Consider the following 57,671-nt stretch of genomic DNA (forward strand, 5'->3'; position numbering starts at 1 on the left):
GTGGCTGATCGCGCCGTTCCCCGCGCCCCCACCGGCGCCACGCCGTCCTTCGACCGCGGCAACCGTCGTGGCTGATCGCGCCGTTCCCCTCGCCCCCACCGGCGCCACGCCGTCCATCGACCGCGGCAACCGTCGTGGCTGATCGCGCCGTTCCCCGCGCCCCCACCGGCGCCACGCCGTCTTCCGTCCGCGGCAACCGTCGTGGCTGATCGCGCCGTTCCCCGCGCCCCCACCGGCGCCACGCCGTCCTTCGACCGCGGCAACCGTCGTGGCTGATCGCGCCGTTCCCCGCGCCCCCACCGGCGCCACGCCGTCCTTCGACCGCGGCAACCGTCGTGGCTGATCGCGCCGTTCCCCGCGCCCTGCGGGCGTTGCGTCAGCTCACCCTTCAGCGCTTTCCTTGTAGCCCACGCCGCACCACATCGGGAGCGGGGCGCCCTCCGAGACGGTGTCGGCGTCGGGGCGCCACTGCGGCAGCTCGACCACCCCGGGGTCGAGGATCCGCGTGCCCTCGAAGAACCGGGACACCTGCGCATGCGTGCGCGGCGCCGCCTGTTCGGCGGCCCGTTCGTTGTAGACGCGCATGGACTCCGAGACCTCGTCGGCGCCGATGTCCGATGCCGGGTGCGACAGGACCAGATAGCTGCCGGCCGGGAGGGCGTCCACCAGCCGCCGCGCGATCCGGTACGGGTCGTCCGCGTCCGGGATGTACTGGAGGATCGCCACCAGCATCAGGCCCACGGGCCGGGACAGATCGAGGGTGTCGCGCGCCTCCGCGAGGATGCGGTCGACGTCCCGCAGGTCCGCCTGGAGGTAGTCGGTGGCGCCCTCCGCCGTGCTGACCAGCAGGGCCTGGGCGTGGGCGAGCACGACCGGGTCGTTGTCGACGTAGACGACCCGCGCGCCCGGGTCGGCCCGCTGCGCCACCTCATGGGTGTTGTCGGCGGCGGGGATGCCGGTGCCGATGTCGAGGAACTGCCGGATCCCGGCGCGGCTCAGCTCGCGGACGGCCCGGCCGAGGAACGCCCGATTGGCCCGGACCGCCGGGATGATCTGCGGGTTCGCCGTCGCCGCGAGGCGGGCCGCCTCCTCGTCCGCCGGGTAGTTGTCCTTGCCACCGAGCCACGCGTTGTAGACGCGCGCGGGGTGCGCCACCGACGAGTTGAAGGGTGCCATGCCGCCGGTCAATCTGTCGCTCATCGTTCGGTCCTACTCGCTCGCGTGTGCCGACGCGAGCACACTAACCCACGTTCTGATCACCAATGTGTCCTGAGCCAGGGCGAGTTCGAGAAACGGGAAAGGCCCAGGTCGGCGCTCCGGGGTGGTGGCAGCCCCCCGAGGTCGCTGGGGACAGCCCCCGGCCGCTTCGGGTGCCTGGCAGGCTGTCCCGGCCGGTCCCCCGTCCCGAGACTCGACAGCATGACGATCTCCACGGACACCTCCGTCGCGGCCGAGACGCCCGCCCCCCGCCGCCGTGCGCCCGGCTCCGGCTCCGCGGCAGGCAGCGACTTCGCCAGGCTTTCCCAGCGGATCACGGACGCGGGCCTGCTGGAACGGCGGCCCGGCTACTACACGGTGCGGCTCGGCCTGGTGATCGCAATGCTGGCGACGGGCTGGGGGATGTTCTTCGCGCTCGGCGACACCTGGTGGCAGCTCGCGGTCGCCGCCTTCATGGCGCTGATGTTCGGTCAGATCGCCCTGGTCGCTCATGACTTGGCGCACCGGCAGGTCTTCCGGCGGCGCCGGCCGAGCGAACTGTGGGGCCGCCTCTTCGGCAACCTCGGCATCGGCATGAGCTACGGCTGGTGGATGAACAAGCACACCCGCCACCACGCCAACCCCAACCACGAGGAACTCGACCCCGACGTGGCCCCCGACATCCTGGTGTGGTCCACCGAGCAGGCCCGGCACAGCCGCGGCCTGGCCCGGCTCATCGGCGGCCACCAGGCCTTCCTGTTCTTCCCGTTGCTGACGCTGGAGGGCTTCAACCTGCATGTGGCGAGCGCGCGGGCACTGCGCTCGCCGTCCATGAAGAACCGCCTCCTGGAGGGCGCCCTGCTCTTCCTGCACATCGCGGGCTATCTGTCCGCGCTGTTCCTGGTGCTCTCACCCGGCAAGGCGGTGGCGTTCCTCGCCGTGCACCAGTGCCTCTTCGGCGTGTACCTCGGCTGCACCTTCGCACCCAACCACAAGGGCATGCCCACCTTCAGCGGGGACGAACGGCCCGACTTCCTGCGCCGCCAGGTGCTCACCTCCCGCAACGTGACCGGCGGCCCGCTCACCGACGTGCTGCTCGGCGGCCTCAACTACCAGATCGAGCACCACCTCTTCCCGAGCATGCCCACGCCCCATCTGCGACGGGCCCAGGTCATCGTGCGCGCGTACTGCGCGGAGATCGGCGTGCCCTACCACGAGACCGGACTGATCCGGTCGTACCACGAGGCGCTGACCCATATGCACCGGGTCGGGGAACCGATCAGGCGGCAGCGCAAGGAGTCCTGACGGCGCGGTCACTGGTGGCCGAGGAGGTCGCAGACCTGGTCGCCGATCGTGGACCACGCCTCGTCCGGGAGGTCGCCGAGGGCCTGTCGCCGCAGTGCGCGCAGCACCTGTTCGGCGTCGGTGTCGGCCGCGCACGGCACGCTGCCGCTGAGCACGTCGTAGCCGTCGCGGACGGCGACCCGGAGCCGGTTGCGGCCGTCGGCGTCCTGGTGCAGCGCCGCCGCGACGACCAGCGGCGGCGGCCCGCCGGCCGCGCCGGGCAGCTTGCGGTAGGCGCTGGCGAGCGGGGCGCGCCAGTGGAGGCTGAGCAGCAGCGGGCGTTTGGCGGTGACCTCGGCCAGGTCGGTCTCGTGGATGCCGTCGGCGTCCAGGACCCGGGCGCGGGCGTCCAGGACGAGGGCCGCGGGCAGCAGGCACCGCAGGGCGCTGCCGACGATGTTGCCGCCGACGCTCGCCGTCCGGCGCACGGCGCCGGTGCCGATGGTGGCGGCGGCCAGGCGCAGCACATCCGGCACCCGCTCGTCCACCCGGTTCAGCACGACGGCGCCGCCGAGGGATTCACGCCCGATGACGTTGGCCTCCGGCAGGTCGCGCAGGGACATGGCCCGTTGGGGGAAGCCGTCGCGTTGCCAGGTGGCCCACACCAGTGTCGCCCCGCCGATCGGGACGGCCTCCTCCGCCAGGCACTCCTGGGCTTCGGACACGGATTGGGGGAACCGCAGCAGCACGGCGACCGACCTGCCTTTCGTGGGGAGGTGAAGGCGGGAGAGGCGAGGGGGTCGACCTTCGCCCCACCGGCACGGCGCATCTTCGCCGCACGGCGGGGGGCGCATACAGGGCTCACATGAGCATGACCAGGAAAACTGACGGTTCCTCAGGAGGGGAAACGGATCAGCCGCCTTCCGCGCAATGGAGAACAGCCGTATTTCCCGAAGCGCGGAGTTCTCAGAGACACCCGAGGAAATCCGGCGAAAAAGCCCGGTCGCCGAATACGCCGAGTCGAGGCACCGCGGCCGTCCCGATCGTGTGGTGAGCCGCACGTCAGGGGTCCCGTGATGATCCGGGGCCGGGATCCGCTGGTTACCCCGGGGGCCCGCCACGGGGCTCACGGGGACAAAGGGGTGGGATTCCATGGGTGAGTTGCACGAGCGCACGCTGGACGCGACGGGAATGCGTCCCCGCGCGGCGGAGTTCGTCGCCCGCGTCACGGCCCGCAGCCGGCTGCCGCTGGACTACTCGGAGCGAAGCCTGCGCATCGTCGACTTCCTGATCGACGGCCTGCGCAAGGGCGGCGTCCCGCGGGAGCGCAACCGTGAGACGCTGCTCGGGCTCGGCGCCTATGTCGGGGAGGTGCTGGTGCGCCGGGCGGGGGCGGTGTGGGTGGATCTCGACGCCGACCGGCGCGCCTACTTCGGGCAGGCCGTCGGCGTCCGCATGCCGGACGGCCGCATATGGAATCCGCTGGGCAAGGTCCTCAACCGCTACGAGGTGGGCTCCCCCAGGGACTCGCTGCACCTCTTCTACCTGACGCTCCACGGCCGACCGCGCCGGGCCGTCTGAGCGCCGGGTTAATTCGAGGCGAATTCAGTGGTTCACCCGCGAAAGGCCGGCTCACACCCGTACCCGAGCCGGCCTTTTCATCTTCCGTCAAGCCGGCGAAAAGTCACGGACTAGGCGTTACCATCGCGCAATGCGTATCGCCCAGCTCCAAGAAGCCAATGCCCGCATGCTGGCCCACGCACCATCCGTCCGGCCGGTCTCCACGGGCGACATCATCCGTACCCACCGCAAGAAACACCCTTACCGGGGATATGTCGAGATCGACTCCCCGTACTGCGCGCCGTTCGTCATGTTCTGCGTGAACGACGACGCGGTCGCCCTGGACACCCTGTGGAACGGGCGGTTCGGCTATGAACCGGGCAGCCTCGCCACCTGGTCCCGGCTGGCGGCGAGCAGCACGACGATCGCCGATGTCGGCGCGCACGTCGGATACTTCTCGCTGATCGCCGCGCTCGCCAACCCGAAGGCGAAGATCCACTCCTTCGAGCCGGTGGACATGATCCACGCCCGGCTCTCGGTGAACCTCCGCTCGAACAACGTCCAGAACGTGCGGCTCTACCAGGCGGGCGTGTCCAGCGAGCCGGGCTGGGCCGACATCGGCGTCCGCTTCTCCGGGAACCTTCTGTCGACCGGCTCCACGCTGGAGCACGCCGCCGCCGACGCGCAGCTCAAGCGCATCCGGCTCCGCTCGCTGGACGAGGTGTTCGCCGACGCCAGGCTGGACCTCGTCAAGATCGACGTGGAGGGCCACGAGATGTCCGTGCTGCGCGGGGCCCGGCAGGTGCTGAAGCGCGACCGGCCGACGGTGATCCTGGAGGCGCTGGCGGACGCGCCCCTGACCCCGCTCCTCGCCGAGTTCGAACCGCTCGGCTACGACTCCCACTGGGTCACCGAGCACGACGGCACCCTCGTGCCCTCGTACGCGCCCCGGCCGCCCAGGACCCGGAACCTGCTCTTCACCCCGCAGGACTGAGGGAGCCTGCCGCGGGCCCTGTCATCCCTCGAAGCGATAGCCCATGCCGGGCTCGGTGATCAGATAGCGCGGGTGGGAGGGGTCCGCCTCCAGTTTCCGGCGCAACTGCGCCATGTAGACCCGCAGATAATTGGTCTTGCTGTGCTGCGAGACACCCCAGACCTCCTGGAGGAGGTGCTTCTGCGTGACCAGCCGGCCGGGGTGCGTCACCAGGATCTCCAGCAGCTGCCACTCGGTCGGCGTCAGCCGCACGTCCCGCCCGTCCCGTACGGCCCGCTTGGCGAGCAGGTCGATGCTGAAGTGCTCCGTTTCGACGCGGGTCGTCTCGGGCACGAACGGCGTGTCCTCGCTGCGGCGGGCGGCGGCCCGCAGCCGGGCCAGCAACTCGTCCATGCCGAACGGCTTGGTCACATAGTCGTCGGCGCCGGCGTCGAGCGCGGCGACCTTCTCCTCGGAGGCCTGCCGTGCGGACAGCACCAGGATCGGCACCCGGGTCCAGCCGCGCAGGGCCCTGATGACGTCCACGCCGTCCATGTCGGGCAGGCCGAGGTCCAGCAGCACCACGTCGGGCTGACGCGCGGCGGCGAGCCGCAGGGCCGTGGTCCCGTCGGGAGCGGCGTCCACGCCGTAGTGGCGTGCTTCCAGATTGATGACGAGGGCCCGTACGAGCTGTGGGTCGTCCTCCGCCACCAGCACCCTGGTCATGGGCGTGTGCCTTTCCTGTCGTCGCCGGGCCGGGCAAGTCGCCCCGCGCTCTGGACGCCGGCCGTCATCCGTCGGCGCGCACCCCGGCGCGGGGTAGATCGCGGCCGTCCGTCAGGCCCCCGCCGAGGGAGCCGCGCAGCAGTGGGCCGGCCGTCAGGAGCCGCGTGCAGCCGCCGTGCAGCACGCCGACGCCACGGACCGGCCCTGCCGCGAACCGCCCTGGCCGTGACGACCGCGGCCAGGCCGGCGGTCGGCACGGCGCCGGCAGTCCCGCGACGGCCGGCAAGGCGGCCGGTGCGAGCACCGGACGCAAGGCGGCCGGCTTCACGACGGCGGGAGCCGGCGGCCCGGGGCGCTCCCCGGGCCGTCGGCTCGCGTGCCTGTCGCGTAACCCCATCAGTGCTTCGCCACAAGGTCCTTGAGCGCGACATTGAGTTCGAGGACGTTCACCCGGGGCTCGCCGATGAAGCCGAGGGTGCGGCCGCTGGTGTGGTCCTCGACGAGCTTGTCGACCTGGGCGACCGGAAGGCCGTTCTTCGCGGCGACCCGGTGGACCTGGAGGCCGGCGTAGGCCGGGGAGATGTCCGGGTCCAGGCCGGAGCCGGAGGAGGTGACCGCGTCGGCGGGGACATCGGCCGGACGCACCGTGTAGCCGGGCACCGAGTTGTCCTTGACGACCGCGGCCTTGGCGTCCCGCACCTGCTTGACCAGGACCTTGCTGTCGGCGGAGAGGTTGGTGGCACCGGACAGGATCAGCTTGTACTGCGTGTTGAGGCTGTTGGTGCCGAGGCCGTTGGCCGGACGGCCCTGGAACCACTTCAGGTTCGCGTCCGGGGTCTGCTGGCCCTTCTTCAGCGGCAGGTGGTACGACTGCCCGATCAGGGACGAGCCGACGACCGTGCCGTGCGCCTTGATCTCCGAGCCGTTCGCCCGGTCGCGGAACAGCCCCTGGGCGATGCCGGTGACGGCCAGCGGGTAGAGGACACCGGTCACCAGGGTGAGCACGAGGAGGGCACGCAGGCCCGCCCCGAGCAACCGGGCCGTGTTCGTTACGGAGTTGTTCATGGCGATCAGCCGATTCCGGGGATGAGGGAGAGGAGCAGGTCGATGATCTTGATGCCGATGAAGGGTGCGATCAGCCCGCCGATGCCGTAGATCCCGAGATTGCGGCGCAGCATCCGGTCCGCGCTCACCGGCCGGTACCGCACGCCCTTCAGGGACAGCGGCACCAGCGCGATGATGATCAGCGCGTTGAAGACGACCGCGGACAGGATCGCGGAGTCCGGCGAGGACAGGCCCATGACGTTGAGCTTGTCCAGGCCCGGGTAGACCGCCGCGAACAGCGCGGGGATGATCGCGAAGTACTTCGCGACGTCGTTGGCGATGGAGAACGTGGTCAGCGCACCCCGCGTGATCAGCAGTTGCTTGCCGATCTCGACGACCTCGATCAGCTTGGTCGGGTTGGAGTCGAGGTCGACCATGTTGCCGGCCTCCTTGGCGGCCGACGTACCGGTGTTCATCGCCACCCCGACGTCCGCCTGCGCGAGCGCCGGGGCGTCGTTCGTGCCGTCACCGGTCATCGCGACCAGCTTCCCGCCCGCCTGCTCCCGCTTGATCAGCGCCATCTTGTCCTCGGGCGTGGCCTCCGCGAGGAAGTCGTCCACCCCCGCCTCCTCGGCGATCGCCCGCGCGGTCAGCGGGTTGTCACCCGTGATCATGACGGTCTTGATGCCCATGCGGCGCAGTTCCTCGAACCGCTCCCGCATGCCGTCCTTGACCACGTCCTTGAGGTGGATGACGCCGAGGACGCGGGCGCCCCCGTCGTCGTGGACCGCCACCAGCAGTGGCGTACCGCCGGCCTCCGCTATCCGGTCGGCGATCTCCGCCGCGTCCTCGGCGACCGTGCCGCCGCGCCCTTCGACCCAGGCGGTGACCGAGCCGGCCGCGCCCTTGCGGATCATCCGGCCGTCGACGTCCACGCCCGACATCCGGGTCTGCGCGGTGAAGGCGATCCACTCCGCCTGCGCCAGCTCGCCCTGGTGCCGCTCCCGCAGCCCGTACCGCTCCTTCGCCAGCACCACGACCGAACGGCCCTCCGGCGTCTCGTCCGCCAGCGAGGAGAGCTGGGCGGCGTCGGCGAGTTCGGCCGCGGTGGTGCCGTGCACCGGCACGAACTCGGCGGCCTGCCGGTTGCCGAGGGTGATGGTGCCGGTCTTGTCCAGCAGCAGCGTGGAGACATCACCGGCGGCCTCGACCGCACGGCCCGACATGGCCAGCACATTGCGCTGCACCAGCCGGTCCATGCCCGCGATGCCGATCGCGGACAGCAGGGCACCGATGGTCGTCGGGATCAGGCACACCAGCAGCGCCACCAGCACCACCATCGACAGATGCGTGCCCGCGTAGGAGGCGAACGGCGGCAGCGTCGCGCACGCCAGCAGGAACACGATCGTCAGCGACGCCAGCAGGATGTTCAGGGCGATCTCGTTCGGCGTCTTCTGCCGCGCCGCACCCTCGACCAGCCGGATCATCCGGTCGATGAACGTCTCACCCGGCCTCGTCGTGATCTTGATGACGATCCGGTCCGACAGCACCTTCGTACCGCCCGTGACCGCCGACCGGTCACCGCCCGACTCGCGGATCACCGGAGCCGACTCCCCCGTGATCGCCGACTCGTCGACCGAGGCGACGCCCTCGATCACATCCCCGTCACCGGGGATGACGTCCCCGGCCTCGCACACCACCAGGTCACCGATCTCCAACCCGGTGCCCGGCACCCGCTCCTCGCGGCCCGCGCTCAGCCTGCGGGCGACCGTGTCGGTCTTCGCCCGGCGCAGCGTGTCCGCCTGCGCCTTGCCCCGGCCCTCCGCGACCGCCTCCGCGAGATTGGCGAAGACCACGGTCAGCCACAGCCAGGCGCTGATCGCCCAGCCGAACCAGTCCCCGGGATCCGTGAAGGAGAACACGGTGGTGAGGACGGACCCGATCCACACCACGAACATGACGGGAGACTTGACCATCACCCGTGGATCGAGCTTGCGGAAGGCGTCCGGCAGGGACTTGACGAGCTGCTTGGGATCGAAGAGACCTGCGCCGACACGGCCATCGGCCGGCTTGTGCCCGGTGGGCACATCACTGTGCGGCGCCCTGGTCGGAGTGGCTGTGGACATGACGTCCTCTGACTTCTCTCTACGGGTGGTCTTCACGCCAGCCCCTCGGCGAGCGGACCCAGCGCCAGGGCCGGGAAGTAGGTCAGACCGGTGATGATCAGGATCGCGCCCACCAGCAGGCTGGTGAACAGGGGCTTCTCGGTGCGCAGGGTGCCCGCGGTGAGGGGAACGGGCTGCTGCTCGGCGAGCGAGCCGGCCAGCGCCAGTACGAACACCATCGGCAGGAAGCGGCCGAGCAGCATCGCCAGCCCGGTCATGGTGTTGAACCAGTCCGTGTTCGCGTTCAGGCCGGCGAAGGCGGAACCGTTGTTGTTCGCGGCGGAGGTGAAGGCGTACAGGACCTCGGAGAATCCGTGCGCGCCCGAGTTGAGCATCGAGTGCGAAGGCGTCGGCAGCGCCATGGAGGCCGCCGAGAAGACGAGCACCAGGGCCGGGGTGATCAGGATGTAGACAGCCGCCAGCTTGATCTCGCGCGAGCCGATCTTCTTGCCCAGGTACTCGGGGGTACGGCCCACCATCAGACCCGCGATGAACACCGCGATCACGGCCATGATCAGCATGCCGTACAGTCCGGAGCCGACACCACCGGGCGCGATCTCGCCCAGCATCATGCCGAGCATGGTGATGCCGCCGCCGAGGCCGGTGAACGAGGAGTGGAAGGAGTCCACCGCGCCGGTCGACGTCAGGGTGGTCGACACCGCGAAGATCGACGAGCCGCCGACCCCGAACCGGACCTCCTTGCCCTCCAGCGACGCGCCCGCCGCCTGGAGCGCCGGACCGTGGTGGGCGAACTCCGTCCACATCATCAGGGCGACGAAGCCGACCCAGATGGTGCCCATGGTGGCGAGGATCGCGTACCCCTGCCGCACCGAACCGACCATCAGACCGAAGGTGCGGGTCAGCGAGAACGGGATCACCAGGATGAGGAAGATCTCGAAGAGGTTGGTGAAGGGGGTGGGGTTCTCGAAGGGGTGCGCGCTGTTGGCGTTGAAGTAGCCGCCGCCGTTGGTGCCCAGCTCCTTGATCGCCTCCTGGGAGGCGACCGCGCCGCCGTTCCACTGCTGGGAGCCGCCCATGAACTGGCCAACCTCGTGAATGCCGGAGAAGTTCTGGAGCGCCCCGCAGGCGACCAGCACCACCGCGGCGACGGCGGCGATCGGCACCAGGACGCGCACCGTGCCCCGCACCAGGTCGGCCCAGAAGTTGCCCAGCTCGCCGGTGCGCGCACGGGCGAAGCCCCGCACCAGCGCCACCGCGACGGCGATGCCGACGGCGGCGGAGACGAAGTTCTGCACCGCGAGACCCGCCGTCTGCACGACATGGCCCATCGTCTGCTCGCCGGAGTACGACTGCCAGTTCGTGTTCGTCACGAAGGAGACGGCCGTGTTGAACGACTGCGCCGGGCTGACGGAGGCGAAGCCGAGCGAGCCGGGCAGCACGCCCTGGAGGCGTTGCAGCAGGTACAGGAACAGGACACCGACCGCGGAGAAGGCCAGCAGGCTGCGCAGATACGCGGGCCAGCGCATCTGGGTGTCGGGGTGGGCGCCGATCCCCTTGTAGATCCACTTCTCGACACGCAGGTGCTTGTCGGAGGAGTAGACCCGGGCCATGTAGGCGCCCAGGGGGACGTGGACCAGCGCGAGCGCGCCTATGAGCGCCAGCAGCTGGAGGACAGCGGCGAGTTGGGAACCCATGGCGCGGCTCAGAACCTCTCCGGGAAGATCAGGGCGAGGACGAGATAACCCAGCAGGGCGACGGCCACGACCAGTCCTACGACGTTCTCGGCGGTCACAGCTTTGTCACCCCCCGGGCGACAAGGGCCACCAACGCGAACACCGCGATCGTGGTGACGACGAAGGCCACATCGGCCATCGCGAACTCCTGGAGTGAGGTTCGACAGAATCGGACACATAGAGGAAAGCGCGTCACCGACCGAATCCGACCGTGCGTTGACGGCCCCCATACGGCACCCAGCACACCCTTGACGGGCCTCTTACGCCACTCGACCGATTCGGCCGAGTGGGTGGCCCGAAGGCCGGTGACCCAGGTCACAGCAGGTGCTGCCACAGCCGCTCCGGCTCGTTCTCCGGGTGCAAGCCGCTGCACTTCCGTCAGCGCCGCATCAAGACGGACCGACCGAGCCTTCCGGGCCTCTACGGTCGGCGGTGACGCGCCGGGCTGTCGCTCGGCCTTGCCGCGCTGCTCTTCGTCGTGCCGTTCCCGGCCCGGGTGTCCACGGGCGGGAACCGGCCGGCCGTGCGCTGTGGCTCCGCCTGCACGAGGGCGCGCGCAGGGCGGTGGCGGACGGCCTGCTGCTGTGCGGGCAGGCGGGGCCGCCCCGGCTGTCGGTCCGCGTCGCACACGAGACGGGACGCGCTGTGTTCACCCCGCCCCCGGCTGAAGCAGCCGCCCGTCCCGCCCCACCGGGCGCCGGCGGTGACCAGGGCCTTCTTCACCGGCGGGGTGGAGCGGGCGGCGTTGCCGACCAGGTCGGCGATCACTCGCTCCGGCAACGGCGGATCGGCCAGCGCCTCCGGGACCCTCCGGACGCCGAGCCGGGCGCCCCGCAGGGGCGCGGGGAACTGTGCGATCAGCCGTGTCGGCGCCGTGCGCAGACGCCGGTGCGTGGCGGCCCGATGGGCGGGAGCCACGTCATCCGTCCCGTTTCGCGGAGGTGATCACCGCCGAAACAACCGCCGTGGCCGCCAGGCTCCCCATCATGACCAGCCCCACCCCGACCATGAACAAGCCGCTGGAGTCGTCCGACCAGTCGTAGTAGGCGGCAGCGGTGAGCCCCGCCGTGGTGCCGAGCACGGCACCGACGACGTACCGCCGGGACGCCGCCCAGCACACCGCCGCCAGCAGGGTCAGCACCAGGCCGATCACCTGCCATGCCTCGTACGGCCCGGTCACCGTCCCGTCGGCGCGCACCGCACGTACCCGGTCCCAGCCCAGCCAGGCCGCCCACACCGCCGCCGACACCCCGGCGAGCACGAGAACCGACAGCACCTGGGGAAGTGGTTTCCGCATTCCTTGACGCATGCCCCCAGCGTTTCCGCCGCCCGCGCCGGCGCCCAGAGCGCAGGTACTCAAACTCCGTCCGAGTACCTGCTCCGCCAGAAACGCCGCGACCTGCCGTCGGCCGTCTGCGACACCGTCATGGCTGGTCGCGCAGTTCCCCCGCGCCCCCTGCCGTAACGTCCGGATCGGCATCGCACCATGGCGAAGCCCCGGCCCGACGGTCGGCCAGTCATGCAACCCGAACCCGCTGGGGATGAGATCACCATGACGAAACACGAAGGCACGATCGGCGTCATCATGCCGCGCGACATTCCGGCACCGGACATCGTCCCGTTCGCCCGACGCGCGGAGACACACGGCTTCGACGAGCTGTGGGTGGTGGAAGACCTCGGCTACCGGGGAGGACTGACCCAGGCGGCCACCGTCCTCGCCGCCACGACCAGGATCCGCGTCGGCGTCGGACTGCTGCCGGCCGCCGCCCGCAACGTGGCCTTCGCCGCGATGGACATCGCGGGCCTCGCCCAACTGCATCCCCACCGCATCGACATCGCCGTCGGCCACGGCATGCCGGCCTGGATGCGCGGCGTCGGCGCATGGCCCAAGAGCCCCCTCACCCTCCTGTCCGAATACATCACCGTCCTCAAGGCGCTGCTGAGCGGCCGGCCCGTCCACCATGACGGACAGTACGTACGCATCGACGGTCTGCACCTCGACGAGAGCGCCGTACCGGCGGCGGTCCCCGACGTCCTGGCCGGCGTGCGCGGCCCCAGATCCCTGGCCGTGTCCGGCGACGTGGCCGACGGCACCCTCCTCGCGGAACCGGTGACACCCGCCTACGTACGAGAAGCCCTCAAGCACATCGCCCCGAGCCGCCCGCACCGGCTGGCCGCCTACAACATCGCCGCGATCGACGACGACCCCGCCGTCGCGCTGGCGGCCGTCCGCCCCGCCCTGGACGTGGTCGGAGAGCCGGACTGGCGGCCCCACATCGCCCCGCTGCCCTTCCACGACGACCTCGTGTCCCTGCGCTCGCGCTGCGCCGACCCCCAGGAGTTCGCCCGCTCCCTGCCGGACGAATGGGTCCGCCAACTCGCCGTGGCAGGCACGCCGGAGCAGGCCCGGTCCAGGCTGGCGGACTTGTTCGACGCGGGCGTCACCAGCGCCGTCCTCACTCCCTTGGGCCCCGACCACCTGGCGTCGCTGGACGCACTGGCGGCAGTGCTCTAGCCGTCACCGGAAGTACCCTGCCGGTTGTATGTGAGCCAGGCCAACTCCCGGGGTGGGCGGGGGCGTCGGTGCTGCTCCCGCCGGGAACGGTCGTGCTCTGGTGGAGGAGTTGCCCGACGGTCCGGGTGCCGTGGAAGACGCCCGTGTCGCTGGAGCGGTCAGCGCCTCCATGTCGGCGGCGAGCAGACCGGCGGTCGCCGACAGCCGTGGCACGGCGCCGGCGGCAACGACGATTCGGGGGGCGTCACCGAGAGTGAAGGCGGTGGGTCCCGCGGTCCAGTCGGCCAGAGCCGGGATGACGGCGGGGGGCGCCGGAGGCGGCACGGGTTTGCGTCGGCGAGGCCGGGCTCCAGGCAGCGGCGGCGGCCAGTCCCACACCGCCGAGCCACCTGGTGACGATGGCCGAGCCGGAGCCCGGATCAGCCGATTCGCACGCCGGCTTCACAGCACATCCACGCGGACGTGATCACGCCCTCCTGGCCGCCCAGTGATCCGAAGTCGACTTGGCCGACGCCGAGTTGGTTCCCGCGCCTGGCCACCGCTCCCCCGAGGCCGGCCCCGGCACACCGCTTCCGGTTCGCCGAACTGGGCGCCGCAGAAGGCACGTTGCAGCACTCGTCTCAAAGCTTGCGCACAAATTCCACACATCCTCTCTTCATACCGGCCCCGATGGTCTAGATTGACCGTGCTTCAGCTGTTCGGACACGAGGCGACCATTAATGATCTATAGGTCCGGTGCTACGGAAAGCCAGCAGTCGCGTCCCCGGCGCCGGACGTGGGGGTGATCGATTCTTGGGGCCCGAGGGGGGTCTTGGGTGCGGGGAGCACCCGGGGTTTCGACGGGTTCCGGCGCTCCTCAGGAGTCGGGCAGGACGTCTGCTGCCGTCAGGGTGGGTTGTTCAAGTACCTCTGAAATAGCCGGGATGTCATGCGCGGGAGGCGGGGGCCTCCCGGGGGGAGGAACAGCGCGGCACGGGGGGCGGGGGCCTCCCGGGCGGAGGAACAGCGTTACGCGAACACGTCGAATCACCGCAGACCTGGGGGGTTCTGTGCGGCAAGGGGGATTAGTCAGCCCGTTTCCGTCGGCGCGCGAGCGTCTGGCGAACGAGGAGATCAGCCGGCCCGCGAGCGACTGGGAGCAGCGGTACCGCCGTACCGTGATCATCAGCGATACCGTGGCCACCGCCTTCGTGGTGACGGCGATCGGCAACTTCTTCGGGGCCCGGGACGCGGCCAACTGGCACGAGAAGTGGGGCATTCTCGCCTTCGGCACCGAACTGCTGGTGCTGGGGGCCCTTGCGGTGAGCCGGTCGTGGGCTCCGGCCGTGCTCGGCCAGGGCGCCGAGGAGTTCCGCCGGCTCGGACGCTCACTGTTCGCGGCGACCGTCGTACTGGCGCTCGGCGGGATCGCCCTCACCTCGCGCAACATCAAACTCTGGATCTTCGTCGCGATCCCCGCGATCGCGCTCGTCACCATGACCGCGCGGTATCTGCTGCGCCTCTGGCTGCACAAGCAACGGAAGGAAGGGAGGTGCCTGCGACCGGTGCTCGCCGCCGGGAGCCCGGCCACCGTGCGCGACCTGATCACCCGGACCCGCAAGTTCCCGCACCTCGGCTGGCGGGTGGATGCGGTGTGCACGACGGACGGTCTCGTGCTCGACGGTGACCACCTGGACGGAGTGCCGGTCGTCGGCCGGCTGGCGGACGCCGCGGGCCACGTCCGCCGCGACGGCTACCGTGTCGTCGCGGTCACACCGGACCCGCACTGGTCACCGGACCGGCTGCAGCGGCTGGCCTGGAACCTCGAAGGCAGCGACGCCGAGATGGTCGTGGCCCCCGTGCTGATGGAGGTGGCCGGCCCGCGGCTGCACGTCGACGCGGTGCTGGGGATCCCGCTGCTGCGGGTCAGCATGCCGGCCTTCACCGGGGGCCGCCGGGCGGTCAAAGAGGTCGTCGACCGGATGGGCGCGGCGATCCTGCTGGTGCTGTTCGCGCCGCTGATGGTGTTCGTCGGGCTGCTCGTGCTGGTGGACAGCCGGGGTGGGGCGTTCTACCGCCAGCGCAGAGTCGGCAAGGACGGCCGCGAGTTCACCATGCTCAAGTTCCGCACCATGGTCGCCGGGGCTCACCGGGCACGTGCCGAGCTGGCCGACCGCAACGAGGGCGCAGGCCTGCTGTTCAAGCTCCGCCGGGATCCGCGGGTGACCCGGGTGGGAACGGTGCTGCGCCGGTACTCGATCGACGAACTCCCGCAGCTTTTCAACGTGCTCACCGGATCGATGTCGCTCGTCGGTCCGCGGCCTCCGTTGCCGGAGGAGTCCGCCGCGTACGGCCCGGACATCCGGCGGCGGCTGCTGGTCAAGCCCGGACTCACCGGCCTGTGGCAGATCAGCGGACGCAGCGATCTGTCGTGGGAGGAGGCGGTCCGGCTGGACCTGCGGTACGTGGAGGACTGGTCGCTCGCCCTGGACACAGTGATCTTGTGGAAGACGCTGCGTGCGGTGCTCTATGGCCAGGGGGCCTACTGATGCGCGGGGGTCTGCAACTCAACGGTCCCGCCGGTGTGCGGACCGCAGGCCACAAGGGCCTGCAAGGGGGGAGGAACGGGTCATGAGAGTCAGCGTTTTCGGGCTCGGCTACGTGGGCTGCGTGTCGGCCGCGTGCCTGGCCGGCATGGGTCACGAGGTCATCGGGGTGGACGTGAACCAGGTGAAGGTCGACCTGGTCAACGACGGCAAGGCCCCGGTGGTCGAGGAGCGGATCGGCGAGCTCATCGCCGAGGTCGTGCGGACCGGAGCATTACGCGCCACCGGCGACGTCCGCGAGGCGATCATGGGCAGCGAGGTGTCGCTGGTCTGCGTGGGCACGCCGTCGGAGCCCAACGGCAGCCTGTGCACCACGTACTTGGAGCGGGTCACCGAGCAGATCGGCGCCGCGCTGGCGGATCGTCATGGGCGCAGTGGGCGGCACACCGTCGTGTTCCGCAGCACCATGCTCCCGGGCACCTGCCTGAACCTGCTGGTACCGATCCTGGAGAAGTGCGTCGGCGGCACGGCCGGGGTGGACATCGGAGTCGCGGTCAACCCGGAGTTCCTGCGCGAGGGCACGAGTGTGCGGGACTTCTTCGACCCGCCCAAGACCGTCATCGGTGAACTCGATGCGGCAAGCGGCGATGCGGTGGCGGCGCTGTACGACGGCTTGCCCGGCGAGGTGTTCCGGGTGCCGGTCCCGACGGCCGAGGCGATCAAATACGCGGACAACGCGTTCCACGGCCTCAAGATCGGCTTCGCGAACGAGCTGGGCGCGGTGTGCCAGGCGCTCGGCGTGGACTCGCACCAAGTGATGGACGTGTTCCTGGCCGACCGCAAGCTGAACATCAGCCCCGCCTACCTGCGGCCCGGCTTCGCCTTCGGTGGTTCCTGCCTGCCCAAGGACCTGCGCAGCCTGGTCCACGCGGCGCAGCGGGCCGACGTCTCGGTGCCCATCCTCGCCCATGTGCTGCCCTCCAACTCCGACCATCTGCAACGCGCGGTGGAGCTGGTCGAGCGCACCGGCAAGCGCCGGGCGGGCCTGTTCGGGCTGTCCTTCAAACCCGGCACCGACGACCTCCGCGAGAGCCCGCTCGTCGAGCTGGCGGAGAGGCTCTTCGGCAAGGGGTACGACCTGCGGATCTACGACGCCAACGTGAGCCTTTCCCGGCTGCTCGGCGCGAACCGCGAGTACATCGAGACCCGGCTGCCACACCTTGCGCACCTGCTCGCGGATTCCGTCGACGAGGTGCTTGAGCACGCCGAGGTGTGCCTGGTCGGGACCAGGGATCCGGCCGTGCTGTCGGCGCTGCCCCATGGCGACGGCCCGATGATCGTCGACCTCATCCGCCTTCCCGACGCCGAAGCGCGCCAGGCCGAACCGGGGTACATGGGCCTTGCTTGGTGACGCGACCAGCGGCGACGGCGACCGGACGCACCGGCGCGCGCTGATCCTGGTGGAGAACCTGTCCGTGCCGTTCGACCGGCGGGTGTGGCAGGAGTGCACGACGCTGCGCGACGCGGGCTGGGAGGTGCATGTCATCTGTCCCCGGGGAAGCAAGCGGGACACGGAGCCGGAGGCGGAGATCGACGGGGTGCGGATCCACCGCTACCCATTGCGCGCGGCCACCGGAGGGCCGGCCGGCTATCTGCGGGAGTACGGATCGGCGTTGTGGCATACGGTCCGGCTGGCCCGGAAGGTCGGCCCGGTCGACGTGGTCCACGCCTGCAACCCGCCCGACCTGCTGTTCCTGCCGGCCCTGTGGCTGAAGCGGCGCGGAGCGCGGTTCGTCTTCGACCAGCACGACCTGGTACCCGAGCTGTATCTCTCCCGGTTCGGCCGCGGCGAGGATCTGCTCTACCGCGCCGTGTGCGCGCTGGAACGGCTGACCTACCGGGCCGCGGACGTCGTGCTCGCCACGAACGAGAGCTACCGGGATGTCGCGGTGCGCCGTGGCGGCCGGCGGCCCGCGGACGTTTTCGTGGTGCGCAGCGCGCCCGACATCGACCGGTTCCACCCCGTGCCGCCCGAGCCGGAGCTGAAGCGCGGCAAGCCTCATCTGCTGTGTTATCTCGGCGTCATGGGCCCGCAGGACGGCGTCGACTACGCCTTGCGGGCCCTCGCGAAGCTGCGCGACGAGCTGGGGCGGACCGACTGGCATGCGGTGTTCGTCGGCGCCGGCGACACCTTCGACGCGATGGTGGAGCTGTCCGGGCGGCTCGGACTCTCGGAGCAGGTGCAGTTCACCGGGCGTATTCCGGACGCCGACCTGGTGCGCTATCTGTCCACCGCGGACGTGTGCCTCTCCCCCGACCCACGCAATCCGCTCAACGACGTGTCGACCATGAACAAGGTCCTGGAGTACATGGTGATGGGCCGGCCGGTCGTCTCGTTCGACCTGAAGGAGGCGCGCGTCTCCGCCGGTGACGCCGCCGTCTACGCGCCCGCCAACGACGAGGCCGAGTTCGCGGGGCTCATCGCGCTGCTGCTGGACGATCCGGAGAAGCGGGCCCTGATGGGCAAGGCCGGCCAGGAGCGGATCAGCGGGCCGCTCTCCTGGCGGAACTCGCAAGCGTCGCTGCTCGCCGCCTACGCCGCTGCCTGCCGTGACCGCGCTCCGGCGTCGGCGGGCGACCCGGACCGGGCAGGGCGGAGGCCGCGCCGTTGAGCGATGACCCGATACGCCTGGTCACGATCGGGCGGATTGTCCGTCGGCGCCGGCGGCTGCTCGCCCTCCTCGCCCTGGTGGGTGCGCTCGTCGGCTACGGCACCTCTGTGCTGTTTCCGCCGCGTTACACGACGTCGGCATCGGTACTGCTGCCGGGGGCGTGGGAGGAGCGCGAGCTGCTGACCCAGGCGGAGATCGCGACCAGTTCGGTCGTGGTCGACCGCGCGGCCACCACGCTTCACTGGGCCGGGGTCAGCGGCAGCGACCTGCGGGACCGGGTGAGCGCCGAGGCCGCCGACGGGAACATCATCAAGATCTCGGGCACGGCCGACACCCCGGAGCGCGCACAGCAACTCTCCGATCAGGTGGCCCGGCAGTTCGTCGCATTCGCCGCGCGGATCGTGGACGACGACGCCGACCCCGAAGCGGCGGCACAGCTCAAGGCATTGCAGCAGATGGTGGTGCAGACCAACCGCCGCATCACCGAGCTGGCCGATGCGGCCGATCCCGGGCAGACCGTGGAGAGCGTGCAGACCCGCACCGAGCTGGCGAAGCTGCGCACCTCGCTCCAGGAGGCCATCAGCAAACTGGACCAGGCCGACCCGGCTGCCGACAAGGCCAACATGGTCGTCATGGGTCCTGCGGCCCGGCCGGCCGGCGAGGCACCGCCGACGCGGATCCAGCTCGTCGCCGCCGGGGCGCTGCTGTTCTTCCTGCTCGCGGTCGTCGGCCATCTGACCGCCGCACGGATGAGTCGCCGGCTGCGCACCCAACCGGAGATCGCCGCGGCGCTGGGCTCGGCGCTGCTGGGTACCGTCGACGTACCCGATGACCGGCCCGCGCACCGGCCGGAAGGCCGTGGCCCGCGGGCCCGGATCCGCCGGCTGCTGGGCCTCGACATCCGGTGGGACGTACCGGCCCCGCAGACGTCCGGCGACGAGGCCGGCCGGCTGATCCGCTACCGGCGGGTGTGCGCCCGCCTCCGGGAAGAGCTACCGGGCCCCCGGCGGCTGCTGGTTGTCGTCCCGGACGGCGACGAGATCGCCCGCCGGGCCGCCGGGCAGCTTGTCGCCGAGGCCGAGAGCGATCCGCTGCTGCGGGTGGTGGGGGTTTCCGTGTCCCAGCCGATGGTGCCGGACCGCGACGACGAGTCCGGTGCCCTGGTCGTGCTCAGCGCGGGGAGCTGGACCGCAGGGGAGCTGGCCGGCATCGCCGAGGCGTGTGCGGACGCCCGGCACGAGGTCGTCGGCATCGTCGTCGCCGGCACGGTCCGGGCCCGTCCGACGCCGCCTGCCGGCCGTCCCCGGCATGCCGCCACACCGGTGCTCGCGATGGGCGACGACGCGAAGGGAAGTTCAGGGTGACGACGAGTACGACGTCGCAGTCGTCGGCCGCCGCTCCGCTGCTGGACCTGCAGGCGCTGGTGGTGGCGGTGCGCAGGCGGCGCCGCTTCTGGTGCTCCATGGCGCTGCTGGGGCTGCTCATCGGCGCGGCGGTGGCGGTGCTGCGGCCGCCGCCGCCGACCGCGGTGACCAAGGTGCTGGTCGCGCACAAGGAGGACCAGCCGAACGATCCCGGAACGCTGATCCGCACCGATGTCGCGCTGCTGCACACCACGCGGATCGCCGGTGAGGCCCTGCGATTGCTCGACTCCCCGGAAAAACCAGAGGACTTCATGCGGGACTACGGGGGGATCGGCCTGACCAACAACCTGCTGCAGATCACTGTGACGGGTGACAGCGACGCGGAAGCGGTGGCCCGCGCGAAGGCGCTGGCCGACGCGTTCGTCGCGGACCATGTGAGGCGGATGAAGGAAGCCGCGAACGCCGAGGCCAAGGCCCTGCTCGACCAGCGTGACCGCATGCGGGGCGAACTCGCCGAGGTCAACAAGGCGATCGGAGACGGATCGCCGGACAGCGGGCCGAAGGCGTCGGCGGACCTGGAGTCGCTCTTCGCCCGGCGGGCCGAACTCACCTCGCAGATCGCCGATTTCAGCCAGCGCGCCGCGGAGACACGCGTCGGCACGCCCCAGCTCATCGCCGGCACCCAGATCGTGGACGCACCGCGCACGGTGCGGCACTCCCTGCCCAGAACCGCTGCCACCGACGCCGCGATCGGACTCGTCCTCGGGCTCGTCCTCGGGCTCGCGGTGGCCGCGGTCGGCACGGTGGTGGCGGACCGCCCCGTGCTGCGCCGGGAGATCGCGGCGAACCTCGGCGCCTCGGTCATCGCGGAACTGCCCCGCCGGTCGGGCAGGCTGTGGCAGCGCCGACGGATCCGGGTGACACGCGAACGGCTCACCGCGTCCCTGGCCCGCACCGCGCGCGGTTCCGCGGAACCGCTGTCCCTGCTGGAACTGGGCTGTGCGCGCAGTACGAGCGTGATCGCCCTGGACCTCGCCGGGGCACTGACGGCGGACGGACCGGTGGTCGTCATCGACGGTCTGCCCGGTCCACAGCTCGCGGGCCGCCGCCCGAAGCCGGGGAACCCCACCGTGGTCAGCGGCGAGCGGGCCGCGGCCGTGTCGCATCAGGAGCGCCGGCTCGGCGTCGGCTCGGTGGCGCCCGGCACGGCGTGGACCGACCTCCGGTATCTCGGCACGCAGACCGTGCTCGTCGTGCGTGCCGGGCACGGCAGCGCCGCATGGCTGCACACCGTGGCGCGGCAGCTCGCCGACCAGCGCATCCCGGTGATCGGTGTGGTGCTGATCGACCCCGATCCGCGTGACCGGACCGACGGCACGCTGTGGGACGGGCCGCGCACCGCGCTGCGCGGCCCGATCGAGCGGCCGGCCCGGCACAACGGTGGGGGTACCTCCCACGCCGTTCAGGCAGTGGGGGAGGGCCGGCGGCAGACGGAGCGGCTGCCGACGTGGGCGGCGCGGGTTCCGGACAGCGACCAGGAGGCGCGGTAGGACATGTGTGGCATCGCAGGCACGTACCGCTGGCCGGACGGGAAGGCCGTGGCCGACCGGCTCACCGATACCCTCGCCCACCGCGGTCCGGACGGGGCGGGCCGCTACAGCCACCCCGCCGGTGACGGCGAAGTGCACCTCGGGCACCGCCGGCTGGCCGTCATCGACCTGTCCGAGACCGGCGCCCAGCCGATGGTCTCTGGCGGCCTCGTCCTGACGTACAACGGCGAGCTGTACAACGCGCCCGAGCTGCGCGCCGAGTTGGTAGCCGCCGGGGTGCGCTTTCGCGGTACCTCCGACACCGAGGTGCTGCTGGAGGCCTGGCGTCGCTGGGGCACGGACTGTCTGCCCCGGCTGCGCGGCATGTTCACGTTCGGGATCTTCGACGAGCGAACCGGTGACCTGGTGCTCGCCCGCGACCAGCTCGGCATCAAGCCGCTGTTCCTGCTCCGGCGCGGCGAGGGCCTGGTGTTCGCCTCCGAGCTGAAGGCGCTCGCCGCCGTGACCGGCGGGTCGCTCCAGGTGGACCATGCGGCGCTGGTGGCCTCGCTGCTGTACTACTGGGTGCCGGACTCACGGTGCGCGTTCCGCGAGGCGGAGAAGCTGCCGCCGGGAAGCTGGCTGAGGTGCCGGCCCGACGGCCGGGTGGAGCGCGGCCGGTACTGGCACCTCCGGGACGTCGCCGCCGAGGCCCGGGAGCGGGCCCGGGGCGGCGAGCAGCCGGATGTCGCCGCCGTCGTCGAGGAGTCGACCAGGCGCCACCTGCTCTCCGACGTACCCGTGGCGACCTTCCTGTCCGGCGGGCTGGACTCCAGCTATCTGACCGCGCTGGCGGCCCGCGACCGGCCCGGGATCTCCGCTTACACGATCGGTTTCCGCGCCGAGGACGCCCGGTTCGAGGCGATGCCGGACGACCTGCGTTATGCCCGGCGGGTGGCCGAGCGGTTCGGCGTCGACCTGCAGGAGATCGAGATCGCGCCGAATGTGCTCGACCTGCTGCCGCAGATGACGTACCACCTGGACGAGCCGATCGGCGACCCCGCCGCGATCAACACGTTCCTGATCTGCTCGGCCGCCCGGGAGGCCGGGGTCAAGGTGATGCTCTCGGGGATGGGAGCCGACGAGTTGTTCGCCGGTTACCGCAAGCACCTGGCCAATCTGATCGCGCTGCGCTACCAGCGCATCCCGCGGCCCCTGCGGCGCGGCCTGTCCAGGGCCGTGGACCGGCTGCCGGTCGCCACGGCCCGCCGGGGGTACCGGTCGGTGCGCTTCGCGAAGCGGTTTCTGTCCTTCGCCGATCTGCCGGAGGAGACCGCGTTCCGGCGCAGCTACACCATGTACGACCGGGACGAACTGCTCGCCCTCATCGACCCGGACCTGGCCCCGGCGGTCGAGGACGTGCTGATGGAGCACGCGGACATCTACCAGGACAACGACCTCGACGACTTCGTCAACCGCATGTGCCTGGGCGACGCCCGGATGTTCCTGCCGGGCCTGAACCTCGCGTACACGGACCGGTCGAGCATGGCCGCGTCGACCGAGGTGCGGGTGCCGTATGTGGACGTCGAGGTGGTCAAGGCGGCGTTCGCCGTGCCCGGTGATCGCAAGATCGTCGGACGGCAGGGCAAGGCCGTCCTCAAGGAGGCGGCCACCTCGATCCTGCCGCGGGAGATCGTCTACCGGCCCAAGGGCCTGTTCAGCGCCCCGCTGCGCGCCTGGATGAGCCGGGATCTGGCCCCGCTGGTGCGCGAGGTGGTGAACGACGGCGAACTCGTGCGGTCCGGGCTCCTGCGCCGCGACGCGCTGGCACGCATGGTCGCCGAGGACGCCGCCGGGCATCGGGACTTCTCCAAGCATCTGTGGCATGTGCTGACCCTTGAGTACTGGTACCGCGGCGCGACCTCCGGGGCCGGCCAGAACTCCCCCTCGACGGCGTAGAGACAAAGGACTTCGGGTGAAACAGGTTGTGCAGAACTACAAGAGCGGCGAGCTGGCGCTGCTTGACGTGCCGGTGCCCCGGTGCAAGCCGGGCGGTGTGCTGGTCCGCAGCGCCTACTCGCTGATATCCACCGGGACCGAGCTGATGAAGGTGTCCGAGGCCGGCATGTCGATGCTGGGCAAGGCCCGCTCCCGGCCGGACCAGGTGGCCAAGGTCGTGCAGAGCGTGGCCACCAACGGGGTGCCCGCCACCTACCGCAAGGTGATGGGCAAGCTGGACTCCTACACGCCGCTGGGCTACTCGCTGTGCGGGGTGGTCGAGCAGGTCGGCGCCGGGATCGAGGACGTGAAGGCCGGCGACCTCGTGGCCTGCGCCGGCAACGAGCACGCGTTGCACGCCGAGTTGAACTGGGTGCCGAAGAACCTCTACGCCCCGGTGCCGGACGGCCTCGCGCCCCGGCACGCGGCCTTCGGCACCGTCGGGTCGATCGCGTTGCAGGGCGTCCGCCGCGGCGAGCCACAACTCGGCGAGGTCGCGCTGGTCATCGGCCTCGGTCTGATCGGGCAGCTGGTGGTGCAGCTCCTCGCGGCCTCGGGAGTCCGCGTCGTCGGCGCCGACCCCGACCCGGCGCGCTGCGGGCTCGCCGAGCGCCTGGGCGCGGCGGCCTGCGGCGATCCCGCGTCCGCGGCCGTGGAAACCGCCGTCGCCGAACTCACCGGCGGTCTGGGCGTGGACCAGGTGTACCTGGCCGCAGGCGGCGACAGCAACCAGCCCGTCGAACTGGCCGCACGGCTCAGCCGGGACCGCGGCCGGGTCGTCGACATCGGCAAGTGCCGCCTGGACCTGCCGTGGAACGCGTACTACGAGAAAGAACTGGACGTCCGCTTCTCCCGTTCGTACGGCCCCGGTCGCTATGACCCGTCGTACGAGCTGGAGGGCCGCGACTACCCGATCGGTTATGTGCGCTGGACCGAGCGCCGCAACCTGGCGTGCTTCCTCGATCTCGTCGCCCGCGGCAGCGTCGACGTGGAGCCGTTGGTCTCGCACGTCGCCGACTTCGACGACGCCGTGGAGACGTATCAGCGCCTGAAAGACGGCGACTTGAAGGCCGTGGCCGTGCTGTTCCGCTACCCCGGCCACCCCGGCCACCCTGGCCACCCCGGCCGAACTGCGGAAGCGGAGGCCCCGGCGGTGGCCGTGCCCGCGGTGAACGTGAAACCGAGCCAGGCGCGGGCCGCCAGGACACCGGTGAAGCTGGCGTTCGTCGGCGCGGGCAACTACGCGACGTCGATGCTGCTGCCGCACCTGGCACAGCGCGACGGCGTCGAGTTGTCGACCGTCGTCACCACGACGGCGCTGTCCGCGGCCAACGCGCAGCGGAAGTTCGGCTTCGCCGAGGCAACCACCGATCTCGACGCCGTGCTCGGCGACAAGTCCATCGACGCGGTGTTCGTGGTCACCCGCCACAGCTCGCACGCCGAACTGACCCGAAGGGCGCTGCTGGCCGGCAAGGCGGTGTTCGTGGAGAAGCCGTTGGCGCTCACCGAGGACGAGCTGACCGGCGTGCTCGCGGCGGTGGAGGAGTCCGGCAACGACCGGCTTCAGGTGGGCTTCAACCGCCGGTTCGCGCCGCTGCTGAACGAGGCCAGGAAGCGGTTCGGTGCCCGGACCGGCCCGGCGAGCCTGCGCTACCTGGTCAACGCGGGCCGGCTGGAGCACGGCAGCTGGTACCTGCGACAAGGGACCGAGGGTTCGCGGTTCGCCGGCGAGGGCGGGCACTTCATCGACACCGCGAGCTGGCTGCTTGAGGCCGACCCGGTCTCGGTGTACGCGATCACCACGCCCGGCAACGAGGACCTCCAGGTCGTGCTGCGCTACCCGGGCGGGTCCACCGCCACCATCAGCTACGTCACCACCGGCCCGGCCGGCCTCCCCAAGGAGACGCTGGACCTGGTCGCGGACGGCAAGGCGCTGCGGCTCGACGACTTCGTCCGCGCCACGGTGTACGGCCGCAAGCGGTGGGTCAGTTCGCGCCTTCCCAAGGCCCGGGACAAGGGCCAGAACGCCGAACTGGCCGCGTTCATCAAGGCCGTGCGGACCGGCGGGCCGATGCCGGTGCCGCTGGAGTCGCTGGTCGCCACCACGGCGGCCACCCTCGCCGTGCAGACCGGCCTGGTGAGCGGCGCGCCGGTGACGTTGGCGAGGACGCGATGACCATGACCGCGGGCTGGTACCTGCGGCGGCTGTCCCGGATGGGACCGCGGGAGGTCAGCGGCCGGGTTGGCGACGCGGTGCGCAGGCGGCGGTGGCGGTCGGCGCGGCCGGACTGCCCGAGCGTGACCGGCGCCCGGTTCACCGCGGTACTGCCCGCGGGGACGATCGCCGCGGTGCCGCTGGACGCCGCGAAACGTGTCATCGCCGAGGCGGACCGGCTGATGGCCGGGCACGCCGAGTACTTCGGGGTGGTCCGCGACGACCTGGCCGACCCGGACTGGTGGTACGACCCGAAGACCGGGCGCCGGGCTCCACGGGGCTACGCCTTCGACGTGCCGTACCGGAACGAGGACGCCGTCGGGGACATCAAGCAGATCTGGGAGCCGTCCCGGCATCAGTACCTCACCGTGCTCGCCGCCGCCTACGCGATCACCGGGAACGAGCGGTACGCCGAGCGGGTGGCCGGGCACCTGCGGTCGTGGTGGGCGGCCAACCCGCCGCTGCTCGGAGTGCACTGGACCAGCGGCATCGAGCTGGGGATCCGGCTGCTGTCCTGGGTGTGGATCCGCCGGCTGCTCGACGGCTGGCCGGGCGCGGCCGGGCTGTTCGAGGGCAACCCGGTGGCGCTGAAGCAGATCTGGCACCACCAGCGCTGGCTGGCCGCCTTCCCCAGCCGGGGGTCTTCGGCGAACAACCACGTCATCGCCGAGGCCGCCGGGCAGTTCGCCGCGGCCTGCGCGTTCGGATGGTTCCCCGCCTCGGCGCGCTGGCGAGCCGGCGCGCTGCGGTCGCTGGAGCGGCATCTGCGAAGCAACACCTTCGGCTCCGGACTCAACCGCGAACTGGCCACCGAGTATCACGGACTGGTGCTGGAACTCGGCCTGGCCGCGGTGGCCGAGGCGGACGCCGCCGGCGTGCCGGTCGCCGCGTCGATCCGGCTGGTGCTGCTGCGGATGACCGACGCGCTCGCGGCCGTCGTGGACAACCGGCTACGGCCGCCGCGCCAGGGGGACGCCGACGACGGGCACGGTCTGGTCGTGGACGGCGCGGGCACCGACCGCTGGGCCTCGCTGCTGGCCACCGGGGACGCCGTCTTCGGCCGGCTCGCCTGGTGGCCGCCGGTGACCGGCACCGATGTGCGCACCCCGCTGCTGGCCGCGCTCATCCGGCCGTACTCGGACAAGGGAACCGCACCGGCCGTGTCCCGCCCGGCACGCCGACCGAACCATTTCGCCGACGCGGGCATGACCATCCTGCGTGATCCGGCGGAGATCTGGTGCCGCTGCGACGGTGGTCCGCACGGATTCCTGTCCATCGCCGCGCACGCACACGCGGACGCGCTGTCCGTGGAGGTCCGGCACGACGGGGTCGACGTGCTCGCCGACCCGGGGACGTTCTGCTATCACGGGCAGCCCGAGTGGCGGCGGTACTTCCGGTCGACCCTCGGCCACAACACCCTGCGGTTGGACGGCGGTGACCAGTCCGTCTCCGGCGGCCCGTTCCTGTGGACCCGGCATGCCCGCAGCCGCGTCCTGGTCGCGGGCACCTCCCACGAGGGTGTGGCCCGTTGGTGTGCCGAGCACGACGGCTACCGGCCCTCCGTGCACCGCCGCCGGGTGGAACTGACGGCCTCGCGCCAGGAGTTGAGGATCGTCGACGAGGTGCGCGGCCCGCGCCGGGCCGTGCAGCTGGCGTTCCACCTGGGCCCCGCGATCACCGCGGTCCTGGCGGACAACCGGGCCGTGCTCACCTGGAGCCGGGACGGCGAGGACCGCTCCGCGGCGCTCGATCTGCCCGGGCAGCTGTCCTGGCGGGCGCATCGCGGCGAGAGCGACCCGCCGCTCGGCTGGTACTCGGCCGGCTTCGGCCGCAAGGAACCCACCACGACGCTGATCGGCACCGGCACCGGCTCCGCCGACGGCGCGCAGGAGTTCACCACCGTACTCAGGTTCCGCGGCTAGGGGGGAGCAGGCGTGGGGATCAAGTGGCGGCACTGGGCGTTACCGGCGGCACCGCTGGCGCTGACCCTGCTGGCGGCGACCGGCTGTACGAACACGCCGGACGCCCCGGCGAAGCCGACCGATGCGCCCTCCACGTCCGGGGCGCCCTCCACGCCCGTGGCCCGGGTGTGCGCCAAGCCCCCGGCCGGGCCGGCGAAGGCGCCGGCGGGCGCGGTGACGGTCGACCCCGCGGTGGTCGGTGACCTGGCTGCGAAGACCAAGAGCAGCCCTGCGGGCACCACATTCTGGCTTCGGCCGGGCAAGCACAGGCTCAAGCCGGACCGCTACGCCCAGGTCATCGCCAAGAAGGGGAACCGCTACCTCGGCGCGCCGGGCGCGGTGCTCGACGGCGGGAAGAAGAACAACTACGCGTTCAGCGGTACCGCCCGCGACGTCACCATCCGCTACCTGACCGTGCAGCATTTCGTCGCGCCGCCCGATGAGGGCGTGGTCAACCATGACATGGCCGACGGGTGGGTGATCGAGCACACGAAGATCCAGTACAACTCCGGCGCCGGGCTGATGGCCGGTGCACACCAGCGCGTCCGCGCCAGCTGTCTGCGCGGCAACGGCCAGTACGGAATGAACGCGTACAAGACCGGCGACTCCATCCGCGGCCTGGTGGTCGAGGGCAACGAGATCGTGGGCAACAACACCGACGACTGGGAGCGGCGAAAGCCGGGCTGCGGCTGCACCGGAGGCATCAAGTTCTGGGCCGTCAACGGCGCCGAGGTACGCGGCAACTGGGTGCACGACAACCGCGGGGCCGGGCTGTGGGCGGACAACAACAACAACGACTTCCGCATCGAGGACAACCTGCTTGAGGCCAACGACGGTGCCGCGCTGATGTACGAGACCAGCTACAACGCGGTCATCCGGAAGAACACGATCCGGCGGAACAACTGGGTCGAGGGCCGCAAGTACGCCGACCGCGGCGACGACTTCCCGTACGCGACCGTCTACGTGTCCGAGGCCGGGGGCGAACCACGGATCCGCGCGCGCACGGACAAGATCGAGATCTACCGGAACGTGCTGGAGGACAACTGGAACGGGATCACCCTGTGGGAGAACGCCGACCGGTTCTGCAACAGCCCGGCCAACACCTCGACCGGTTACTGCACGTTGCTGGTGAAGGACACCGACCGCTGCGCGAAACCGGCGATCGCCACCGCACCGCTGTACGCCGACTGCCGGTGGAAGACCCAGCGGGTGGACATCCACGACAACCGCTTCCTGCTGGACACGTCCGTCGTCAGGTGCACGGCGAAGTGCGGCCGCATGGCGGTCCTCGCCAACTACGGCACCTATCCGGACTGGTCGCCGTACAAGGGCAAGCGGGTGGCCGAGGCGATCACCCACAAGCAGCACAACCGCTGGCACGACAACGTCTACCGCGGACCGTGGACCTTCGTCGCAGTCGACACGGACCACAAGCTCGACCCCGGGCTGTGGCAGGGCCCGCCGTACCGGCAGGACGCGGGCAGCACCTTCGACCCACGGGCCGGTGGTTGAGATGGACGGCAACCTGAGTCGCGGCGTCCCGCCGGGCGGCCCGGACACGGCAGGCACCCAGCCCGGCGCCGGATCGCGCCCTGCGGGCACACCGAAGGCCGTCGGCATCGTCTGGGCGTTGCTGGGCCTCAACACGCTCGGCTCCGCCGGCGCGAAGACCATCGTGCCGCTGCCCCGTTCCCTCATCCAGATGGTCACCATGGGCGCGCTGGCCGCCGCGTTCGCGCTGGCGCTCGCACTCAATCTCCGGCTGCGCATCCGGGCCAGCGCCTTCGTGTTCCTGCTCACCCTGCTGCTGGTGCCGAGCCTGATCTCCAGCGCGAACCTGGAGGTCGGGTTCGGCGCGCTGTTCCGCTGCGCCCGGCTGGCTCTCTTCGTCGGCACGCTGTGGCTGCTCAGCCGCTGGTGGGACGGCAGCCTGACGTTCGTCCGGCACCACATCCGGATGTACTTCGCGGTGCTCGGGTCGGTGGCCGCCGGGCTGGTCATCTCGCCGGGCACGGCCCTGCCCGAGTACTACGGCGGACGCCTCGTCGGCGCGTTGTGGCCGCTCACCCCGCCACAGATCGGACAGTACGCCGCGGTGATCACCGGGCTCACCGTACTGCTCGTACTGGGCCGCCGGGTCGACAGGGCCAGTGCGGTGGTGGTCATCGTGCCCTCACTCGTCCTGCTCGCGTTGACCCATACCCGGACGGCCACGCTGGGGCTGCTCCTCGGACTGGCGCTGGCGATCGGCTCGCTCATCCTGACCAGCTCCGCCGCCCGCCGGTTCTTCACCTGGGCAGTGCTGTGCGCCACGGCGGCCGCGGTGGTGTTCAGCTCCGCGCTGCAGGCGTGGTTCCTGCGCGGACAGAGCAAGGAGAACTTCTCCAACCTCACCGGTCGGGCCAAGGTCTGGGACGCCCTGCTGGCAGCGCCCCGGACGACCTCGGAGTACCTGTTCGGCACGGGCCTCGGCGACAAGTCGTTCGGCGGGCTGCCGATCGACAACAGCTGGCTGGCCGTCTACAACGAGCAGGGTCTGATCGGTGTCGCCCTGGTGGCGGCGTTCCTCATCGTGCTGGGCGGCGTCGCGTTGCTGCGGCCACCGTCGCTGTCGAGGGCCTGCGCGATCTTCCTGATCAGCTACGTGGCGATCTCGTCGTACACCGAGGCCGGCCTCGGCGACGCCTCGCCGTATCTGCTGCATCTGGCCCTGGCCGCCTCGCTGCTGGCGGCACCTGCCGCGGCCACGCCCCTGACGAAGGCCACGCCCCTGACGACGCCCGCAGTCCCTCGACAACGTATCCCGCGATGGGCCCGGAATCGGGAGGTGACCTGACCATGCACGTCCTCGTGGTGCACAACCGCTACTCCTCGGCGCAGCCGAGCGGGGAGAACAGGGTCGTCGACCAGGAAGTGGGGCTGCTGCGCGCGGCCGGCCACCGGGTCGACGTGTTCGAGCGGCGCAGCGACGACATCGCCGACCGGTCCCTCCTCAGCAAGGCCGCTGTGCCGCTCCTCGTGCCGTGGAACCCGGCGGTCCGCACGGAACTCACCGCCCGGCTGCGCGCCGAGCGGCCGGACGTCGTCCACGTCCACAACGTGTTCCCGCTGCTGTCGCCCGCCGTCCTTGCCGCCTGCGCAGACGCCGGTGTGCCCGCCGTCGCCACGCTGCACAACTACACCCAGGTCTGCCCGCCCGGCACGCTGCACCGGGACGGCCGGCCGTGCACCGAGTGCGTCGGGTCGACGGCGTCGCTGCCGGCCGTCCGGCACGGCTGCTACCGGAACTCCCGCCTTGCGACGGTGCCGCTCGCGGTCAGCCTGACGGTCAACCGGCGGCGGTGGTGGTCCGGCGTGGAGCGGTTCTTCTGCATCTCAGCGGCGCAGCGCGACGTCCTGGTGCGGTCCGGCATGCCACCGGAGCGGCTGACGGTGAAGCACAACTTCGTACCCGACCCCGGCGCCTGCCGGGCGGGCGACGGCGAGCAACTGCTCTTTCTCGGTCGGCTCGCGGAGCCCAAAGGCGTGCGGCTGCTCATGGCCGCGTGGGACGAGATCGCCGCGGACGGCGGTGTGGGCGTGCCGCTCGTGCTCGCGGGCGCGGGGCCACTGGAGCGGGAGGTGACCGCCTGGGCGGCGGGCCGGGACGACGTGCGCCACGTCGGCCTGCTCGACCCGGATCAGTGCCGACAGGCCGTCGGCCGGTCGGTCGCCGTGGTGGCTCCCTCGCTGGCCCTGGAGACGTTCGGCCTGGTGGTCGCGGAGGCGATGGCGGCGGGGGTGCCGGCCGTCGCCGCCGGTCACGGCGCCTTCGTCGAACTCGTCGAGGACGGGGTGACCGGGCTGCTGCACCGGCCGGGCGAGCCCGCCTCGCTCGCGTCCTGCCTGCGCCGGATCGCGACCGGGCCGGCCCGGAACCGGGAGATGGGCCAGGCGGCCCGGCGCCGCTACGAACAGCACTTCAGCCCGGCCGTCGGGCTGGAGCGCCTGGTGGATGAGTACCGCACCGCGATCGCGGGACGGTTGGAATCAATGGGGGACGGAATCAATGGGGGGCAGTAGATGACACGATGCCGGCTCTGCGGCTCGGCGACGCTGGCGAGCGTCGTCGATCTCGGCGTGACGCCACCGTGTGAGAGCTTTCTCGCCGCGGACCAACTGGACCGACCGGAACCTGCGTACCCGCTGCATCTGCGGGTCTGCACCGACTGCTGGCTGGCGCAGATACCTCCGCTGATCACGCCGGAGGAGACGTTCACGCAGTACGCGTACTTCTCCTCCTACTCGACCTCCTGGGTGGAGCACGCGCGCACGTTCGTCGCCGACGCCGTACAGCGCCTCGCGCTCGGGCCCGACGCCTTCGTGGTCGAGGTCGCGAGCAACGACGGATACCTGCTGAGGCACATGGTGGACCGGGGGATCCGCTGCCTCGGCATCGAGCCGTCGGTGAACGTCGGCGCCGCGGCGCGGGAGGCGGGTGTGCCCACGCTCACGGAGTTCCTGGACCCGGCCACCGGCAACGCCGTCCGCGCCGAGCACGGCCCGGCGGACCTGGTCGTGGCCAACAACGTGTACGCGCACATCCCCGACGTGGTCGGGTTCACCCGGGGCCTGCGCGCCCTGGTCGCCGACGACGGCTGGGTCTCCATCGAGGTGCAGCACCTGCTGACCCTGATCGAGAAGAACCAGTACGACACGATCTACCACGAGCACTTCCAGTACTACACGGTCGCCTCCGCGACCCGGGCGCTGGCGAGCGGCGGACTCGCGCTCGTGGACGTCGAGTTGCTGCCCACGCACGGCGGCTCCGTCCGGCTGTGGGCCCGGCCGGCCGAGGTGGCCGGCGAACCCACCCATGGGGTATCCCCTGCTCAAGCGGAGCCGAGAGCTTGGGGAAAGGTGGCCGACGTGCTGGCCCGGGAGAAGGCCGCCGGGCTGCAGGAACTGTCCGGGTACACCGAGTTCTCCGCCCGGGTGGCCAAGGTGCGCCGGGACCTCCTGCGGTTCCTCATCGAGGCGGCCGAGCGCGGCGAGACGGTGGTCGGCTACGGCGCCCCGGGCAAGGGCAACACCCTGCTCAACCACTGCGGCATCCGACCCGATCTGCTCCCGTACACCGTCGACCGCAACCCCTACAAGCACGGCAGGTTCACCCCGGGCACCCGCATCCCGATCCTGCCGCCCGAGCAGATCGGCATCGACCGACCGGACTACGTCCTCGTCCTCCCGTGGAACCTGCGGGCCGAACTGGTCGAGCAACTCTCCTTCATCCACGAGTGGGGCGGCCGGCTGGTCTTTCCCATCCCGGAACTGAGCATTGTCGAGGTCAAGTCATGAAGGTCGTTCTGTTCTGCGGCGGCTACGGGATGCGGATGCGCAACGGAGCCTTTGACGACATGCCCAAGCCGATGGCGATGGTCGGCCCCCGACCGCTGATCTGGCATGTCATGCGCTACTACGCGCACTTCGGGCACACGGAGTTCATCCTGTGCCTCGGGTACGGGGCGCACCACATCAAGAACTTCTTCCTCACCTACGAGGAGACGACGTCCAACGACTTCGTGCTGCGGGGTGGGCGGACCGAGCTGCTGTCCACCGACATCGCCGACTGGACGATCACGTTCGCGCAGACCGGCGTCGAGTCCCCGATCGGGGAGCGGCTGCGCCGGGTGCGGCACCACCTGGACGGCGACGAGATGTTCCTCGCCAACTACGCCGACGTGCTCACCGATGCCCCACTGGACGAGATGATCGACCGGTTCGCCCGGCGCGACGCCGGTGCGTCGATGATGGTGGTGCCGCCGCAGTCCTCGTTCCACTGCGTGGACCTGGGCGAGGACGGCCTGGTGGGGGGCATCACCGCGGTGAGTGAACTGCCGCTGTGGGAGAACGGCGGCTACTTCGTGCTCCGCCAGGAGGTCTTCGACCACATACCGGAGAACGGGGACCTCGTCGCCGACGGATGTGCCCGACTGGCCAAGCGCGGACGGTTGGTGGCCCACCAGCACCGCGGCTTCTGGAAACCGACCGACACCGTGAAGGAGCGGGCCGCGCTCGACGCCGCCTACGCCCGGGGCGACCGCCCATGGGCCGTGTGGGAACGGCACGGCGCGGGGGCGGACGCCGGAGTGAGGACCGCATGATCCAGCTCAGCGCCGGGCGCCCGAACCGGCTCGTCACGGTGGGCGCGCACTGCGACGACATCGCCATCGGCGCCGGCGGCACGCTGCTGACGCTGTGCCTCGCGCGGCCGGGTCTCCGTGTCGACGCGCTGGTGCTCTCCGGCGGCGGCAGCGAGCGCGAGCAGGAGGAGCAGGCGGCGCTCGCCGCCTTCTGCCCGGGCGCCGACCTGCGGCTGACCGTGCTCAAGCTGCCGGACGGCCGGCTGCCCGTGCACTGGGACGAGGCCAAGGCCGCGGTCGAGGAACTGCGTGCGCGGACCGAGCCGGATCTCGTGCTTGCCCCGCGCACCGATGACGCGCACCAGGATCACCGCGGCCTGGCGCAGCTGATACCCACCGCCTTCCGCGACCACCTCGTGCTCGGCTACGAGATCGTCAAGTGGGACGGCGATCTGGGCCGTCCGACGGCGTACCAGCCGCTGTCGCCGGAGATCGCCGAACAGAAGGTGCGGCTGCTGCAGGAGCACTACCCCTCGCAGCGGCACCGGCCCTGGTACGACCGCGAGGCCTTCCTCGGTCTCGCACGGATCCGCGGCATCGAATGCCACGCCCGCTACGCCGAGGCGTTCGCCGTCACCAAAGTCACGCTCAACCTGGGGGGATGAATCGTGCGCGTACTGCTCACCGGACACCAGGGCTACCTGGGCACCGTGATGGCCCCGGTCCTCACGGCCGCCGGACACGAGGTCGTCGGCCTCGACGCCGGCCTGTTCGCCGACTGCGTCCTCGGCCCGCCGCCCGCGGACCCGCCGGGCCATCGGGTGGACCTGCGCGACATCACGGCCGACCACGTGGCCGGGGTGGACGCCGTGATCCACCTGGCCGCCCTGTCCAACGACCCGCTGGGATCGCTGGCGCCGCAGCTCACCTACGACATCAACCACCACGCGTCCGTGCGCCTTGCCCGGCTGGCCCGCGACGCCGGGGTGCGCCGCTTCCTCTACGCGTCGACCTGCTCGGTCTACGGTGCCGCCGGCGACCCCGACTTGTCGAACCTGGTCACCGAGGACGCCCCGCTGCGCCCGGTGACGCCGTACGCGGAGTCCAAGGTGCGGGTGGAGGACGACCTGCACGCGCTGGCCGACGGCGATTTCAGCCCGGTGTTCCTGCGCAACGCCACCGCCTTCGGCTGCTCACCCCGGCTGCGCGCCGACATCGTGCTGAACAACCTGGTGGGCCACGCGCTCCTGTCCGGCGAGGTCCTTGTGCTCTCCGACGGCACCCCTTGGCGCCCGCTGGTGCACGCCGCCGACATCGCACGGGCCTTCACGGCCGCGCTGACCGCGCCGCGCGAAGCCGTGCACGACCGCGCGTTCAACATCGGCAGCGAGATCAACAACGTCACGGTCGCCGAGATCGCCGAGCAGGTCGCCGAGGCGGTGTCCGGCTCGAAGGTGGTGATCACCGGGGAGACCGGTGCCGATCCGCGGTCGTACCGGGTGGACTTCTCCCGGTTCCGCGCCGCAGTGCCCGGCTTCGACTGCGAGTGGACGGTGAAACAGGGCGCGCTCGAACTCGCCGATGCCTACCGCACCTACGGGCTGACCCGGGAGGACTTCGAGCGACGCTTCACCCGGCTCGCCGTGCTGCGCGCGGCGTCCGACGCCGGTGCCGTCGACGGCACCCTGCGGTGGCGCCGGTGACCGCGGTCGGCGAAGAGATGCACGCCCTGGTGGAGCGGCTGTACCCGCTGTGCCGGAGCATCACAGGCGACGGTGTGCGCGCCACTTTGGACATCGTCGGCGAGTACGTCCCGTTGCAGGTGCACGAGGTGCCGACCGGGACACAGGTGCTCGACTGGACGGTGCCGCAGGAGTGGAACATCCGGGACGCGTACATCGCCGACACCGCCGGCCACCGGGTCGTCGACTTCGCCGCGTCCAGCCTGCATGTGCTCGGCTACAGCGTGCCGGTGTCGGCGACGATGCCGCTGGCCGAGCTGCGCGGACATCTGCACACCCTGCCGGAGCACCCGAACTGGGTGCCGTACCGCACCAGTTACTACCAGCCGGAATGGGGGTTCTGCCTGGCCCAGGAGACCCTGGACGCGATGCCGGACGGCGAGTACCGGGTGCGCATCGACTCCACGCTCGCGGACGGCCACCTCACCTACGCCGAGCACGTCGTCCCCGGGCAGGTCCCCGACGAGGTGATCGTCTCCTGCCACGTCTGCCACCCGTCGCTGGCCAACGACAACCTGGCCGGCATCGCGGTGGCGACGTTCCTGGCTCGGGCGCTGGCGGAGCAGACGCCGTACCACACCTACCGGTTCCTGTTCGCGCCCGGCACCATCGGGGCGATCACCTGGCTTGCCCGCAACAAGGAGCGGGTGGAACGGGTCAAGCACGGGCTTGTGCTGGCCTGCGCCGGCGATCCGGGTCACCTGACGTACAAGCAGAGCAGGCGCGGCGACGCGGAGATCGACCGGGTGCTGCGGCACGTGCTCGCCGCCTCCGAACGCCCGCACCGCGTCGCCGAGTTCACTCCGTACGGCTACGACGAGCGGCAGTTCTGCTCGCCCGGCTTCGATCTCGGGGTGGGCTCGCTCACCCGGACCCCGTACGCCGGCTACCCCGAATACCACACCTCGGCGGACAATCTGGACTTCGTCTCCCCGGAGGCGATGGCGGACACCCTCGCCGTCTGCCGCGAGGCGTTCGCCGTACTGGACCGCAACCGGCGGTACGTCAACCTCAGCCCCTACGGCGAACCGCAGTTGGGCCGGCGCGGGCTGTATGACTCGCTCGGCGGCCGCAGCGACGCGAAGCAGGCCCAGATGGCCATGCTCTGGGTGCTCAGCCTCTCCGACGGCGAGCACAGTCTGCTGGACGTCGCCGAGCGGTCCGGGCTGCCGTTCGACACCGTCGCCGTCGCGGCCGACGCCCTGCACGGTGCCGGGCTGATCAAAGCATGACGCCGATGACCGGCGAGGGGGAGATTCCGCAGACGACGGGGCCACCGGCCGGGTCCGCCAAGCGGGCCCTCGTCGGCCGGCTGTCCTGGGGGCTGGCCGACCAGGCGGCCTCCAGCATGTCCAACTTCGTGGTGGGCATCTACGTGGCCCGCTCGCTGGGGGTGACCGCGTTCGGCGTGTTCAGCCTCGCCTGGGTGACCTATGGCGTGGTGCTCAACGTCTCCCGCGGGCTGGCCACCGACCCGCTCGTGGTGCGCTTCAGCGGCGTGCCGGACGCGTCCTGGCGGGGGGCGGTGGCCCGGTCGTCGGGTACCGCGCTCGGCGTCGGTGCCGCCCTCGGCGCGGCGTGTCTGGTGGCCGGGCTCGCTCTCGGCGGCCGTGTGGGGCCCGCGTTCGCCTGCCTCGGCGTCGTACTGCCGGGGCTGCTGCTGCAGGACGCATGGCGGTTCGCGTTCTTCGCCGCCGGCACCGGGCGGAAGGCGTTCGTCAACGACCTCGTGTGGGGCGTGGTGCTGGTCCCGGCCATGGTGGTGGCGGCCCGCGTGGGAAGCGTGGCCGCTTTCGTGCTCGCCTGGGGCGCATCCGCCGCGGTGGCCGCGGTGTACGGCTGCGTCCAGTCCGGCATCCGGCCCCGGTCGGCGGGAGCGCGCGAGTGGCTTCGTGAGCACCGCGACCTCGGCTACCGGTACCTGGTCGAGAACATCAGCAACAGCGGCGCGAGCCAGCTGCGGGCGTACGGGCTCGGCGCGATCGTCGGGGTCGGCGCGGTGGGCGTGGTCCGGGGTGCCGAGCTGCTGCTCGGCCCGTTCATGGCTGTGCTGATGGGTCTTTCGCTGGTCACCGTCGCGGAGGCGGCCCGGGTGCTGCGGCGGGCCCCGCAGCGGCTGGGGAAGTTCTGCCTCCTCCTCGGCGGCGGGCAGGCCGTCGCCGCGCTGCTCTGGGGCGCGGCGCTGCTGCTGGTGCCCGACCGGGGCGGCGAGCTGGTGCTCGGCGGCGTCTGGAATTCTGCCTCGCAGCTCATCGTGCCGGTCACGCTCGGCGTCGCGGGCGCCGGCCTCGGCACCGGCGCGGCGGCCGGGCTGCGCGCGCTCGGCGCGGCCCGGCGCAGCCTGCGCAGCCAACTGATCGCCTCCGCCTGCTATGTCGTCGGCGGGCTCGGCGGCGCGGCCGTGGCCGGCACGGTCGGCTCGGCCTGGGGCGTCGCCGCCGCGACCGTCTGCGGTTCGGCGGTGTGGTGGCTGCAGCTGAACTCCGCCCTGCGCGAGCGCCATCACCACCCCATCCCCGAAGTGAGGACGTCATGACCCCCCACCCCCGGCTGAGCATCGGCCTGCCCGTGTACAACGGCGAGGAATACCTCGCCGAGTCGCTCGACGCCCTGCTCGGCCAGACCTACGAGGACTTCGAGCTGGTCATCTCCGACAACGCCTCGACCGACGCAACTGAGGAGATCTGCCGCAAGTACGCCGCACAGGACTCGCGCATCCGGTACATCCGGCTGCCCCGGAACATCGGCGCAGCGCCGAACCACAACTATGTGTTCACCGAGTGCCACGGCGAGCTGTTCAAGTGGGCCTCGCACGACGATCTGTACGCCCGGGACCTGCTGCGGCGCTGCGTTCAGGCGCTGGACGAGCGGCCGGAGGTGATCCTTGCGCACGCCGACCAGGCGGTCATCGACGGCGACGGCCAGGTGAAGGTCCCGTACGAGTACGGGCTCGCCACCGACTCGCCGCGCGCGCCCGAGCGATTCCGCAGCATGCTGTTCGAGCCGGGCGGTGACGACTTCTACGGGGTGATCCGGGCCGACGTGCTGCGCCGGGTGAAGCCGCACGACAGCTACCACCACGCGGACCGCACGTTCGTCGCCGAGATCGGCCTGCACGGGCCCTTCCACCAGGTGCCGGAGCTGCTGTACTTCCGCCGCGACCACCCCACCCGCGCCGAGCGGGCCAACCCCGGCAAACGCTCCCGGTGCGTCAACCTCGACCCGCGCCGGGCAGGCCTGCTGCACCCGACGCCGCGGCTGCTCGCCGAGTACGTCTGGGGCTTCGTCGCGGCGATCCGGCGGGCGCCGTTGTCCCCGGCCGACCGGCGCGCGTGCTACCGCCACCTGGCGGCGTGGATGGCCAGCAGGGCCCGGCCGGGCGCCGGCGAGCGGGTCGAGGACCGCGCCCCGGTCGACCCGGCCCGGCTCACCGTCTCCGTCGACGCCCTGGTCGCCGGCCGTGAGGGGAGGCAGGCATGACGTCCGCGGACGAAACCCCGGTGCGCGTCGGGGTGTTCGGCCTGCTCGGCTCCGGCAACCTCGGCAACGACGGGTCGCTGGAGGCCGTGCTCGGATACCTGCGTGCCGAGCACCCGGAGGCGGTCGTGGACGCGCTGTGCGGCGGACCCGAGGTCGTCGCGACCCGCTACCGGATCCCCGCGACGCGGCTGCACTGGTACCGCGGGGAGTACCGGACCGCGTCACGTGCGGGCGCGATCGCGGCCAAGGGTCTTGGCAAACTCGTCGACGCCGTCCGCACCGCCGCCTGGGTGCGCCGGCACGACGTGGTGATCGTGCCGGGCATGGGCGTCCTGGAGGCCACGCTGCCGCTGCGGCCATGGGGCTTCCCTTACGCGCTGTTCCTGCTCTGCGCGTCCGGCCGGCTGTTCGGCACCCCGGTCGCGCTGGTCGGCGTCGGCGCCGCCCCGATCGGCAACCGGCCGACCCGGGCCCTGGTGCGCTGGTCGGCGCGGCTGGCCGCCTACCGGTCGTACCGGGACGCCCCGTCCCGCGACGCGATGCGGGAGATGGGTGTGGACACCGCGCGCGACGAGGTCTACCCGGATCTCGCGTTCGCCCTGCCGACGCCGCCGGCGAGCGCGCCCTCCAACCCGCCGGGCCCGGTCTGCGTCGGCGTCATGGACTTCCACGGCGGCGACGACGACCGCGGCCGGGCCGAGGAGATCCACCGGCGCTATCTCGACGGGACGACTCGTTTCGTCCGCGCGCTGGTCGAGGACGGCAGGCCGGTCCGGCTGCTGACCGGAGACGAGTGCGATGCTTCGGTGGTCGCCGCGATCCTCGACGCGGTGGACTCGCCGCTGGTCACCGCCGCCGAGGCGGCCTCGCTGGCCGACCTGATGAAGGAGACGGCGGCTGCCGACACCGTGGTGGCGACCCGGTACCACAACCTGATCTGCGCGCTGAAGGCCGGCACGCCGACGCTCGCACTCAGCTATGCGGCGAAGAGCGACGCGCTGATGGCTCGGATGGGGCTGGACGCGTACTGCCACCCGGCTCGCGAGGTCGACGCCGACCGGCTGCTCCAGCAGTTCCGGGCGCTGGAGCAGAGATCGGCGGAGCTGCGGCGGACCCTCACCGAGCGGAACCAGGACGCCGCCCGGCGCCTGGAGGACCAGTTCACCGCCTTGACCGCCGCCCTGTTCCCGGCGGCCGACCACGTTCACGCCCATGCCCTGCGGGAGGCTCTGTGAAGGCGACCGAAGTCCCGGCGATCGCCGGCGCGTACCTGTTCGAGCCGACGCCGTACGCCGACGAGCGCGGCTTCTTCTGCCGCACCTTCGACGCCGGCGTCGTCCGCTCGGTGGGCCTCGACCCGGACGCCTTCGTCCAGGACAGCCTGTCCCGCTCGGCCCGGGGCGTGCTGCGCGGCCTGCACCTGCGTTCCGGCGCCGGCGAGGCGAAGCTGGTGCGGTGCTCGTTCGGGAGGATCTTCGACGTCGTCGTGGACCTGCGGACGGACTCGCCGACCTACCTGGGCCGGGCCTTCTTCGAGCTGTCCGACGAGACGCAGGTGACCCTGTACATCCCGGCGGGGTGCGCGCACGGTTTCCAGGCTCTGACCGAAACCGCCGACGTCTCGTACCGGATCGACCGCCCGCACGATCCGGCCGAGGACGTGACGATCGCCTTCGACGACCCGGAGCTGGCCGTTCCCTGGCCGCTGCCGGTCACATCGATGTCCCAGCGGGACCGGGAGGCGCCGAGCCTCGCCGAGGTCCTGAAGCACAAAGAGAGTTGAGGTCGGCGTGGACACCGAAGAGCTTTTCCTGCCCCGGTCGCGGCAGGCGAACGAGCGGCTGCACGCCATGATCCCCGGGGGGGCGCACACCTACGCCAAGGGCGACGACCAGTACCCCGAAAACCTGGCCCCGGTCATCAGCCACGGCCGCGGTGCCCATGTGTGGGACATCGACGGCAACCGCTACATCGAATACGGCTCCGGTCTGCGGTCGGTCAGCCTCGGCCACGCCCATCCACGCGTGATCGAGGCGGTGCGGCGGGAACTCGACCGCGGCAGCAACTTCGTCCGGCCGTCCATCGTGGAGGTCGAAGCCGCGGAACGCTTCCTGGCCACGGTGCCGACCGCCGAGATGGTGAAGTTCGCGAAGAACGGCTCCGACGCCACCACCGCCGCGGTGCGCCTCGCCCGCGCCGCCACCGGGCGCCCGCGGGTTGCCGTCTGCGCCGACCATCCGTTCTTCTCCGTCGACGACTGGTTCATCGGCACCACGCCGATGTCCGCCGGTGTCCCGGCGGCGACCGACGAACTCACCGTGGCGTTCCCTTACGGGGACCTGGCCGCCACGGAGGAACTGCTCACCCGGTACCGGGACGAGATCGCCTGCCTGATCCTCGAACCCGCCACCCACACCGAGCCTTCCCCTGGCTCTCAACTTCGTTCGGACAGGGGAGATCCCACTCCCGGTTACCTCGCCGGCCTGCGCGAACTGGCCGACCGGCACGGCTGCGTACTGATCTTCGACGAGATGATCACCGGCTTCCGCTGGTCCGAGGCGGGCGCCCAGGGCCTGTACGGCGTCGTCCCCGACCTCTCCACCTTCGGCAAGGCGCTGGGCAACGGATTCGCCGTCTCCGCGCTGGCCGGGCGCCGCGATCTGATGGAGCGGGGCGGGCTGCGTCACTCCGGCGACCGGGTGTTCCTGCTGTCGACCACGCACGGTGCGGAAACGCACTCCCTGGCAGCCGCGATGGCCGTGCTCACCACCTACGTCGAAGAGGGCATCACCGCGCGGCTGCACGCCCTCGGCGAGCGGTTGGCCGCCGGTGTCCGCGACGCCGCCGCCGGCATGGGCGTCGGCGACCACATCGTCGTCCGGGGCCGGGCCAGCAACCTGGTCTTCGCCACCCTCGACGAGAACGGGCAGCCGTCCCAGCGGTATCGCACCCTGTTCCTGCGCCGGCTCCTCGCGGGCGGGGTGCTGGCCCCGTCGTTCGTGGTGAGCAGCGCCCTCGACGACGCCGACATCGATCACACCGTCGAGGTGGTGGCCCAGGCATGTGCGGTGTACCGGAAGGCACTGGACGCCGCTGACCCCACCCCCTGGCTGGCCGGACGACCGGTGAAGCCCGTGTTCCGCCGCTTGGCGTGACATGACAGGACGTGACGTGACGTGACGTCAGCGACGCTCTGCCTGACCGGCGTCGGCCGTCCGATCGATCAGCCGGTCGGCCACCCGGTCGACCAGCCACGCGGTCGCCGGTATCACCGCCAGTGCGGTGCACCAGCCGCCGAGGACGTCGGTCGGGTAGTGCGCGCCCAGGGCGACCTGCGCCCAGCCCATGGCGGCGCCGGCGACCAGCGCCGCGGCGAGCACGAGTGACGTGCCGGCCGTCCTGCCGAGGCCGAGCCGGCCGGTCGCGGGCAGCGCCACCGCGAGGGCGAGCGCGGTGGCGAAGGCGGTGTGCCCGCTCGGGTAGGACAGGTTCCCGTCGTGGATGGTGCGTCCCACCAGGGACTTGAGCAGCGTCGCCGTTCCCACGACCATGGCGGCGCCCGCGACGACGAGCACCGCCGCGCGAGGACGCCGAAGCAGCAGGCAGCCCGTCACGGTGGCCACGACCAGCATCGCCGCTCCCCCGGGCTCCCCCAAGAAGTCCGTGGCCAGAGCGACCTGCCGCCACGGCGGCCGCACGCCGTACACCGCCGCCTCGATCCGCGCGTCCACCGCGCCGGGCTTGCTGTCGTCGGCGTACCGGACCCCGAGCACGACGACCACCAGCGCGGCGAGGGCCGCAACCGGCCCGAGCCACCCGCGCAGCGACGGCGGCAGCACCGCGCGCGCCGACCGGCCGGTCACCCGCCCACCGCGCCCGGTCGACCTGCGGTGCCCGTGAGTCCGAAGGGCCCGCCGATCCGGCGTTTCACACCACGGGCCGACCGGCCCCGGCAGCTGCGCTGCACGTCCCCCTCCCGTCGGGACCGACACCATGTCAGCCGGCCCCCTTGCACCCTAACCAACTACGCGCACGGCAAACCGCCGTAGGGCGGCAACCGGAACCTCGGTGGCTACCGGTTCCTCACCTCATCGTTTCGGCCAGGTCTGCCAACAGGATGTCAGCCACCAGTTCCTCGACCACGGCGGTGCCGTGGTCGGTCATGGCACGGGTCAGCTCGGGGTCCCAGGGAGCCTCGGTGAGGCGGCCGGGCTCAGGTCCGTGCGGTGTGCGGGCGACCGCGGCACGGTAGTCCGCCGCCGACATGCGCCAGGGGCGGGCCGGGGTCTTGTCCAGGAGGTACGCGGCGATGCGGATGCCTTCGCCATCGAAGTCGCCGTGGTAGCGGAGGACGGCGCCTTGGTCCGAGAGGAGACGGAGCAGGTGGACGGCCGCGCTGTTGGGCCAGCCGGATGTGCACACGAGCGGCGGACAGTCCGGGCCGAAGCGGCGTACGGCCAGAGCCAGGATGCTGGGGTTCTCGACGGCGTGGACGACGGGTGCGGAGCCGGAGGCGAGGGTGAACTCGCCCGGGGCCCGCAGCTGGGCGAGGGTCAGGCTGGCAGCCTGACCGGCCTCGGCACACACGCGGGCCACCCGGGCGAGCGGTCCGTCACCGGCTGGGCGCAGTCCACCGACGAGAACGGTGGCCGACAGGTCGTCGTCGGCGACGCCCGCGCGGGTCCACAGGGCACGCCGGTCCGCCGCGGACTCCGGTGCAGCGGTGTCATGGACAGTCGCCAGAGCACGGAGGACGACTGAGGACAGGCGGGTACCGTCGTCGAGTGCGTGGGAGTCGCCCTTCAGGACCCGGGCGGCGAAGACGGGCAGGGGCTCGGCCTGAGCCGGGAGTTCCGCGAGCACGGTCAGCGCGTCCGCGAGCAGGGTTCGGGTTCGTTCGGGTGAGCCACCGACCAGACCGGTGGCCCGGCATGACGCGGTCCAGTCGGCGAGCACGGGCTGGGCCCGCACAGTGTCGTGACCGTCCAGCCATGTCCACAGCTCGGCACGTTCGTCTTCGTTGCGGCGCCGTTCACCTGCACGGTCGTCGAGGGGACCGACGAGTTCGGTGACGATTTCACGCACCGTACGGCCGGACAGTTCGGTGACAGCCTCTTCCAAGCGCGCCAGGGAGACGGAGGGGCGAGGGTCCGGCAGACGGTCTAGGCCGAGAAGGTCGGCGAGGGACTCGCGTTGGGCATCGTCGAGCGGGCCGAGGCGCACCCGTGTGACGGGGCGGCCGGAGGAGAGGCGGCTGTGGACCGTGTGCCAGAGCGGGCGGAGTTCGGGACGGCGCAGGGTGCGTTCACCCGGGGCCGGTTCCGGGTGGGTCATCCCGCCTCCAGGTCGGTGCCGTTCCAGACGAAGCGAGCGCTGGTGACAGCGTCGTCGTCCCCGTCGGTGAGGAGTTGGTGGACAGCGATGCCGGGCAGTTCGCCGTAGGTGCACCACTCGTGGTCGGAGGTGACCATGAGATCGAGGTCGAGTGCGGTGAGCAGGGCGAAGACCTGTCCGCGGTTGACCGCGTCCACGCCGACGAAGACCTCGTCGAGCAGGATGGGCCGGGGCGCCAGGGGCACGGCCTCGTAGTGGGCGGCGACGGCGGCGAACAGCGGCAGGTGCAGTGCGATGGCCTTCTCTCCGCCGGAGAGTGCGCCGTGCAGCTTCTTGGTCAGCGGCTGCCAGCCGATTCCGTTCGCCCGGTCGAGGCGCACGGTGAAGCGATGCCAGGCGGTGTAGTCGAGCACCTCGCCGAGCTGCTCCTCCCAGCTCGCGGCCGTGTCGCTGCCCTTGGCGTCCTCGATACGGGCGCGGAAGAAGGCGTGCAGGGCTTCCCGGTCGGTCCGGTCGACCCGGCCGGGGTCCTTGAGCAGCAGCTGACGGGCGGTGCGGGTGCCGTCCGGGAGATCCGGTCGGACGTCCCAGACAAGCTGGACGGAGACATTGGAGGCGGTACGAACCCGCTCCAGGTGCCCGTTCATGCGGTCGACGAGTTCGCCGGCCTGGCGAATGCGTGCCGCGAGGTGGCGGCGGATGTCGCCGGTGAGGACCTGGTCGAAGAGGCGCCGCTCGGCGGCGGTGATGTCGTCACGACTGCGGTCGCGCTCCTGGGTGAGCGTGGTGAGCAGGCCCGTCGCCCCCACGCGTAGGCCGTCCAGGGCGGCGGTGAACAGTTGGACGTCGTCGTCGGGTTCCAGGTCCAGGTCGGCACGGGCACCGAGGCGCTGGCGGGCTTCGTGGACCGCTTCGGAGAGGCGGGTCGCGGCATCGCCCAGGTTGCGTGGGGCGTGCGGGATGGCGGGCCACTTCGCCGCCGTGGCACGTGCGGCCTCCAGAGTGGCTTTCGCGCCGTCCCCGGCATCGAGTTCCGGCGTGATACCGGCATCCTCCGCCAGCCCCACCAGGCACAGGTGGCGGAACCGGTGCGCCGCGCGGTCCCGGGTGGCGACGGCCTGCTCGCGTCGTTCCGCGTCCTGACCACTGGTGGCCCGCAATCCTCCGATACGGCCTTCCAGACGCAGAAGGAGATCGGCCGTCCGGCCGGCCTCCTCGCGGCAGCGCCGCAGTTCGGCGCGCGCCTCGGCAACGCGTGCGACGATCTGTCGGTAGTCCTCGCCGACGGTGGCCTCCACCGCCTCAAGGCGCGCCCTCAATCCCGCCGCCTCCGCTTCGGCGGCGGCGGCGCCCTCGGCCTGCTCCTCGGCGGCTCGGCGCGAGCGGTCTGCCTGCGCGGAAATCTGACGGGCCCTGTCGCCGGCGGCGGTGGCGGTGAGACGGGCGTCCACCCAGCTGTCGGCGGTGTCCCGGAACCTGTCGATGCCGGTGGAGAGTTGATGCAACCGGTCGCGGTCGGTGGGCAGTCCGTGTTCTGCGGCCCGGCGGCTGAGCGTGCGCAGAGCGCCTGCCACCTTGCTCTCGCACCGGGCCACATGGGCAGCCGCGTCGCGCACGGCATCGTCCCGGGCAGCCACCTTCTCCTCGGCTCGGTCCCACTCACGCCGACGGGCGCCGAGTTCCCGGTGGTCGGGTCGAGCCGCGCGGTCTGCGTCCAACCGGGCGCGGCGAGCGACGAGGCCGCGCAATTGGTCGTCGAGCACGGCGAGGGAGGCGTTCATCTCACCGATACGCTCGGTCAGTTCACCGATCTTGCGCTGCCGGGCCCGGTGCCGTGCGAGGGCACCGATGTAAGCGGGTTCCGGCTTGCTCCACGTTCCGGTGGCGAGCGCGAGACGCCAGGCGCCGTCGGCGGAGACGGCCGCGGGGTGACCGCCGGGCAGTGAGGTGCCGTACGCGATACCGGCGAGGATGCGGGTCACGGTGTCGCCCGGGACGGGGATGCCCTCCTCGGGTTTCAGCACCTCCAGCAGACTGGGCCCCGAGGCGGTCACGGCAAGGGCCGCCTCTGCTCGGGTGTCGTGCCCTGGCAGCGTGATCCCGTCGTAGGGGCTGACCCAGGCATCCAGGAGGCCCGATGCCTCCAGTGCCGCCTCCACCGCGGCCTGCACGGGGAGCGGAACACCTTCGCGGAAGGCGACCAGTCGCCACAGGGGTGCGCCCGCCGTCGCCGTGCGGACGGTGGTGCGGGTGGGTGGGGGCGCAGGCGGCAGGTCGGTCTCGCCGCTCAGCCGTCGGGCTTCCTCCTCAAGTCGGCTCCGCTCGTCCCGCTGCCCCACATGTGCGGCTCGCGCGGTGGCCTCCGCTGTGGCGATCTCTTGTTCCAGCGGGCGTGCGGCGGCTGTGACCAGCGCGGTCACCTCGGCCTCGGTCGCGGCTCTGGCCGCGAGTTCCCCCGCGTCGACCATGCGCAGTTCCATGCTGTCGCCGGCCCAGGCGAGCAGGCGTTCCACTTGTGCGGCAAGCGCGCCGTCCCAGGCGTCGGACGCTTCGTCCCGCCGGGCGATCGCCTCCGCGAGCCGGGTACGGGCGTCCTCCAGCAGGCTCTCGGCGGCGCCCCGGTCGCGTACCGCACGATCGTGCTCGTCCATCGCCTCGGTGATGAGGGCGACCTGCCGGCGTCGGGCGATGACCGCACCCCGCAGCAGCCTTCGGGCCTGTTGCGCCCCGTTGTCGCCCGCCGTGCGTGTACCGGCGGAGCCCTCGGGGCGACGGCCACCCGTCCCACGCCCCGGGCTGCCGGCGAAAGCGACCACGGAGTCCGCGTCGAGAAGCGTCTTCACCTCATGATGGATCGACTCCATACCCGCCGCCCGGGCCGACCGGTGTGCTTCCTCGGCGGCTTCGCGTGCGTGCTCGTCGAAGGTGCGGGCCTGGTCCGCCGCCTCGTCGGCGTACCTCTGGTCCTCCTCCGCGCTGATCTGAGTGGCCCGGGCAGTGGCGCGCTGTCGCCCGGCGACGGCTGCCGCTTCTTCCGTACGACGGCGGAGCCGGTCGAGTTCCTCGCCCTGCTGGTACGCGTCACTCTCGCGCAGCCCCTCGACCGTCTCCTCCAGGGCGTGCGCGCGCAGTTCCTGTTCCTCGCGCCTGGCCTGGGCGGACTCCCGTTCCGTCAGCGCCTGTTCGAGTTCTTCGGCGCTCAGGCGGGCGGCGCGGGTGAGGTCGTCCATCTCGGTGGTCGCCGAGATCAGCGCGGCCGAACCGGCACGCAGGACCCGTCGCGCGTAGGCGCGCTGCCGGGATGCGACGGTCTCGGCCGCCGTCACCTCGTCGTCGAGCCGTTTGAGGTGTTCGCGCTGGCGGTCCAGCCGTTCGAAGCCTTCGGCGAGTTCAGCGATCTCGCCTTCGCCCAGTGGGGGAAGGGCGCGGGACAACAGGGTGGAGAGCAGGGACGGATCGAGTCGTTCGGACAGTTTGGGCTGGCGCAACTGGAGCAAGGCGGACAACAGCGACTCATAACGCTGCTCCCCCATGCCGGCGAACAGTTCACGTCGTACGGCCGTGCGGTAGTCGGTGGCCGAGGCATGGACGTCGCCGCGGTCGCGAAGGGCCTCGGCAAGCGCTGCGCGCGTCAGCGGCTGTCCAGCCTCGTTGACGAGGAGCACGCCGGCGGGGTGGGCGATCCTGGAGTCGGTGGTGAAGTAGTCGGCGTGTACCCCGCTGGTGTGCACGCTCGCCTGCAGGCGCGCCCCGCAGCCGAACCACCGCTCGGCGCCATCGTCGCCGATGCGGCGGAACTCCATCCACACATACCCGACACGGGTCTTGCCCGTGGCGCCTTCGCCGAGCAGGTTCCAGTGCATGGTGCGTTCCGAACCGCCGAACGTGGACAGGCGGTTGGGGCGCAGGCTGGCGTCGAAGAGGTAGGGCAGCAGAAGCTCAAGGGCCTTGGACTTGCCCGATCCGTTCTGGCCGCGAAGCAGCAGGCGGCCCCGGTGGAAGGTGAAGGTCTCGTCGTAGTAGCGCCAGACGTTGAGGATGCCCGCGCGGAGCGGCTGCCAGCGGCTGCGGGCGGCATCCACCACGGTTGCCGGTGTCGCAGTCGATCCGGCGGGCTCGGGCCGCCGCGGGACGGGAAACTCTGTCACGCTCACCGCCGATCCCCTTGCGCCGCATCGCCGCCGGAGACCACGGCGCCTGCCGTGTCGCGCGGGCCCGTGCCCTGCTCCCGTTCCGGATCCGGGCTCGTCATCTCCATCAGGCGGTAACGGTACGCGGCCGGGCATGCGACGACACGTCCCGCGGCCGTGCGGACGAGACCGACATCACGCAGGACGCGCACGGCGTCGTCGGAAAGCCGGACCGCGCCGTCCTCGGACCGATACGCCCTGGCCCAGCGCGGGAAGCGGCGCAGCAGACCCGCTCCGGCCTCGGCAAGCTGTTCGGGCAGCATTCCGGCGGGCGCGGCGCACAGCGGCTCCAGGAGGAGCAGTGCGGCAACCCTGGCAGTGGAGGTGTCGTCGGGGAAGCGGACATCGGTGGCGATCCCGTCCGGGTCCACGAGCAGGAAGCCCTCTGCGCGTTCCTCCAGGAGGAAGCCGGCCTGTTCGGCCGAGCGACGCAGGATCTGACGCCCGGTGAGTGACGTGACGTAGGCCAGCTCGTCCTCGGCGAGGTCCGCCCGGTACAGCACGGGATCGTCGAAGAGGCGACGTAGCACCGAGTGGCGCAGCCTCAGATTGCGTTGTGCATCGGTGGCGGCGCTCTCGCTGTGCGTCTCGTCGGCCGTCCCGTCGACGACCGCGCCGCCGTAGCGGCGCTCCCGCACAAGGGCGGTGAGAAGTTCCTCGAACCGTGCGGGCACCTCGTCCGGGGGCACGGCGAGTCGGGAGGCGCCGACGGGCGCTGCGGGCAACCGCATCAGCAGGGTGGTGTCCACGCGGTAGAGAACCTTGGCCGCCGCGGACTCGACGTATGCCTCGGTCGTACCGTCCACCGTGCGCAGCACGTCGTACGACTCCAGCAGCTTGAGAACATCGACGAATGCCATCCGCTCCGGCTTGTGGACCGGGTCGAAGGCGGCCAGTGCCCGGTCGGCCGCCGTGGCCTGCACGACACGGTCGGCGAGCATGCCGATGGTCGTCATCGGCATGGACAGCAGCTCGGCCGCGGTCACGCACAGCAGCATGTAACGCCGACGGTCGAACGGGGCCCGGCCGGAACGCGCCCTACGAGCCGGGCGGGAGCCGTCCGGGTCGGCACGGACCTTGGTGAGGCGGGCGTACCCGCGGCGCGGCTCCACCACCAGGCTCCAGCCGCAGGTGTAGTCGAACCACTGGGCCAGCGGCTCACGACGGCGCCGTACCAGTTCGAAGCCGGTCGGGTCGGCGATCTCGGTAAGCAGGGGGCGGGCCAGGAGGAGACGGATGGCACGGGCCACCTCCTCCCTTTCCGCAGCGGCCAGTTGGTTGGCTAGGGTGCTCATCCCGCGACCTCCTGCGGCACGGCACGAAGGGCCGAGAAGACGCTCGCTCCACCCGCCGCCGTGATGTGGACGACGTAGTCCGGTCCGGTCAGCGAACCCTTCGCGGTGTGCAGTACGGCCGTGCGCTCATCGGGAGACGGAGCCAGCGCGATGTCCACCCGGCCGTCTCCCGTCGTTGCGCGCCGCATGCCGCCCGCGTCCGGCCTGGCGGCCAGGGCACGGCCGAGCAGGTCGAGCAAGCGGTCGAAGACAGCGGGCTCCAACGTGCCGAAGGAGGACAGACGAACAGGTCCGTCTGTCTCCAGCACCCGCCAGGCGAGTACGAGTTCCGCTCGCTCCGCGCGGGCCCGCTCGGCACGCTCCGCCCTCACTGCCGCGACGTCCCGCACCTTGGCGGTGCGAGTGAAGCGCTCCGTCCGTCCGCTGGTCCGCAGCAGCGCCGACACCTCCACCGGTGGGGCCTCGGACCAGGACTGGGACGGCGGGATCAACTCCGGGTCGGAGTGGGCGAGGTGAGCATGGCGTGCCGGGCCGAGGCCGAAGGCCGCCGACCACAACCGGTGCAGATCCTCCTCCGCGGGGGCCGCCGCGAACCAGCGCGCCAGCTCCCGAAAGTCCTGCACGGCGCTGGAGGAGCGGCGCCGCGACTCATTGATCCGCTCCAGAACCTGCAGGAGCGAGACGATGGCGCGTCGGGCTATGTCGTGCAGCTGCTCGATACGCGGTCGCGCCCCGTCGTCCGGCAGGAACCATGCCCGCAGGCCCGCCCAGCGCGCCCGCCTGCTCTCCAGCCAGCCGGCCGCGGGATCCTCACCGGCCACCGGCGGCAGCTCGGCCCCACGCAGGGCCCGCTCGCGCAGCACGGCGGCGCCCCGCTCCTCCACCCGGGCCACGGCAGCGGCGACTGTCTGCCCGCGCCGGTCGAGGTTGACCAGGAACTCCTGAAGATACGCGACGGTGGCGGCCTTGACATCGCGGAACACCTCCAGATCCGCGCCCTCGGCGCGCAGGAGCCGCTGCAGTTCGCCGTTGAACGCCTTGGTGTTCTCCACCAGAGCGTCCAGATGTCCCTCCAGCTCCCTCAGCGTGCTGAAGATCCGTCGATCGGCCGACGCGGGTTCGCCGGAGAGCAGGCACAGCTCGTCGAGCCGGTCGGCGATCGCCTCCAGCACGGCCGTCTGCAGCGCGCCCGTGGAGGCGAGAACCTCAAGCGCGTGCCGCACTCCGGCAAGAGCGGCCTCGCCCCGGCGGGTCAGTGAATACTGCAGGTTGCGCCGTTCGTACTCCTCGGCCGTGCGGTAGTTCTCCGCGTGGTTGTGCACCACATCCAGCAGCTGCCACTGCACGAGTTTCCTGAGGGCCTCGTGCAGATCCTCATCCTCGACCGCCGCCACCCAGCCGGCCCCGCGCAGCCGCTCTCGGACCGCGTCGAGCCCCAGCGCCGTCTCCAGGTGTTCACCGGCCACCCCGAAGACGTCCAGCACCGCCCCGTACAGATCGGACCTCTCCACCGTCGTGAACCGGAACATCTCCGGTGGCACCCTGCGCACGCCCATCGCCCCTCCCCACCGCCTCAGCGGCATCCGGATCTCCACCGTAGAGGGCGGCACCGACATTCAGGGGCGAGTCACGGAACAGCGGATTCAACCGGTGAGAATCGGGTGGCCCGGGAGCAGGAAACCAGCCCATGAGCCGATCAGCATGGCTGCCGGCCATCGGCCCGCGTCATCACAGCGTGCGGGTTGGTCACTGCAGTCCGGAGCCACTGTCCTGGGCAGGGGTTACGCTGCCCGGAAAAATGATCAGCAGGTTGCGGTTCACCCTCGGGTGGCCGGGACCGGGCCGGAGGGCGGGGCATGGGCAGGGACACGGTGACGGTTTCCTACGCCGAGGGCTGGGACGCCGGCGCGTTTCGTCGGGCAGTGGGCCTATGACGAGCTGGGACGGCGAACCCACGAGGTCGATCTCCGGTTGCTGGAGGACGACCGTCTGTTCCGGCGGCAGTGCGTGGAACAGCGGTACGCCTCACCGGAACAGCCGGACCTGGCGCCCGACGCCTGGCGGCTCACGGTGGAACTCCTCCCCGGTTGCCGAGGCCGCATCGTTGTGGCGCCCGCCGAAACCCATGCGTATGGAGTTGCCCGTCGACGACCTCTTTCAGCCGGGAACCCCTTCTCCGTGGAGCGCTGGGACGAGACGGAGACAGCCGAGCCGCGGCACATCGCCATGGTGCGCATCCCGAGCGGGCGCCTGGCCGTCTCGGCCCCTCTCGACGAGAAGCCCCGGGAACTCACCGAGCGCATACCCCCCGGCGAGTACGCGCTGGAGGCGGCCGTGATCGCTGGCGAGGGCGAGTACGGCGAGGATCGGTTCCCGGTCACCGAGGCGCCCGCCGTGCGCCTGTTGATCCCGGACGAACCCGCCGTCGCCTGGGAGTCGGCGCTGAGTGAGGGCGAAGACCCCCGTCTGCTCCTCGACGGCCACGCCTACGGCTTCAGCACCGACGCAGCGACCGGAAGCGACCTGGTGTCGTTCTGCACGGGGGGGGCGACGGGACATGGCCGGTATGCCTCTAGCGTCGCACCATGCAACACCGTGGACGTACGGGCGCATTCGCCGACAGGCGGCATGCCACCAAATCCCCCGGCTTCCGTGGCTTCCGCGCGGTCCGCCCGCCCAGTCCCGCGCACTCCTCACCCACCCGACGGCCCGCCACCGCTGGAAGCCGACGACCGGCCGACTGTTCATCGACATCGGCATCGTCGTCACGACTGCCTGAACCGGCCGCGGCAGACCATTCGCCTCCGCCGACACTGTGCGCGGGCACGCCCCATCGCGTCGCTGGGGCTGCCGATGACATCGTGACAGGACTGGTGGCTAGCCGATCCTGTAGAGAGTCGCCAGGTCGACCAGGAGCAGATCGTCACGGTCGGCCGCGGACTCCATCAAGTCCGGGTAGAAGCCGTGCAGGGAGAACAGGGCCAGTGTGGTGCCCGTGGTGTCGTAGCCCTGGTCGGTGAGCAGGGCGCGGATGTGTTCCAGGCGCTGCAGGTCACCCGTACCCCGGCGAGCAGCGGTGGCCTTGGCCTCGCCGATGAGGGCGATCCTGGCGCGCGGAGCTTGCGGGCGTTCGCCCAGGGCCAGGGCGATGACGTCGACCTCGTGCTTGGTGCGGGCCGCCGGGTCGGCCACCTCGGTGGTACCGACCGGGCCGGGCAGGCCGCCGGGAAGCAGGGTGTGGGCGTACCGACGGGTGAAGGCGCGGGCGAGGTCCTCGAAGTGGGGGCCGAGGATCTTGGAGTTGAAGGTCGGCGCGGCGGCCTGCCATGCCTGTTCGGCGAAGCCCTGCTCGACGGTGGCCGCCTGCGGCAGGGTGATCAGCTGGTTGAAGCGGATGACGGGGTCGGCCAGCGTGATGACGGGGTGGCGGGGACGCAGGATGTCCTGCTCGCGCTGGACGTAGCCCGTGGACTCCAGGACGTCGAGCGGGTGGGTAACGGCGTTGCGCTGGCGTTCCAGGGCCGCGCCGATCCTGGTGGGGGTGGTGGCTCCCTGGGCGATCGCGGTGAGGATGTCGTAGTACAGGGTGTGCTGGGTGATCCGCGGATCCTCGCGCAGCAGATACTCCGTCTCCGTGCGCGAGTACACCGCCCGCCCCGGGTCCAGGAGCGTCCGCGTCAGCCAGGAGGCGAAGCCGTCGTTCGGGTGCGGGCGTGCCGCCACCGGCCGGTAACCGGGAGCGCCACCGAGAACGGCGTGCACCTGCAGGGCGGTCAGCGGGTCGTCGATCTGCCAGAACACGCGGCTGGCCCGGTAGTCGAAGGCTCCCAGCCTCAGATCGATCACCGCACGGCCGCGCAACGGCTTCGTTCCCGACAGCAGTTCGTGCATGACGCTCATCGCGGACCCACACAGGATCACCCGCGCTCCAGGTCCGACCCCGGTGCCCCGCTGGCGCTCGTCGTAGAGCTGCTGGAGCAGGCCGGGGATCTCGGGAGAGTGCTGGAGGAGATACGGCAACTCGTCGATCACCAGCAGCGGAGTCTGTGATCGCGCGGTGACGTCAAGGGCGTTGGACAGGACATCACGCCAGTCGGTCAACCGCAGCGTGCCGGGCCGCAGACCCGCGTGGGCCGCGATGGCATCGCTGAACCGCTGGATCGCCGGCAGCCGCCCTTCCTCCCGCACCGCGGTGACGTACAGACCCCCGACCCGCTCCGACAGCGCCTGCAGCAGATACGACTTCCCGTGCCGCCTGCGCCCCGACACGATCCCCAGACGCATCGCCGGATCCGGATCCGTGACGAACTCGGTGAGCAGACCCCACTCACGATCACGGTCGACCACGTCCTCGGGTTTGGCAAGCACGCCTTCGTCCACCGAACTCCCCACAGCTTGATCGACCACGATTCTGTCTAAGTCTACTTAGACAGAATCCGTCCAGCCCGCCTTTCCTGACGACCGGGCAACAGGGATCACTCGCGGTAACCGCCGCGGAGTCATGTCAGCGGCTCCCCCCGACAAGGCCGTCACGTGCGTCGCGACACCTTGCTTAGGTCGGCCTCACCGACGAGAGCCGAGCATCATATGAGCGTCAGGAGTCCCGACGATCGGACATGAGGCAGGCCCGAAGGGTTTGACCTGCCGGATACCGCGTAACAGGTCGAGACCCACCGGCGCTTCTGCTGAACTGCAGGTCAGCGGTTCTTCCCCGCCGGCTCCAAAATCGCCACGCACTCCACGTGGTGCGTCATAGGAAACAGATCGAACGCCCGGAGCGTACGGACCCGGTATCCGTTCTCGCGGAAATAGCCCACGTCCCGTGCCAGGGCCGCCGGATCGCAGGCGACGTAGGCGATGCGGCGGGGGGTGAGGGAGGCCAGGTGGGTCACCGTTGCACGGCCCGCGCCCGCGCGGGGCGGGTCCAGGACGACGAGGTCCACCTCGGTGATGCCCGTGCGCGGCAGGACGGACTCGACCTTGCCCTGTTCGATGCGCACGCGTGGGAAGTCCGCGAGGTTGTGGCGGGCGTCCTCCACGGCCCGCTTGCCCGACTCGATGCCGAGCACCGCGCCCTTCTCGCCGAGCCGGTCGGCGAGGGCCCCGGCGAAGAGGCCGGCACCGCAGTACAGATCGAGGGCCATCTCGCCCTTGCGCGGCAGCAGGCCCTGCATGACCGCGGTCACGAGGGTGTCCGCCGCCTTCGGGTGGACCTGCCAGAAGCCGCCGTTGCCCACCCGGTAGGTGCGGCCGTCCGCGCGTTCGCGGACGAAGGGGCGGCCGTGGACACGGTGCACGCCGCCGGACTTCTCGTCGACCCTGAGCACCGAGACCGGCTTGTCCAGCTCCACCAGGGGCAGCCGGCCGCCGGGACGCGGCGTGAGGATCACCTGGCGGTCCCCCGAGCCCGTCGCCGCGATCGCCTCGACCGACGCCATGCCGGACCAGTCGCGCTTCTCGACGCCGAGTTCGTCGACGCCGTCGGCCGCGATCATGCAGTGGTCGATCCGCTCCACCTCGTGCGAGCGGTGCCGGCGCAGCCCGGCGTGCCCCTCGGCGTCGACCGCGTACTGCACGCGGGTGCGCCACCGGGGTACTTCGCCCGCCGGGAGCTTGTCGCCCTCGGCCGGCATCACCGTGCCGTCCCAGCCGGCCTCCTCGGGGGTGAGGCCCGCGAGGCGCCGCAGTTGCTCGGCGACGACCTCGCCCTTCAGCCGTCGCTGGGCGCCCGGCTTGGCGTGCTGCCAGTCGCAGCCGCCGCAGCGGCCGGGTCCGGCGTAGGGACAGGGCGCCTCGACGCGGTCCTTGGCGGCCTCAAGGACCCGCACCGCGTCCGCGCGAAGGAAGCGGGCGCCCTCCTCGCCCTCGGTCACCCGGGCCACCACCCGCTCGCCGGGCAGCGCGTGCCGGACGAACAGCACCTGGCCCTCGGAGGTACGGGCGATGCAGTGGCCGCCGTGTGCGACGGGGCCGATCTCGACCTCGTACTCCTCCCCCACGAGGGACCCCGCCTGCGACTTCTTCGGTTCTGCCTGCATGGCGGGGTGACTCCAGATCGGGGAAGGGGGAACGGCCCGCTCGGGGGCCGACGACAGCCCACCAGTCTACGTGCTCCCCCACGACCCCGGCCCCGCCACCGGCCTCCCCAGCGGGCAGCCCTCAACACCGGGCCCACCACCCCACAGCCCCGACGCACAGCTCCCCACCCCTCGGCCACCACCACCGGGCTCCCCAGCGCTCAGCCCCGGCGCCGCGCCCCTCACTCCCCAGCCCCCGCCGCCGACCTCCCCGAGCCCGCAGCCGCGGTGCCGCATGCCGCATGCCGCGGGCTCACGTTCAGTTTCCGGTGCTCGGTTCCTTCGGCCGTTGCTCCGCCGGGCCGCGCCGCACCGCGCCGGGCGCGTTCCACTCCTGCCGTCTGCGGGCCCGGTTCCTGGCCGCCTCGGAGGACTGGAGCTGGTAGGGGACGGAGGTCACCATGACACCGGGCGTGAACAGCAGGCGCCCCTTGAGGCGCAGGGCGCTCTGGTTGTGCAGCAGGTGCTCGTACCAGTGGCCGACCACGTACTCGGGGATGATCACGGAGATCGCGTCGCGCGGCGACTCCTTGCGCAGGCTCTTGACGTACTCGATGATCGGCCGGGTGATCTCCCGGTAGGGCGAGTCGAGCACCTTCAGCGGCACCTCTATCCCACGCCGTTCCCACTCCTCGCGCAGCACCTTCGTCTCCGCCGGGTCGACGTTGACGGTGAGTGCCTCCAGGGTGTCCGAGCGCATCAGCTTGGCATAGGCCAGCGCGCGCAGTGTGGGCCGGTGGATCTTGGAGATCAGGACGATCGAGTGGACCCGGGACGGCCGTACGCTGTCGTCGCTCGGGCCCTCGGGGGCCGCGATCTCCTCGGCCACACGGTCGTAGTGCTTACGGATCGCGGTCATCGTCGCGTAGAAGATCACCATGCCGAGCAGGGCGACCCAGGCGCCGTGGGTGAACTTGGTGACGAGGACGACGACCAGGACCAGGCCGGTGAAGAAGGCGCCGAACGCGTTGATCGCCCGGGAGCGGATCATGTGGCTGCGCCGGGCCGGGTCCCGCTCCACCGCGAGGTGCCGGTTCCAGTGCCGGACCATGCCGGTCTGGCTGAGCGTGAAGGACACGAACACGCCGACGATGTACAGCTGGATGAGCCGGGTCGAGTCGGCTCCGTAGACGAAGACCAGCAGGGCGGCGGCGCCCGCGAGCAGCACGATGCCGTTGGAGAAGGCCAGCCGGTCGCCGCGGGTGTGCAGTTGGCGCGGCAGATAGCGGTCCTGGGCGAGGATCGAGCCGAGCAGCGGGAAGCCGTTGTAGGCCGTGTTGGCGGCCAGGAACAGCACCAGCGCGGTGGCCGCGGCCAGCACGACGAACAGGAGGCTGCCCTTGCCGAAGACCGCCTCGGCGACTTGTGAGATCACCGGGTTCTGGACATAGCCGGAGCCGAGCGCCACACCGTCGTGGAGCAGGTCGGCGGCGGGGTTCTCGGCCATGCGGACCTTGGTGGTCATGGCGAGGGCGATGATGCCGCAGAACATCGTCACGGCGAGCAGGCCCATCATGGCCAGCGTGGTCGCCGCGTTCTTCGACTTGGGCTTGCGGAAGGCCGGAACACCGTTGGAGATGGCCTCGACGCCGGTCAGCGCGGCACAGCCGGACGAGAAGGCGCGCAGCAGCAGGAAGACGAGCGCGAAGCCGGCGAGGCCCTGGTGCTCGGCCTTGATGTGGTAGTCGGCGGTGGGCGCGCGCATCGTGTCCCCGAGGACCAGGCCCCGGAACGCGCCCCAGACGATCATGATGAAGACGCCCGCTACGAAGACGTACGTCGGAATCGCGAACAGCGTGCCGGACTCCTTCACGCCGCGCAGGTTCATGAGCGTCAGCAGCACGATCACGGCGACCGCGCACAGCACCTTGTGCTCGACCACGAAGGGGATCGCGGAGCCGAGGTTCTCGATGCCGGAGGAGATGGACACGGCGACGGTCAGGACGTAGTCGACGAGCAGCGCGCTGGCGACCGTGAGGCCCGCCTTGGGGCCGAGGTTGGTGGTGGCG

The 57,671-nt window shown here is 71.4% G+C and carries 43 protein-coding genes (1 of these 43 running past the window's edge); 26 read left to right on the plus strand and 17 right to left on the minus strand.

Annotation, left to right across the window (positions count from 1 at the left end; all coding sequences use genetic code 11):
* Window positions 1-381: 381 nt before the first annotated feature.
* Entirely contained in the window at window positions 382-1,200 is an 819-nt protein-coding gene (locus ACFYTE_RS23130) for an SAM-dependent methyltransferase (protein ID WP_388713447.1), read from the minus strand.
* Between the two features lie 219 nt (window positions 1,201-1,419).
* On the opposite strand from ACFYTE_RS23130, the gene ACFYTE_RS23135 reads away from it, so the two are divergent.
* Entirely contained in the window at window positions 1,420-2,502 is a 1,083-nt protein-coding gene (locus ACFYTE_RS23135; protein ID WP_388713450.1) for a fatty acid desaturase family protein, read from the plus strand.
* A gap of 8 nt (window positions 2,503-2,510) precedes the next feature.
* On the opposite strand, the gene ACFYTE_RS23140 is transcribed toward ACFYTE_RS23135, so the two are convergent.
* Entirely contained in the window at window positions 2,511-3,230 is a 720-nt protein-coding gene (locus tag ACFYTE_RS23140; RefSeq protein ID WP_388713453.1) for an FAD binding domain-containing protein, read from the minus strand.
* A 403-nt stretch (window positions 3,231-3,633) separates the two neighbouring features.
* Between ACFYTE_RS23140 and ACFYTE_RS23145 the strand changes: the two genes are divergently transcribed.
* Together ACFYTE_RS23145 and ACFYTE_RS23150 are read left to right on the plus strand one after the other, a co-directional pair.
* Complete coding sequence (locus tag ACFYTE_RS23145; protein ID WP_388713456.1) at window positions 3,634-4,062, plus strand: hypothetical protein; 429 nt, start codon at window positions 3,634-3,636, stop codon at window positions 4,060-4,062.
* 130 nt (window positions 4,063-4,192) lie between these two features.
* Entirely contained in the window at window positions 4,193-5,035 is an 843-nt protein-coding gene (locus ACFYTE_RS23150; protein ID WP_388713458.1) for an FkbM family methyltransferase, read from the plus strand.
* A gap of 21 nt (window positions 5,036-5,056) precedes the next feature.
* Here the strand turns inward: ACFYTE_RS23150 and ACFYTE_RS23155 are convergent, their stop codons facing one another.
* From ACFYTE_RS23155 to ACFYTE_RS23185, 7 genes are all read right to left on the minus strand, one after another.
* Window positions 5,057-5,740: a response regulator gene (locus ACFYTE_RS23155; RefSeq protein WP_388713461.1), complete on the minus strand. Its 684-nt coding sequence runs from the start codon at window positions 5,738-5,740 to the stop codon at window positions 5,057-5,059.
* A 396-nt stretch (window positions 5,741-6,136) separates the two neighbouring features.
* Window positions 6,137-6,805, minus strand: a complete 669-nt coding sequence (locus ACFYTE_RS23160) for a potassium-transporting ATPase subunit C (RefSeq protein ID WP_388713464.1) — start codon at window positions 6,803-6,805, stop codon at window positions 6,137-6,139.
* A gap of 5 nt (window positions 6,806-6,810) precedes the next feature.
* Entirely contained in the window at window positions 6,811-8,910 is a 2,100-nt protein-coding gene (gene kdpB, locus ACFYTE_RS23165) for a potassium-transporting ATPase subunit KdpB (protein ID WP_388713467.1), read from the minus strand.
* Window positions 8,911-8,942: 32 nt separating this feature from the next.
* Window positions 8,943-10,604, minus strand: a complete 1,662-nt coding sequence (gene kdpA, locus ACFYTE_RS23170) for a potassium-transporting ATPase subunit KdpA (RefSeq protein WP_388713470.1) — start codon at window positions 10,602-10,604, stop codon at window positions 8,943-8,945.
* A gap of 8 nt (window positions 10,605-10,612) precedes the next feature.
* Window positions 10,613-10,702 (minus strand): K(+)-transporting ATPase subunit F, encoded by a 90-nt coding sequence (gene kdpF, locus ACFYTE_RS23175; protein WP_009326374.1) that lies wholly within the window; start codon window positions 10,700-10,702, stop codon window positions 10,613-10,615.
* Between the two features lie 361 nt (window positions 10,703-11,063).
* A complete protein-coding gene (locus ACFYTE_RS23180; RefSeq protein WP_388713473.1) occupies window positions 11,064-11,561 on the minus strand; it encodes a hypothetical protein in 498 nt (165 codons plus the stop codon).
* 1 nt (window position 11,562) lies between these two features.
* The gene (locus tag ACFYTE_RS23185) at window positions 11,563-11,952 is read right to left on the minus strand and encodes a hypothetical protein (protein ID WP_388713476.1); all 390 of its coding nucleotides are present in this window, start codon (window positions 11,950-11,952) and stop codon (window positions 11,563-11,565) included.
* 243 nt (window positions 11,953-12,195) lie between these two features.
* Between ACFYTE_RS23185 and ACFYTE_RS23190 the strand changes: the two genes are divergently transcribed.
* The 22 genes from ACFYTE_RS23190 to ACFYTE_RS23295 all read left to right on the plus strand — a co-directional run bounded on the left by ACFYTE_RS23190 (window position 12,196) and on the right by ACFYTE_RS23295 (window position 41,921).
* The gene (locus ACFYTE_RS23190) at window positions 12,196-13,158 is read left to right on the plus strand and encodes an LLM class flavin-dependent oxidoreductase (protein WP_388713479.1); all 963 of its coding nucleotides are present in this window, start codon (window positions 12,196-12,198) and stop codon (window positions 13,156-13,158) included.
* Window positions 13,159-14,207: 1,049 nt separating this feature from the next.
* The gene (locus ACFYTE_RS23195) at window positions 14,208-15,686 is read left to right on the plus strand and encodes a sugar transferase (RefSeq protein WP_388713482.1); all 1,479 of its coding nucleotides are present in this window, start codon (window positions 14,208-14,210) and stop codon (window positions 15,684-15,686) included.
* An 82-nt stretch (window positions 15,687-15,768) separates the two neighbouring features.
* A complete protein-coding gene (locus ACFYTE_RS23200; protein WP_388713485.1) occupies window positions 15,769-17,094 on the plus strand; it encodes a nucleotide sugar dehydrogenase in 1,326 nt (441 codons plus the stop codon).
* On the plus strand, window positions 17,084-18,355 hold the full coding sequence (locus ACFYTE_RS23205) for a glycosyltransferase family 4 protein (RefSeq protein WP_388713487.1): 1,272 nt from the start codon (window positions 17,084-17,086) through the stop codon (window positions 18,353-18,355). The genes ACFYTE_RS23200 and ACFYTE_RS23205 overlap by 11 nt, the downstream gene beginning before the upstream one ends.
* Window positions 18,352-19,719 (plus strand): Wzz/FepE/Etk N-terminal domain-containing protein, encoded by a 1,368-nt coding sequence (locus ACFYTE_RS23210; RefSeq protein ID WP_388713489.1) that lies wholly within the window; start codon window positions 18,352-18,354, stop codon window positions 19,717-19,719. Before ACFYTE_RS23205 ends, ACFYTE_RS23210 begins: the two co-directional genes overlap by 4 nt.
* Window positions 19,716-21,269, plus strand: a complete 1,554-nt coding sequence (locus ACFYTE_RS23215) for a Wzz/FepE/Etk N-terminal domain-containing protein (protein WP_388713491.1) — start codon at window positions 19,716-19,718, stop codon at window positions 21,267-21,269. The genes ACFYTE_RS23210 and ACFYTE_RS23215 overlap by 4 nt, the downstream gene beginning before the upstream one ends.
* Before the next feature lie 3 nt (window positions 21,270-21,272).
* A complete protein-coding gene (gene asnB / locus ACFYTE_RS23220) occupies window positions 21,273-23,207 on the plus strand; it encodes an asparagine synthase (glutamine-hydrolyzing) (RefSeq protein WP_388713492.1) in 1,935 nt (644 codons plus the stop codon).
* A 16-nt stretch (window positions 23,208-23,223) separates the two neighbouring features.
* Window positions 23,224-25,422, plus strand: coding sequence for a bi-domain-containing oxidoreductase (locus ACFYTE_RS23225; RefSeq protein ID WP_388713494.1), 2,199 nt, complete (start codon window positions 23,224-23,226; stop codon window positions 25,420-25,422).
* Complete coding sequence (locus ACFYTE_RS23230; RefSeq protein ID WP_388713496.1) at window positions 25,419-27,383, plus strand: alginate lyase family protein; 1,965 nt, start codon at window positions 25,419-25,421, stop codon at window positions 27,381-27,383. The genes ACFYTE_RS23225 and ACFYTE_RS23230 overlap by 4 nt, the downstream gene beginning before the upstream one ends.
* 12 nt (window positions 27,384-27,395) lie before the next feature.
* Window positions 27,396-28,934, plus strand: coding sequence for a right-handed parallel beta-helix repeat-containing protein (locus ACFYTE_RS23235; RefSeq protein ID WP_388713498.1), 1,539 nt, complete (start codon window positions 27,396-27,398; stop codon window positions 28,932-28,934).
* Between the two features lies 1 nt (window position 28,935).
* Window positions 28,936-30,258, plus strand: coding sequence for an O-antigen ligase domain-containing protein (locus ACFYTE_RS23240; RefSeq protein ID WP_388713501.1), 1,323 nt, complete (start codon window positions 28,936-28,938; stop codon window positions 30,256-30,258).
* A 2-nt stretch (window positions 30,259-30,260) separates the two neighbouring features.
* Window positions 30,261-31,484, plus strand: coding sequence for a glycosyltransferase family 4 protein (locus tag ACFYTE_RS23245; RefSeq protein ID WP_388713504.1), 1,224 nt, complete (start codon window positions 30,261-30,263; stop codon window positions 31,482-31,484).
* On the plus strand, window positions 31,485-32,759 hold the full coding sequence (locus ACFYTE_RS23250) for a class I SAM-dependent methyltransferase (protein ID WP_388713507.1): 1,275 nt from the start codon (window positions 31,485-31,487) through the stop codon (window positions 32,757-32,759). It begins immediately after the preceding gene.
* The gene (locus tag ACFYTE_RS23255) at window positions 32,756-33,565 is read left to right on the plus strand and encodes a glucose-1-phosphate cytidylyltransferase (RefSeq protein WP_388713510.1); all 810 of its coding nucleotides are present in this window, start codon (window positions 32,756-32,758) and stop codon (window positions 33,563-33,565) included. Before ACFYTE_RS23250 ends, ACFYTE_RS23255 begins: the two co-directional genes overlap by 4 nt.
* On the plus strand, window positions 33,562-34,209 hold the full coding sequence (locus ACFYTE_RS23260) for a PIG-L deacetylase family protein (RefSeq protein WP_388713513.1): 648 nt from the start codon (window positions 33,562-33,564) through the stop codon (window positions 34,207-34,209). The genes ACFYTE_RS23255 and ACFYTE_RS23260 overlap by 4 nt, the downstream gene beginning before the upstream one ends.
* A 3-nt stretch (window positions 34,210-34,212) precedes the next feature.
* Window positions 34,213-35,247 (plus strand): NAD-dependent epimerase/dehydratase family protein, encoded by a 1,035-nt coding sequence (locus ACFYTE_RS23265; RefSeq protein ID WP_388713516.1) that lies wholly within the window; start codon window positions 34,213-34,215, stop codon window positions 35,245-35,247.
* On the plus strand, window positions 35,235-36,518 hold the full coding sequence (locus ACFYTE_RS23270; protein ID WP_388713519.1) for a DUF4910 domain-containing protein: 1,284 nt from the start codon (window positions 35,235-35,237) through the stop codon (window positions 36,516-36,518). The genes ACFYTE_RS23265 and ACFYTE_RS23270 overlap by 13 nt, the downstream gene beginning before the upstream one ends.
* The gene (locus tag ACFYTE_RS23275) at window positions 36,515-37,822 is read left to right on the plus strand and encodes a hypothetical protein (RefSeq protein WP_388713522.1); all 1,308 of its coding nucleotides are present in this window, start codon (window positions 36,515-36,517) and stop codon (window positions 37,820-37,822) included. The genes ACFYTE_RS23270 and ACFYTE_RS23275 overlap by 4 nt, the downstream gene beginning before the upstream one ends.
* A complete protein-coding gene (locus ACFYTE_RS23280; RefSeq protein ID WP_388713525.1) occupies window positions 37,819-38,766 on the plus strand; it encodes a glycosyltransferase family 2 protein in 948 nt (315 codons plus the stop codon). Before ACFYTE_RS23275 ends, ACFYTE_RS23280 begins: the two co-directional genes overlap by 4 nt.
* Window positions 38,763-40,001: a polysaccharide pyruvyl transferase family protein gene (locus ACFYTE_RS23285; RefSeq protein WP_388713527.1), complete on the plus strand. Its 1,239-nt coding sequence runs from the start codon at window positions 38,763-38,765 to the stop codon at window positions 39,999-40,001. Before ACFYTE_RS23280 ends, ACFYTE_RS23285 begins: the two co-directional genes overlap by 4 nt.
* A complete protein-coding gene (rfbC, locus tag ACFYTE_RS23290) occupies window positions 39,998-40,549 on the plus strand; it encodes a dTDP-4-dehydrorhamnose 3,5-epimerase (RefSeq protein ID WP_388713530.1) in 552 nt (183 codons plus the stop codon). The genes ACFYTE_RS23285 and rfbC overlap by 4 nt, the downstream gene beginning before the upstream one ends.
* Window positions 40,550-40,556: 7 nt before the next feature.
* The gene (locus ACFYTE_RS23295) at window positions 40,557-41,921 is read left to right on the plus strand and encodes a glutamate-1-semialdehyde 2,1-aminomutase (RefSeq protein ID WP_388713533.1); all 1,365 of its coding nucleotides are present in this window, start codon (window positions 40,557-40,559) and stop codon (window positions 41,919-41,921) included.
* 27 nt (window positions 41,922-41,948) lie between these two features.
* Here ACFYTE_RS23295 and ACFYTE_RS23300 read toward each other — a convergent pair whose 3' ends face one another.
* The 5 genes from ACFYTE_RS23300 to ACFYTE_RS23320 all read right to left on the minus strand — a co-directional run bounded on the left by ACFYTE_RS23300 (window position 41,949) and on the right by ACFYTE_RS23320 (window position 51,141).
* Window positions 41,949-42,629 (minus strand): phosphatase PAP2 family protein, encoded by a 681-nt coding sequence (locus ACFYTE_RS23300; RefSeq protein WP_388713536.1) that lies wholly within the window; start codon window positions 42,627-42,629, stop codon window positions 41,949-41,951.
* 220 nt (window positions 42,630-42,849) lie between these two features.
* Window positions 42,850-44,100, minus strand: a complete 1,251-nt coding sequence (locus tag ACFYTE_RS23305; RefSeq protein ID WP_388713539.1) for a TIGR02679 family protein — start codon at window positions 44,098-44,100, stop codon at window positions 42,850-42,852.
* Window positions 44,097-48,254: a TIGR02680 family protein gene (locus ACFYTE_RS23310; protein ID WP_388713542.1), complete on the minus strand. Its 4,158-nt coding sequence runs from the start codon at window positions 48,252-48,254 to the stop codon at window positions 44,097-44,099. Before ACFYTE_RS23310 ends, ACFYTE_RS23305 begins: the two co-directional genes overlap by 4 nt.
* Complete coding sequence (locus ACFYTE_RS23315; RefSeq protein ID WP_388713545.1) at window positions 48,251-49,585, minus strand: TIGR02678 family protein; 1,335 nt, start codon at window positions 49,583-49,585, stop codon at window positions 48,251-48,253. The genes ACFYTE_RS23310 and ACFYTE_RS23315 overlap by 4 nt, the downstream gene beginning before the upstream one ends.
* Window positions 49,582-51,141: a TIGR02677 family protein gene (locus ACFYTE_RS23320; protein WP_388713548.1), complete on the minus strand. Its 1,560-nt coding sequence runs from the start codon at window positions 51,139-51,141 to the stop codon at window positions 49,582-49,584. Before ACFYTE_RS23320 ends, ACFYTE_RS23315 begins: the two co-directional genes overlap by 4 nt.
* A 415-nt stretch (window positions 51,142-51,556) precedes the next feature.
* Between ACFYTE_RS23320 and ACFYTE_RS23325 the strand changes: the two genes are divergently transcribed.
* Window positions 51,557-52,450, plus strand: a complete 894-nt coding sequence (locus ACFYTE_RS23325; protein WP_388713551.1) for a DUF4241 domain-containing protein — start codon at window positions 51,557-51,559, stop codon at window positions 52,448-52,450.
* A gap of 12 nt (window positions 52,451-52,462) precedes the next feature.
* Here ACFYTE_RS23325 and ACFYTE_RS23330 read toward each other — a convergent pair whose 3' ends face one another.
* From ACFYTE_RS23330 to ACFYTE_RS23340, 3 genes are all read right to left on the minus strand, one after another.
* Window positions 52,463-53,953 (minus strand): ATP-binding protein, encoded by a 1,491-nt coding sequence (locus ACFYTE_RS23330; protein ID WP_388713553.1) that lies wholly within the window; start codon window positions 53,951-53,953, stop codon window positions 52,463-52,465.
* A gap of 329 nt (window positions 53,954-54,282) precedes the next feature.
* Window positions 54,283-55,623, minus strand: a complete 1,341-nt coding sequence (locus ACFYTE_RS23335) for a class I SAM-dependent RNA methyltransferase (RefSeq protein ID WP_388713556.1) — start codon at window positions 55,621-55,623, stop codon at window positions 54,283-54,285.
* A gap of 298 nt (window positions 55,624-55,921) precedes the next feature.
* Window positions 55,922-57,671: the 3' portion of an APC family permease gene (locus ACFYTE_RS23340; protein WP_388713559.1), read on the minus strand. 299 nt of this gene lie beyond the right edge of the window; only the last 1,750 of its 2,049 coding nucleotides appear in the window; its start codon lies off the right edge, out of view; it ends in the stop codon at window positions 55,922-55,924.

This window comes from Streptomyces sp. NPDC004629, from assembly GCF_042873595.1.
Taxonomy (GTDB): domain Bacteria; phylum Actinomycetota; class Actinomycetes; order Streptomycetales; family Streptomycetaceae; genus Streptomyces.

Coding starts and splice junctions, on each gene's coding strand:
- ACFYTE_RS23130 (WP_388713447.1), bottom strand. CDS start 1,200: ATGAGCGACAGATTGACCGGCGGCATGGCACCCTTCAACTCGTCGGTG.
- ACFYTE_RS23135 (WP_388713450.1), top strand. CDS start 1,420: ATGACGATCTCCACGGACACCTCCGTCGCGGCCGAGACGCCCGCCCCC.
- ACFYTE_RS23145 (WP_388713456.1), top strand. CDS start 3,634: ATGGGTGAGTTGCACGAGCGCACGCTGGACGCGACGGGAATGCGTCCC.
- ACFYTE_RS23150 (WP_388713458.1), top strand. CDS start 4,193: ATGCGTATCGCCCAGCTCCAAGAAGCCAATGCCCGCATGCTGGCCCAC.
- ACFYTE_RS23155 (WP_388713461.1), bottom strand. CDS start 5,740: ATGACCAGGGTGCTGGTGGCGGAGGACGACCCACAGCTCGTACGGGCC.
- ACFYTE_RS23160 (WP_388713464.1), bottom strand. CDS start 6,805: ATGAACAACTCCGTAACGAACACGGCCCGGTTGCTCGGGGCGGGCCTG.
- kdpB (WP_388713467.1), bottom strand. CDS start 8,910: ATGTCCACAGCCACTCCGACCAGGGCGCCGCACAGTGATGTGCCCACC.
- kdpA (WP_388713470.1), bottom strand. CDS start 10,604: ATGGGTTCCCAACTCGCCGCTGTCCTCCAGCTGCTGGCGCTCATAGGC.
- ACFYTE_RS23185 (WP_388713476.1), bottom strand. CDS start 11,952: ATGCGTCAAGGAATGCGGAAACCACTTCCCCAGGTGCTGTCGGTTCTC.
- ACFYTE_RS23190 (WP_388713479.1), top strand. CDS start 12,196: ATGACGAAACACGAAGGCACGATCGGCGTCATCATGCCGCGCGACATT.
- ACFYTE_RS23200 (WP_388713485.1), top strand. CDS start 15,769: ATGAGAGTCAGCGTTTTCGGGCTCGGCTACGTGGGCTGCGTGTCGGCC.
- asnB (WP_388713492.1), top strand. CDS start 21,273: ATGTGTGGCATCGCAGGCACGTACCGCTGGCCGGACGGGAAGGCCGTG.
- ACFYTE_RS23230 (WP_388713496.1), top strand. CDS start 25,419: ATGACCATGACCGCGGGCTGGTACCTGCGGCGGCTGTCCCGGATGGGA.
- ACFYTE_RS23240 (WP_388713501.1), top strand. CDS start 28,936: ATGGACGGCAACCTGAGTCGCGGCGTCCCGCCGGGCGGCCCGGACACG.
- ACFYTE_RS23245 (WP_388713504.1), top strand. CDS start 30,261: ATGCACGTCCTCGTGGTGCACAACCGCTACTCCTCGGCGCAGCCGAGC.
- ACFYTE_RS23250 (WP_388713507.1), top strand. CDS start 31,485: ATGACACGATGCCGGCTCTGCGGCTCGGCGACGCTGGCGAGCGTCGTC.
- ACFYTE_RS23255 (WP_388713510.1), top strand. CDS start 32,756: ATGAAGGTCGTTCTGTTCTGCGGCGGCTACGGGATGCGGATGCGCAAC.
- ACFYTE_RS23260 (WP_388713513.1), top strand. CDS start 33,562: ATGATCCAGCTCAGCGCCGGGCGCCCGAACCGGCTCGTCACGGTGGGC.
- ACFYTE_RS23275 (WP_388713522.1), top strand. CDS start 36,515: ATGACGCCGATGACCGGCGAGGGGGAGATTCCGCAGACGACGGGGCCA.
- ACFYTE_RS23280 (WP_388713525.1), top strand. CDS start 37,819: ATGACCCCCCACCCCCGGCTGAGCATCGGCCTGCCCGTGTACAACGGC.
- ACFYTE_RS23285 (WP_388713527.1), top strand. CDS start 38,763: ATGACGTCCGCGGACGAAACCCCGGTGCGCGTCGGGGTGTTCGGCCTG.
- ACFYTE_RS23305 (WP_388713539.1), bottom strand. CDS start 44,100: ATGACCCACCCGGAACCGGCCCCGGGTGAACGCACCCTGCGCCGTCCC.
- ACFYTE_RS23315 (WP_388713545.1), bottom strand. CDS start 49,585: ATGAGCACCCTAGCCAACCAACTGGCCGCTGCGGAAAGGGAGGAGGTG.
- ACFYTE_RS23320 (WP_388713548.1), bottom strand. CDS start 51,141: ATGGGCGTGCGCAGGGTGCCACCGGAGATGTTCCGGTTCACGACGGTG.
- ACFYTE_RS23335 (WP_388713556.1), bottom strand. CDS start 55,623: ATGCAGGCAGAACCGAAGAAGTCGCAGGCGGGGTCCCTCGTGGGGGAG.